51 protein-coding genes, 2 tRNA genes and 6 pseudogenes (2 of these 59 only partly in view) are annotated in these 57417 nt (G+C 61.5%); 18 read left to right on the top strand and 41 right to left on the bottom strand.

Features of this window, described 5'->3' with window-relative positions; translation table 11 throughout:
• The 25 genes from ACE10X_RS29300 to ACE10X_RS29420 all read right to left on the bottom strand — a co-directional run.
• A protein-coding gene (locus ACE10X_RS29300) for an NAD(P)-dependent oxidoreductase (RefSeq protein ID WP_253591614.1) crosses the window boundary here: on the bottom strand, positions 1–138 show its 5' end (the start). The gene continues 792 nt to the left of window position 1, outside the view; the window shows 138 of its 930 coding nt (coding positions 1–138); the start codon lies at positions 136–138; the stop codon falls past the left edge of the window.
• Positions 139–144: 6 nt separating this feature from the next.
• On the bottom strand, positions 145–2055 hold the full coding sequence (locus tag ACE10X_RS29305; protein ID WP_253591613.1) for a hypothetical protein: 1911 nt from the start codon (positions 2053–2055) through the stop codon (positions 145–147).
• Between the two features lie 260 nt (positions 2056–2315).
• A complete protein-coding gene (gene asnB / locus ACE10X_RS29310) occupies positions 2316–4208 on the bottom strand; it encodes an asparagine synthase (glutamine-hydrolyzing) (RefSeq protein ID WP_253591612.1) in 1893 nt (630 codons plus the stop codon).
• A 33-nt stretch (positions 4209–4241) separates the two neighbouring features.
• The gene (locus ACE10X_RS29315) at positions 4242–5240 is read right to left on the bottom strand and encodes an NAD-dependent epimerase/dehydratase family protein (protein ID WP_253591611.1); all 999 of its coding nucleotides are present in this window, start codon (positions 5238–5240) and stop codon (positions 4242–4244) included.
• Between the two features lie 135 nt (positions 5241–5375).
• Entirely contained in the window at positions 5376–6437 is a 1062-nt protein-coding gene (gene wecB, locus ACE10X_RS29320; protein ID WP_276542913.1) for a non-hydrolyzing UDP-N-acetylglucosamine 2-epimerase, read from the bottom strand.
• Entirely contained in the window at positions 6437–7495 is a 1059-nt protein-coding gene (locus ACE10X_RS29325) for an NAD-dependent epimerase/dehydratase family protein (protein ID WP_253591610.1), read from the bottom strand. Before ACE10X_RS29325 ends, wecB begins: the two co-directional genes overlap by 1 nt.
• Before the next feature lie 2 nt (positions 7496–7497).
• Positions 7498–8430, bottom strand: a complete 933-nt coding sequence (locus ACE10X_RS29330) for an NAD-dependent epimerase/dehydratase family protein (RefSeq protein ID WP_069275555.1) — start codon at positions 8428–8430, stop codon at positions 7498–7500.
• A gap of 13 nt (positions 8431–8443) precedes the next feature.
• Positions 8444–9391, bottom strand: a complete 948-nt coding sequence (locus tag ACE10X_RS29335; RefSeq protein ID WP_253591609.1) for an NAD-dependent epimerase/dehydratase family protein — start codon at positions 9389–9391, stop codon at positions 8444–8446.
• A gap of 23 nt (positions 9392–9414) precedes the next feature.
• Positions 9415–11331, bottom strand: a complete 1917-nt coding sequence (asnB, locus tag ACE10X_RS29340) for an asparagine synthase (glutamine-hydrolyzing) (protein ID WP_253591608.1) — start codon at positions 11329–11331, stop codon at positions 9415–9417.
• Between the two features lie 49 nt (positions 11332–11380).
• On the bottom strand, positions 11381–12709 hold the full coding sequence (locus ACE10X_RS29345) for a hypothetical protein (RefSeq protein ID WP_253591607.1): 1329 nt from the start codon (positions 12707–12709) through the stop codon (positions 11381–11383).
• Positions 12710–12756: 47 nt separating this feature from the next.
• The gene (locus tag ACE10X_RS29350) at positions 12757–14178 is read right to left on the bottom strand and encodes a hypothetical protein (RefSeq protein WP_069275551.1); all 1422 of its coding nucleotides are present in this window, start codon (positions 14176–14178) and stop codon (positions 12757–12759) included.
• Between the two features lie 35 nt (positions 14179–14213).
• A complete protein-coding gene (locus ACE10X_RS29355) occupies positions 14214–14804 on the bottom strand; it encodes an acyltransferase (RefSeq protein WP_081334626.1) in 591 nt (196 codons plus the stop codon).
• On the bottom strand, positions 14801–15739 hold the full coding sequence (locus ACE10X_RS29360) for a Gfo/Idh/MocA family protein (RefSeq protein WP_069275550.1): 939 nt from the start codon (positions 15737–15739) through the stop codon (positions 14801–14803). The genes ACE10X_RS29355 and ACE10X_RS29360 overlap by 4 nt, the downstream gene beginning before the upstream one ends.
• Positions 15740–15871: 132 nt before the next feature.
• Complete coding sequence (locus ACE10X_RS29365) at positions 15872–16387, bottom strand: transcription termination/antitermination protein NusG (RefSeq protein ID WP_253591604.1); 516 nt, start codon at positions 16385–16387, stop codon at positions 15872–15874.
• On the bottom strand, positions 16387–17025 hold the full coding sequence (locus ACE10X_RS29370; RefSeq protein ID WP_069275548.1) for a winged helix-turn-helix transcriptional regulator: 639 nt from the start codon (positions 17023–17025) through the stop codon (positions 16387–16389). The genes ACE10X_RS29365 and ACE10X_RS29370 overlap by 1 nt, the downstream gene beginning before the upstream one ends.
• A gap of 137 nt (positions 17026–17162) precedes the next feature.
• Entirely contained in the window at positions 17163–18380 is a 1218-nt protein-coding gene (locus ACE10X_RS29375; RefSeq protein WP_370168384.1) for a glycosyltransferase family 4 protein, read from the bottom strand.
• On the bottom strand, positions 18377–19480 hold the full coding sequence (locus tag ACE10X_RS29380) for a glycosyltransferase family 4 protein (protein ID WP_375763237.1): 1104 nt from the start codon (positions 19478–19480) through the stop codon (positions 18377–18379). Before ACE10X_RS29380 ends, ACE10X_RS29375 begins: the two co-directional genes overlap by 4 nt.
• Positions 19477–21291 (bottom strand): asparagine synthase (glutamine-hydrolyzing), encoded by a 1815-nt coding sequence (gene asnB / locus ACE10X_RS29385; RefSeq protein ID WP_375763238.1) that lies wholly within the window; start codon positions 21289–21291, stop codon positions 19477–19479. Before asnB (ACE10X_RS29385) ends, ACE10X_RS29380 begins: the two co-directional genes overlap by 4 nt.
• Before the next feature lie 170 nt (positions 21292–21461).
• Positions 21462–22709 carry a glycosyltransferase family 4 protein gene (locus ACE10X_RS29390; RefSeq protein WP_370168387.1) on the bottom strand — a complete coding sequence of 416 codons (1248 nt, stop codon included), beginning with the start codon at positions 22707–22709 and terminating at the stop codon, positions 21462–21464.
• Complete coding sequence (locus ACE10X_RS29395) at positions 22643–23572, bottom strand: NAD(P)-dependent oxidoreductase (protein ID WP_253591599.1); 930 nt, start codon at positions 23570–23572, stop codon at positions 22643–22645. The genes ACE10X_RS29390 and ACE10X_RS29395 overlap by 67 nt, the downstream gene beginning before the upstream one ends.
• Positions 23573–23575: 3 nt before the next feature.
• A complete protein-coding gene (locus ACE10X_RS29400; RefSeq protein WP_253591598.1) occupies positions 23576–24427 on the bottom strand; it encodes a class I SAM-dependent methyltransferase in 852 nt (283 codons plus the stop codon).
• A complete protein-coding gene (locus ACE10X_RS29405) occupies positions 24417–24986 on the bottom strand; it encodes a DapH/DapD/GlmU-related protein (RefSeq protein ID WP_069275542.1) in 570 nt (189 codons plus the stop codon). The genes ACE10X_RS29400 and ACE10X_RS29405 overlap by 11 nt, the downstream gene beginning before the upstream one ends.
• 239 nt (positions 24987–25225) lie before the next feature.
• On the bottom strand, positions 25226–26323 hold the full coding sequence (locus ACE10X_RS29410) for a glycosyltransferase (RefSeq protein ID WP_069275541.1): 1098 nt from the start codon (positions 26321–26323) through the stop codon (positions 25226–25228).
• A 3-nt stretch (positions 26324–26326) separates the two neighbouring features.
• Complete coding sequence (gene asnB / locus ACE10X_RS29415) at positions 26327–28165, bottom strand: asparagine synthase (glutamine-hydrolyzing) (protein ID WP_253591596.1); 1839 nt, start codon at positions 28163–28165, stop codon at positions 26327–26329.
• A gap of 2 nt (positions 28166–28167) precedes the next feature.
• Complete coding sequence (locus tag ACE10X_RS29420; protein ID WP_375763239.1) at positions 28168–29721, bottom strand: lipopolysaccharide biosynthesis protein; 1554 nt, start codon at positions 29719–29721, stop codon at positions 28168–28170.
• A gap of 297 nt (positions 29722–30018) precedes the next feature.
• Here ACE10X_RS29420 and ACE10X_RS29425 point away from each other — a divergent pair, with 297 nt between their 5' ends.
• A complete protein-coding gene (locus tag ACE10X_RS29425; RefSeq protein ID WP_253591594.1) occupies positions 30019–31212 on the top strand; it encodes a CaiB/BaiF CoA-transferase family protein in 1194 nt (397 codons plus the stop codon).
• Between the two features lie 56 nt (positions 31213–31268).
• Here ACE10X_RS29425 and ACE10X_RS29430 read toward each other — a convergent pair.
• The 5 genes and pseudogenes from ACE10X_RS29430 to ACE10X_RS29450 all read right to left on the bottom strand — a co-directional run.
• A pseudogene (locus tag ACE10X_RS29430) lies at positions 31269–32645 on the bottom strand (tripartite tricarboxylate transporter permease); the annotation flags it as partial.
• Between the two features lie 17 nt (positions 32646–32662).
• Positions 32663–33204, bottom strand: a pseudogene (locus ACE10X_RS29435) (tripartite tricarboxylate transporter TctB family protein).
• A 76-nt stretch (positions 33205–33280) separates the two neighbouring features.
• A complete protein-coding gene (gene mtnA / locus ACE10X_RS29440) occupies positions 33281–34381 on the bottom strand; it encodes an S-methyl-5-thioribose-1-phosphate isomerase (protein WP_253591592.1) in 1101 nt (366 codons plus the stop codon).
• A gap of 40 nt (positions 34382–34421) precedes the next feature.
• Positions 34422–35297, bottom strand: coding sequence for an S-methyl-5'-thioadenosine phosphorylase (locus tag ACE10X_RS29445; RefSeq protein WP_069275535.1), 876 nt, complete (start codon positions 35295–35297; stop codon positions 34422–34424).
• Between the two features lie 133 nt (positions 35298–35430).
• Complete coding sequence (locus ACE10X_RS29450) at positions 35431–36408, bottom strand: tripartite tricarboxylate transporter substrate binding protein (RefSeq protein ID WP_370168858.1); 978 nt, start codon at positions 36406–36408, stop codon at positions 35431–35433.
• Between the two features lie 460 nt (positions 36409–36868).
• On the opposite strand from ACE10X_RS29450, the gene ACE10X_RS29455 reads away from it, so the two are divergent.
• The 3 genes from ACE10X_RS29455 (at position 36869) to ACE10X_RS29465 (ending at position 41857) form a co-directional block, all read left to right on the top strand.
• The gene (locus tag ACE10X_RS29455; protein WP_253591591.1) at positions 36869–37645 is read left to right on the top strand and encodes a hypothetical protein; all 777 of its coding nucleotides are present in this window, start codon (positions 36869–36871) and stop codon (positions 37643–37645) included.
• 13 nt (positions 37646–37658) lie between these two features.
• Positions 37659–39017 (top strand): hypothetical protein, encoded by a 1359-nt coding sequence (locus tag ACE10X_RS29460; protein WP_253591590.1) that lies wholly within the window; start codon positions 37659–37661, stop codon positions 39015–39017.
• A gap of 590 nt (positions 39018–39607) precedes the next feature.
• Complete coding sequence (locus ACE10X_RS29465; protein WP_375763240.1) at positions 39608–41857, top strand: calcium-binding protein; 2250 nt, start codon at positions 39608–39610, stop codon at positions 41855–41857.
• A 561-nt stretch (positions 41858–42418) separates the two neighbouring features.
• On the opposite strand, the gene ACE10X_RS29470 is transcribed toward ACE10X_RS29465, so the two are convergent.
• Positions 42419–42491: transfer RNA gene (locus ACE10X_RS29470), tRNA-Leu, on the bottom strand.
• A 45-nt stretch (positions 42492–42536) separates the two neighbouring features.
• Positions 42537–42612, bottom strand: a tRNA-Thr gene (locus ACE10X_RS29475).
• A 191-nt stretch (positions 42613–42803) separates the two neighbouring features.
• Here ACE10X_RS29475 and ACE10X_RS29480 point away from each other — a divergent pair.
• The 3 genes and pseudogenes from ACE10X_RS29480 (at position 42804) to ACE10X_RS29490 (ending at position 44117) form a co-directional block, all read left to right on the top strand.
• Entirely contained in the window at positions 42804–42989 is a 186-nt protein-coding gene (locus tag ACE10X_RS29480) for a hypothetical protein (protein WP_259239821.1), read from the top strand.
• Positions 42990–43088: 99 nt separating this feature from the next.
• A pseudogene (locus ACE10X_RS29485) lies at positions 43089–43540 on the top strand (hypothetical protein).
• A gap of 175 nt (positions 43541–43715) precedes the next feature.
• Positions 43716–44117, top strand: a complete 402-nt coding sequence (locus ACE10X_RS29490; protein WP_253591587.1) for a hypothetical protein — start codon at positions 43716–43718, stop codon at positions 44115–44117.
• 67 nt (positions 44118–44184) lie between these two features.
• Here the strand turns inward: ACE10X_RS29490 and ACE10X_RS29495 are convergent, their stop codons facing one another.
• Complete coding sequence (locus ACE10X_RS29495; protein ID WP_253591586.1) at positions 44185–45435, bottom strand: transglutaminase domain-containing protein; 1251 nt, start codon at positions 45433–45435, stop codon at positions 44185–44187.
• Positions 45436–45787: 352 nt separating this feature from the next.
• On the opposite strand from ACE10X_RS29495, the gene ACE10X_RS29500 reads away from it, so the two are divergent.
• The 5 genes and pseudogenes from ACE10X_RS29500 to ACE10X_RS29520 all read left to right on the top strand — a co-directional run bounded on the left by ACE10X_RS29500 (position 45788) and on the right by ACE10X_RS29520 (position 48379).
• On the top strand, positions 45788–46078 hold the full coding sequence (locus tag ACE10X_RS29500; protein ID WP_245313713.1) for a hypothetical protein: 291 nt from the start codon (positions 45788–45790) through the stop codon (positions 46076–46078).
• A gap of 35 nt (positions 46079–46113) precedes the next feature.
• Positions 46114–46326 carry a hypothetical protein gene (locus tag ACE10X_RS29505; RefSeq protein ID WP_069275526.1) on the top strand — a complete coding sequence of 71 codons (213 nt, stop codon included), beginning with the start codon at positions 46114–46116 and terminating at the stop codon, positions 46324–46326.
• Positions 46327–46377: 51 nt separating this feature from the next.
• Positions 46378–46518, top strand: coding sequence for a hypothetical protein (locus ACE10X_RS29510; protein WP_253591585.1), 141 nt, complete (start codon positions 46378–46380; stop codon positions 46516–46518).
• 458 nt (positions 46519–46976) lie between these two features.
• Positions 46977–47195 carry a hypothetical protein gene (locus tag ACE10X_RS29515; protein WP_069275525.1) on the top strand — a complete coding sequence of 73 codons (219 nt, stop codon included), beginning with the start codon at positions 46977–46979 and terminating at the stop codon, positions 47193–47195.
• A gap of 298 nt (positions 47196–47493) precedes the next feature.
• Positions 47494–48379, top strand: a pseudogene (locus ACE10X_RS29520) (DNA ligase).
• Between the two features lie 72 nt (positions 48380–48451).
• Here the strand turns inward: ACE10X_RS29520 and ACE10X_RS29525 are convergent.
• The 3 genes and pseudogenes from ACE10X_RS29525 to ACE10X_RS29535 form a co-directional block, all read right to left on the bottom strand.
• The gene (locus ACE10X_RS29525; protein WP_375763241.1) at positions 48452–48877 is read right to left on the bottom strand and encodes a Gfo/Idh/MocA family oxidoreductase; all 426 of its coding nucleotides are present in this window, start codon (positions 48875–48877) and stop codon (positions 48452–48454) included.
• Positions 48878–48899: 22 nt separating this feature from the next.
• A pseudogene (locus tag ACE10X_RS29530) lies at positions 48900–49028 on the bottom strand (gfo/Idh/MocA family oxidoreductase); the annotation flags it as partial.
• A 45-nt stretch (positions 49029–49073) separates the two neighbouring features.
• Complete coding sequence (locus ACE10X_RS29535; protein ID WP_375763242.1) at positions 49074–49529, bottom strand: Gfo/Idh/MocA family protein; 456 nt, start codon at positions 49527–49529, stop codon at positions 49074–49076.
• A gap of 401 nt (positions 49530–49930) precedes the next feature.
• Here ACE10X_RS29535 and ACE10X_RS29540 point away from each other — a divergent pair, with 401 nt between their 5' ends.
• The 5 genes from ACE10X_RS29540 (at position 49931) to ACE10X_RS29560 (ending at position 53317) form a co-directional block, all read left to right on the top strand.
• Positions 49931–50419 (top strand): hypothetical protein, encoded by a 489-nt coding sequence (locus tag ACE10X_RS29540; RefSeq protein WP_245313710.1) that lies wholly within the window; start codon positions 49931–49933, stop codon positions 50417–50419.
• 36 nt (positions 50420–50455) lie between these two features.
• Entirely contained in the window at positions 50456–50728 is a 273-nt protein-coding gene (locus ACE10X_RS29545; protein ID WP_038386906.1) for a hypothetical protein, read from the top strand.
• 203 nt (positions 50729–50931) lie between these two features.
• A complete protein-coding gene (locus ACE10X_RS29550) occupies positions 50932–51363 on the top strand; it encodes a transposase (RefSeq protein WP_375762907.1) in 432 nt (143 codons plus the stop codon).
• Positions 51360–51716, top strand: a complete 357-nt coding sequence (gene tnpB / locus ACE10X_RS29555; protein WP_063980520.1) for an IS66 family insertion sequence element accessory protein TnpB — start codon at positions 51360–51362, stop codon at positions 51714–51716. Before ACE10X_RS29550 ends, tnpB (ACE10X_RS29555) begins: the two co-directional genes overlap by 4 nt.
• A 122-nt stretch (positions 51717–51838) precedes the next feature.
• Positions 51839–53317, top strand: coding sequence for an IS66 family transposase (locus ACE10X_RS29560; RefSeq protein WP_375764599.1), 1479 nt, complete (start codon positions 51839–51841; stop codon positions 53315–53317).
• A 126-nt stretch (positions 53318–53443) separates the two neighbouring features.
• On the opposite strand, the gene ACE10X_RS29565 is transcribed toward ACE10X_RS29560, so the two are convergent.
• From ACE10X_RS29565 to ACE10X_RS29575, 3 genes and pseudogenes are all read right to left on the bottom strand, one after another.
• The gene (locus ACE10X_RS29565) at positions 53444–53683 is read right to left on the bottom strand and encodes a hypothetical protein (RefSeq protein WP_253591582.1); all 240 of its coding nucleotides are present in this window, start codon (positions 53681–53683) and stop codon (positions 53444–53446) included.
• A pseudogene (locus tag ACE10X_RS29570) lies at positions 53680–54540 on the bottom strand (IS66 family transposase); the annotation flags it as partial. The pseudogene ACE10X_RS29570 and the gene ACE10X_RS29565, both read right to left, overlap by 4 nt.
• Positions 54541–54662: 122 nt before the next feature.
• Positions 54663–54998, bottom strand: a complete 336-nt coding sequence (locus ACE10X_RS29575; RefSeq protein ID WP_375763243.1) for a hypothetical protein — start codon at positions 54996–54998, stop codon at positions 54663–54665.
• Between the two features lie 206 nt (positions 54999–55204).
• On the opposite strand from ACE10X_RS29575, the gene ACE10X_RS29580 reads away from it, so the two are divergent.
• On the top strand, positions 55205–55642 hold the full coding sequence (locus ACE10X_RS29580) for a hypothetical protein (protein WP_018268855.1): 438 nt from the start codon (positions 55205–55207) through the stop codon (positions 55640–55642).
• Here ACE10X_RS29580 and ACE10X_RS29585 read toward each other — a convergent pair whose 3' ends face one another.
• Together ACE10X_RS29585 and tnpB (ACE10X_RS29590) are read right to left on the bottom strand one after the other, a co-directional pair.
• Positions 55643–57226: an IS66 family transposase gene (locus tag ACE10X_RS29585; protein ID WP_018268856.1), complete on the bottom strand. Its 1584-nt coding sequence runs from the start codon at positions 57224–57226 to the stop codon at positions 55643–55645. It abuts the gene before it with no gap.
• A 99-nt stretch (positions 57227–57325) separates the two neighbouring features.
• Positions 57326–57417, bottom strand: the 3' portion of a protein-coding gene (gene tnpB / locus ACE10X_RS29590) for an IS66 family insertion sequence element accessory protein TnpB (protein ID WP_026191835.1). Its footprint extends 259 nt past the window's final position; the window shows 92 of its 351 coding nt (coding positions 260–351); its start codon lies beyond the right edge, outside the window; the stop codon is at positions 57326–57328.

The following is a 57417-nucleotide window of genomic DNA, read 5'->3' on the forward strand; positions in this document are numbered from 1 at the left end:
GATCAACGCTGTTACGGACGCTCCCTTGCCCTGCAGCAGGCTTAGCAGGCGAGAGCCAACGAACCCGGTTGCGCCCGTCAGCAAGACGTGGCGATCCGCCAGATCCAATCCGGAATGCCCGATGTTCTGCGAAGCCATTCGCTCTTACTCTAGCGTCGCGGGAGGTCGGCCATGCCGATGCAGGTGGTCGTAGACCCGTTCATAGCGTTCGGCCAACACATCCCTGGACCACCAGCGCTCCGCGTGCGCGCGGCTCGTGACGCCGATGCGGGCGCGTTCGCCCGGATCTGCCACCAAACCCCGCAGTACCTCGTAGATGGTTTCCTCCGACGCGTCGACGATCGGACACTCGGCGATGGCCTGGACGGCGGGCAGACCGCGAGCCTCGATCTTGTTGACCCGACCAACGACGGGACGCCCGAGCATCATGCCTTCCCTCGCAGTGGCGCCATAGCGGCCATAGTTGAGCTGATCGACGATGATGTCGGCTTGCGCGAGCATCCAGCGATTGTCGACGCTCGGCACGTCCTTGCGGAACAACAGCCGGACCGGATGCCCCTCCGCCTTCAGCCGATCGATTGCAGCAACAACCGCGCCGGTCCCCTTGACGTTGACGCCCTGGCGGGTGCGCATCTCATAGTTGCCGACCGAGTGATAGATCAGGATTTCACCGTCGGCCCTGGCCTCACGCAACAAATCGGGCACGGGAATCGTCCGCCCAAGTTCCGGACGCCAGAACTCGGGATCGATAGCAAAGGTGAGCGGCTCGCGAAAAACAGCGGCCGCATCCCGAAAATCGAGCGGGGGATCGGTCTCGATGCAGATCAGATCCGCCAGTTGCCGGACCTTCCAGCCCCAGGCAGACATGCGATGATCGGAACAGATCTCGGGCCGGTCGCGCCAGGCGCATTTTGGACACATTCCGGGGCTCCAGGCCTCGAAGCCCGTTTGCGTGATCAAGTCATGGCATCCGGTGATGCTGTAGGCGATCTTCGCACCGCGTCGCTTCAGCTCCAGCACATCCCAAGGGATGCTGTCGTGATTTTTCGAGGCGTCGTCATAGTTGTACGGAAAGAACGATAGGGTCCCCACGCCGGCGAAATGAAACATGTCAAATCGCTCGGCTGCTTCCTGGAATCGCTCACGCAAGACCTGTTGCTGTTTGTTGGCGTCCGCTTCGAACAAGTTCCAGTCATGGCCGTGGAAATGCTGGGCGTAGTCCGAGTTCGGGTCAATGATCGCCATCGACACGGCATCCCAGCCGCGCTTGCGCAACGAGCCGGCCAGAAAGTGAAAGTTGTAATAGCTCGGATTGACGAACAGAACCGAACGGCGGCGGGGAACGGCAGGATCCCTTTCAGGCCGTGAAACGTCTTGAATCGGCTCCTCGCCATAGGGCGGATTGAGGGTGGGCGGCTGGCCTGCGGCTTCGATATGGTGCATCGCCATCAAGCTTGTGGGGAAGGCAAGACCAAGCGCGATCATAAGCCGACGGCGGCGAACGTCAGGATCGGCCCGTTCCGGCCGGAATCCGAGCGGCCAAGTCGTTAAACTCTCTGCGCCGCCGGTTGCTTGATCAGACGTGATCAAGGTCCTCCACACCAGTTCGTTGTCGCGCATCGACGAAGCGATCAACGCGCGCACAGCGAGACAACTCTTCTCCGACCAACAATCGTCACGAGACTGCGGATCGACGGATATGCACTCGGCCAGTTTCCACTCGACGGCCGGATCACGGGCCCATGCCCGCAATTCGGATTTGTTCGGTACAAGTGCAACCAGATCTGCTGGAAGGTCCGCTTTAACCTGGAGCAAAGTAACCGAAGTCGACGCGCGGATCGGTAATAGCCGCAAGCGGCGCGTCTTGGTGCCGACCATTCGGAACAGAACGGAAGCGTAAGTCCCACCGAACGGCTTCATACCCGTGATCACGGCATCTTTAGCGCGAAGGATGCGCGTCGCGTCGGCCTCTGCCTTCGACTGCGAACGTTCGGTCCGTAGGGCATCCCTCCACTTCTTCGCGCGGCGTACCACGTTGAACGGAATGGCAGTCATCAACGACTTCAAAACTGGCGACCTTTCGTGGGGCCGGGCGACCGCGTAACAGCTGGATTACAGATGGCCAGCCGGTTACTCAGGATCAAGGAGCTGATGTCCTCGGCCGGCACTATAGGTGAGGCAAGTTGCCCGGCTTCCAACTCGGCATCGGCGTACAGCATCCGGGCGTTGGCGACGACTCAGCTCTGCACACATCGACCCGACAATTTGTCTTTGTTGAGATCGCGCGGGAAATTGCCCGTCGCCCTGCCGGGATGTCATCCGCAGTCCTCAACATGCGCGCGCAACGCGTATTCGACGTTGATCAGCGACCAAATCAGCAGCCTGCGATTCTCCCGACCGTTGAGATGATCATCGACCAGCTCCCTGATCGGCTTGGGATCGAGGTAGCGATAGATGTTCGCCCGATCATCGAACAGGACGCTGCGAACGAAGTCGATGCTTTGACCCTTGAACCAGCTTGCGTCAGGACCGGAGAAGCCTTGCTTTTCGCGTTCCACGACTTCCTGGGGGATGTGCTGCTGCATCACGCTTCGCAACAGCATCTTGCCGTCACGGGTCTTCTGAAAGTACCGGGCCGTTTTCCTGCCCAGCTCGTTTTCGTCCAAGGCCACGACTTCATCGAGCTTGCCGAGCTTCATCCGGACCGGCAGCTTCATGGCAAAGTCGACGAGATCGTTGTCGAGGAACGGAACGCGTGTCTCGAGCGAATGCGCCATCGACAGCTTGTCTTCCATGGTCAACAAACCGTGGAGAAACGTCTTGGCTTCCAGATAGAGCGAATGATTGACGTAATCCTCCGGGCGGGTCAGACGCTCGGCGTGCTGATTGAACATGTCCCTGAAGATATCGCGGGTCGAAACGCCCTGCACGTCGCTCCAGACCGGAGCGAAGACACGCTTCAGCACATTGTTGGGCATCAGCCGTTGCCAGTACTCATAGTACTTGTCGATGTACTCCTCGAAGCTCTGGTTCACGACCGCCCGGTAGTAGCGCCAGGGGTAGCCGCCGAAGATTTCGTCGCCGCCGGTTCCTGCAAGGACGACCTTGTTGAACTTGCTTGCGAGCTGGGCGACATAGTAGTTTGGATAGCTCTGTCCGACGCGCGGTTCTTCTAGATGCCACGCTAGCTTGGGCAGAACGCGCTCCATGTCTCCGGATTTGAGCACCATTTCGTAGTGCTCGGTTCGAAACAGATACGACATCCGTTCCGAAGCAGCGCGCTCGTCGTAGTAGAGTTCGATGCCCGATACCGAGCTCAAATCGAAGCCGCAGGTGAACGTGCGCATGTAGTTTAGCGACTGCGCCGCGATCGCGGTGATCGTACCCGAGTCCATTCCGCCCGACAGATAGGCGCCGATATCCACGTCCGATACCAGTTGGCGTTTCACGGCCTGTTGAATCAGGTGGTCGAGCTCGTCCTGATAGTCGGCCTCCAATCGGGCGGTTTCTGGCTCCTGAAACTTGTAATCCCAATATCGCGTTAGTCGCGGCTGCGTTCCGAACGCATCCTCGGGCGATATGCTCAGATAGCAGCCGGCCGGAAGAATGCGGACACCCTTGAGCAGGGTGCGGTCCGTGAAGAAATTCTGGAACGTGAAGTATTCGAGCAAGCCCTCGGAATCGAGCTGCGCGTCGAAGTTTGGAGCGGCACGAAACGCCTTCGATTCCGATGCGAACAGCAACTGGTTCCCGCCGAACCAGTAGTAGAGCGGCTTGATCCCATAGCGGTCCCGCGCAAGCGTAAGCCTGCGTTCCTTCCGGTCCCACAGCGCGAAGGCGAACATGCCGTTGAAGCGCTGCAGGGCACCAAGCCCCCAGGCCGCGATCGCCTGCAGCAGGACCTCGGTATCGCTGGTCGATTTGAAGACATGCCCTTGCGCTTCGAGCTCGGCGCGTAGCTCCCGATAATTGTAAATCTCGCCGTTGTACGAAATCACAAACCGGCCGTCGGCGGTTCGCATCGGCTGCGCGCCGGTCGGGCTCAGATCGATGATCGCCAGCCGGCGATGCCCGAGCCCGATCGAACCGTCGGTCCAATGGCCTTCGCCGTCCGGACCGCGATGCGCGATCGCGAGAGTCATTGCGCGCAGCACATCGGAGGATACCGGCCGCCCATCGAGGTTAAGAATGCCTGCGACGCCGCACATGTCTAAATCCGCTCGATCCCGGACCGCAGGGACTTACTCAATGCCAGCCTTGGCGCGACGCCGCTCGAGGCCGGCGCGATGCTTCGACCGCCATTCGATCAGCATCTGCAGACCTTCGCGCAAATTGACCTCGGCGGTGAAGCCGATTTCTTCGGCTGCACGCCTGGTGGAGCCGACCCGATTGCGCACGAATGTCGCATTGCTCCGCGGCGCATACTGGATCGGCTGGTTCGAACCGGTCAGCTGCAGCAGCATTTCCGCGAGCTCCTTGAGCGACGTGCGCTCGCCCGTTCCGACATTGTAATAGCGGGCAACCGTATCGGCCGACATCGCGCAGATGTTTGCACGCGCGCAATCAAGCACCGAGACGAAGTCGAATGCTTCCGAACCATCTCCCAGGATGGTCGGCCCTTCGCCGCGGTCGATCGCGTCGAGCATCTTCATGATGACCGCGATGTAGGCGCCCTGATAGTCCTGACGCGGCCCGTAGACGTTCATGTAGCGCAGGCCGACCGCCGGCAGGCCATAGCGATGACAAAATGCCGTCGCCATCGCCTCGCCGGCAATCTTGGTCGCCCCGTAGAAATTCTTGTTGTTGAACGGATGATCCTCGGTCATCGGCTCTTCCACTGCATCGCCGTAGACGGAAGCCGAAGACGAATAGACGAGACGCTTGATACGGTTCGCGACGCAGGCTTCGAGCACGTTAAACGTGCCCCGGATGTTGGTGTCGAAGGCTGCCCGCGGAAATTCATGACATTGCAGCAGCCACAGCGCGGCAAAGTGGAACACGCCATCCTTGCCCTTCATCGCCGCGTCGAGGACGTCGGGTTGGCAGACATCACCGCCCGCCTCGAATATCTTGACCCGCGGGTCGCTGAGGATCCGATCGAGGTTCTCGAGGGAACCGCGTGCGAAGTTGTCGAAGATCACGATCTCGCCGACGTCGTGCTTCGCGAGCTGCTCGACCGCATGCGAGCCGATCAATCCGGCTCCGCCGATAACGAGAAACTTCTTGCCGTTGACTTCCAAGGCTGACCTCTTGGACTGAGTGTTACGCTTTATCGCGAACGGGCAAAATCGAGCTCGCGGTCGGGTTACGATGGCTGTTCGAGCGCGGGACCAATGCCATGCGGCCAACGGTCGCAAATCCCGCCGGCTACAGCCTCAGCCTGCTACACGCAGTGGGGGCTGGTGGCGCAGCAGTTCCGCGATCTCGAACGCTGCCCGTCCCTGCCCGTAGTCGGTGATATCGTTCCGCGCCAGATGCTCCGGACCCTTCCAAAGCCGGTTCCAGCCGTTCTCGACCGTCTCGGTCCACTCGGTTTCGTCACGCAGTGTCACGCATGGTACGCGATGAAAATAGGCTTCCTTCTGTAGGCCGCCGGAATCCGTGTACACGTCAGTGGCGTGATGCAGCAGCTTCGCCATGTCGAGATAGCCGACCGGGTCGATGATGCGCAACCCGTCGAGGCTGACGCCAAGCCGCGAGGCGGCGCCGCGGGTCCGCGGATGCAGCGGCAGCACGACGGTGCGACCGCGCGACTGCTGCAACAAGAATTCAACGACCTCACGAAGCCGCTCCGGATCGTCTGTATTCTCCGCGCGGTGCACGGTTGCGAGCGCATACTGCTTCGGCTGCAGCTGCAACTCGGTAAGGATCGCGGAGCCGGCCTCGGCCCTCTCCAACGCGAACAGCGTGGCGTCGTACATCACGTCACCGACGTGATGCACTCCCTTGACCACGCCCTCCGCCGCAAGGTTCGCAATCGCTGTCGCGGTGGGGCAGAGGTGAAGCGTCGAGAGATGATCCGTCACGATTCGGTTTAGCTCTTCCGGCATCCGCCTGTTGAAGGAACGCAGTCCGGCTTCGACATGTGCCACCGGAATGTGGATCTTGGCCGCGGCGAGCGAACCGGCCAGCGTGGAATTGGTGTCGCCGTACACAACGACCCAATCCGGCTTTTCGGCAAGCAGGATCGGCTCGATTTCCATCAGCATCCGCCCGGTCATGTCACCGTGACCGCCGCCATTGATGTCCAGATGATGCTTCGGCTTCGGGATCGCCAGTTCCTCGAAGAACAGATCGGACATGTTGGCGTCGAAATGCTGACCGGTGTGAATAATCACCTCCGTCAGCCCATCCGTTTCGCGGATCGCCCGGCTGACTGCTGCAGCCTTGATGAACTGCGGTCGCGCGCCGACCACAGTGAGGATCTTGATCGCCATCAGGAATACTTCGCGACGTCGGGCACGTGGGTCACGTGATTACGCATGCAGCCGAGGATGCGGCCGCGGTTTTCCTGCGTCCAGGCGATGGTCCGCCTTAGGCCATCCTCATGTCCAACGCTCGCAACGAAGCCGAGCTTCTCGCGCGCCTTCGCCGGATCGCCGAAACGCTGACCCGACCGATCCCAGTCGCGCGCCGGCGTCAGCGCGATCAGCGTCTTGTTGCCGGTGATCGCATTCACTCGCTTCGCCAGATCGAGGATGCTGGTCTCGACACCCGAAGCGAGATTGTAGATCTCGCCGGGATCACCCGAGAGCGCGCATGCCATGAGACCCCGCGCCATGTCTTCGACGAAGATGAAGTCGCGCGAGGCGATTCCGCCATTCTCGACCGGAAGCGCTTCATCGTGCAGCGCCTTCCAGATGAAGGTCGGGGTGACGTTCCGCCAAACCGTGTGAACGGTGCCGCGCCAGCGCCCCGCACCAAGAATTTCTCCCGGCCCATACACGTTCTGGAATCGTGCCTTCACGAACGGCAGCTTGTAGCGGGTGAAATAGTAGTTGCCGTACATCTCGCCGATCAGCTTGGAAATCGAATAAGGGCTGTCGTGATACAGCGAGACCGGAGCATCCTCTTTCGTCGCCGAAGCGCCGTCGAAGGTCTTCTCGGCCACCGCACAACCCGCCGCGGCATACACCACCTTCTGCAGCGAGCGGATGCCCTTGAGCCGTTCGAACAGCTTCAGGCTGGTCAGCGTGTTGTTGTCGTGATCCGCCATGGGATCGGCGATCGACGACTGGTTACCGTGGAAGCAAGCCAGATGGAAAGCGAAGTCGAGGTCGTCGGGCAGTGCGGCGAGCACCGCATCATCGGTGATCGGACGCGATACGAACTGGATCCGGGGATCATCCGGCACGTTCGAGGCGTCCGCCGACAGCAGATTGTCGACGACAATCACCTTTGCGGGCGCCTGCTCGAGCAACAGCCGCACCAGATTTGAGCCGACGAAGCCGGCTCCGCCGACGACGAGAATGGTCGATCCATTAAATGACTTCATGATCAGCTCTTGGGTGCCGCCAGGTGACTGTAAACGTCGCTCACGCCATGGGCGTCGTACCATGCAAGCAGGCGCCGGATGGTCTCATCGAAAGGCACCCTGGCTTGCCATCCGAAAGCCGCACGGGTCCGGCTCGGATCGGGAACGACAGACGGCACGTCGTCATCACCAACCGGCACCACCTTCACATCAGGATCGGCCGGCAGTCCGAGGTGGGAACGCACGAGGTCGTAGATTTCCTTGATCGAGTGACCGATCCCGCTCGACACGTTGAAGACGCCGGTCGGCGCCTGCTCGGCCATCGCGAGATCCACTGCGGCCAAAAAGTCGGACATGTCGAGGAAATCGCGCTGTGCGTCGCTGCAAAAGCAGCCCTGCCCGGCCTTCAGGCGCTTGTAGAAGGTGGGGATCGGACCGATCGCCAGACGCGGCCCGGTCACGTTGGCAAGACGCAGCGACACATAAGGCAGGCCGCTCATCGCCAGATACTGCTCGCCGGCGACCTTCGAGATGCCGTAGCTGGTGAACGGCCGCAGCGGATGCTCGACCGGGATCGGCGTGCTTTCCGGCCGGCCGTAACACAACACGGTTTGGAAGTTAAGTATCCGGACCGCACCGGCAGCGCGCGCCGCGTCGATCACGTTTGCGGTGCCATCGACGTTGGTTGCGATATCTTCGCGCCAGTTCGCCGGATCCTTGTAGGAAGCCGCCGAATGCACGACATGCGTCGGTTGAAACTTCTCGAACGCCGAGGCAACGAGATTCCGATCGGCGATCGAACCTTCGATCAGGGTCAGTCCGGGAAGCGCCGGCACAACCTCGCGCTTGCCGGTGGCGAAGTTGTCGATCACGAGAATCTCGTGGCCCTGCGGCAGCCAATGCTCGATCAGGTTCGAGCCGAGGCAGCCTGCGCCGCCGGTGATGATGATGCGCATGTCGCCGTTCCGATCAGGTGCGGATTTCCGCACGCGCTTCCTTCAGGTGGGTATAGCCGCCGACGACCCCCTCCTTCTCCCAGCGCTCGACCGACAGGCGGGCGATTTCGTCAAGCGAGGTGAACTCGACGGCGCCGAAATCCTTGAACGTGCGTGAAGGGTCGAGCAGGATCGAAGGTGCGTCGTCCGGGCCGAGCGGCTTCACTTCCGGCTCCGGATAGTCATTGATCTTCATGGCTCGCACCACGGAATCGTAGAGCTCCTTGATGGCGACATCCTTGCCCGACGAGAAGTGATAGGTGCCACGGCCGACACCGTCGGCAGCCTTGATGACGACGCGAGCGAGATCACCCGCGTAGCAAAAGTCGCGGCGCGCCGGCGTGACGAAGCACTTCTGTCCCTTGGCCAACCGCCCGTAGAAGATCGGCAGCGGACCCGACACGTTTCGCGGCCCGATCACGTTGGCGAGGCGGAACGTCACCCATTCGACGCCGGAGAACTGCACGTAGTGCTCGCCGGCCGTCTTCGAGATCGCGTAGCTGGAATTGACGGGGTTGATCGGGTGGTCCAGCGGGATCGGGGATTGCAGCGGCTTGGTGCCGTAGCAGAGCGCCGTCTGGAAGTAGATCAGGCGCGAGACACCGAAGGTCTTGCAGGCCTTCGCGATGTTGGCCGTACCGACGGCGTTCACCAGCGCATCGCTGCTCCAGTCCTCGGGATCCTTGTAGGACGCCGCGGTATGGATGACGACCTCGGGCCGGAAGTCCGAGAACAGCTGATCGACCACCGCGGAATTCGCGATCGTATCCTCAACCAGGGTCAGGTTTGCGTGCTTGGTGAGGTTGTCGGCTCTGCCGGTCGCATAATTGTCGATCGCAACCACCACGTCGCCGCGCGACAGCAGCATGTCAATCACAGTCGATCCGACCTGCCCGGCTCCGCCGGTTACAAATACTTTCATAGCCACCATCCAGATTGAGAAGTTTAAGCACTGACCATCGCGCGGAACTCGGCCGCCCGGTCGTGAAACCGTTGGTGCCAGAGTTCCAGACTGAGGAGACCCCAGGTCTTTCGGGAGAAACGGGACTGCTCGCCAAAACTGGAGAGCACGACATCACTGTTGAAGAACGGGCGATGCTTCGAGCGCTGTTCACCGAAGATGTCGAGGACGAAGTCCTTGAGCTCACCGTCGAACCATTCCTTCAGCGGAACCGGAAAACCCATTTTGTCGCGGCGCTGCAACAGCGCTTTCGGCAGGGTCTCGCGATAAGCCGTCTTCATGAGCTGCTTCATCTGCCCGCCCATGAACTTCACGTCGGCCGGCACGGTAGCGAGAAACTCCACGAGCGGATGATCCAGCAACGGCACGCGGCTCTCCAGGCCGTGCGCCATGCTCATACGGTCCTCGACGTGAAGCAGCGCCGGCAACAGGCTCTTGAAGTCAAAGTGCGTCATTTTGTCGAAATAGGCTTCCTTCCGCACATTGTCCTGGTTGTTGAAGATGGCGCGGAAGGACTCGAACACAGCCTCCTTGTTCAGCGCGCTCCAATCGACCTCACCGACCATGTCGGTCGAACGATCGACCAGGCGGAAGTACCTGCGGTCGAGATCCTCGAACAGGCCGGCGCGCCAGAATTCCTTGATCATCGGCTTGTATTCGCGCAGCAGGCCGAGATTGGGCACGATCGACTCGATTGTGACCACATAGTGGCCACTCTGATAGGTACCATCGATCGCCGCCTTGATGCACTGCTCGAAATAGGCGACCAGATAGCGCGCATAGCCGCCGAGCAATTCGTCGCCGCCCTGTCCGCCGAGCACGACCTTGACGTTCTTCGCCGCGAGCGCGGACACCATGTATTGCGGGAACGATCCCGGCCCGGCGACCGGAAAGTCGAGGTGATAGATCACATCGGCGATGCTGTTCCGGAAGTCGGCGGCAGTAATGTCGACCATGTGGAGCGACATGTCGGCCAGGTCCGTCACGGTCTTGGCGTAGCCGCTCTCGTCATACCCCGGGAATTCGAGAAAGCGCCCGTGAAATGCGTCACGGCTGCGGTGATCCAGCTTGGACGCCATAAGGGCGACCAGACTGGAGTCGAGGCCTCCCGACACGTAACCGCCGACCGGAACGTCGGAGCGCAAGTGCACCTGCATCGAGTCGTACAACAACTCGGTGAAGCGTCGTTCGAAGTACACAGGGCTGCGATCGAAATCGACATCGTATTGCACGTCCCAGTATCGGGACGTCACGACTTCGCCGCCCTCGAGCCGAAGCAGATGGCCGGGCAGCAGGGCCGAAATCCCCTTGAACAGGGTCTTCTTGCCAATCGTGTACTGAAACGTGAGATACTCGCTCAGCGCATCGGCGTCGGTCTCGATGTCGCTTAAGAACGGTAACAGTGCCTTGGCCTCCGACGCGAAGTAGAAGATCCCCTGTTGCACCGTGTAATAGAACGGCTTGATCCCGAAGCGATCGCGAGCGGCAAACAGCTTCTTGTTTCTTCCGTCCCAGATCGCGAAGGCGAACATCCCGCGCAGATGATCGACGCAGCGCTCGCCCCATTTGGCGTAGGCGGCGAGGATCACCTCGGTGTCCGAATGGGACTGGAACGTCCAGCTGTCCGAGAGCTGCTCGCGAAGCTCGATGAAGTTGTAGATCTCACCGTTGTAGGAAATCACGGTGCTGTTGGCACCCTTCATCGGCTGGGCGCCGGCAGGTGACAAATCGATGATCGCAAGCCGGCGGTGGACCAGCCCGACGCTACCGGCGTCATCACTCCATTGCCCCGAGCCGTCGGGTCCGCGATGCGCAATCAAGTTGCTCATCGCGTTGAGCGACGCGACGCGCCTTGCGACGGGATGACCGGACAGAGATGCAAATCCTGCGATGCCACACATGAATTCAGAGAACCTCGATATTCAAGATCGCTGCAAAGACACTAAAGCGCTATCCGCGAATTCTGCGCGCGAGCGACGACATCTGACGGACAAGCGTAACGATAATTGTATGAAGGAAGTTGGGTAGCAACCTGATTTCCTTCACATCATCGATGTGATGCTGATGCGCCCGAAGAACGGCGCGGGTAAACGACTCCCTTAAGGAAAGCTCGTCTGTTACCGCACCGGTTGAGCTACCGCAATCAGGGAGTCGTCGCCCCTTCTTGATCGCAGCATCACGAACCTCCGCTAGCAGACCCGCCACGAAATTCCTATAGCGGAACTTCGGATCCTCCACCAAGGCACGGTAACAGGCCTCGATCCGCGCCTGGTTGGCGTCCTCGTCCTGCATCTGCTCGTAGACGTATTCAGCATTCGAGCAATCAGGCGCGAGTGCGATGTAGTGCTCACCCGCCCTAAGGGCGCCGCCGTAGTTGCCGGGCGTCAGTATCTGACAGGACCGCGCGATCGCTGCCTCGAACAGACGCGGCCCGGCTGCGGTATAGACCTTCCTCATATCCTGACCGGCAAAGCAGGCCTGCTCCAATTCCTCGAAGCTGGCCGCCGGGTTGCGCTGCAGCCGCCGCTCGACGCACTCCCTGATCTCCCCTCTGGCGTCCAGGAGCGAACTTCCGCTCTCGCAGCCCAGGGTGAACTTGCTGTTGCCCAGAAACTGCAGCCAAGTGTCGCCAACGAGGGCGTCGCGCGCCTGCGTTGAGATATCCAGCTTCAGCTGGCGATCGGCCATGCTGGAGCGGAAGCGATCGCCCAGTTCGGTCTTCAGCTGACCAATTTTGCCAAAATAGGCGGGCAATGCCCTGGCCCTGTAGCCGACGTCGATCTCCCGGTCCCTGAACGGCACGGCAAAGCGCTGCGTCAGGCCGATGTCGGCGTCGTCGACGTATCCCGTCAGGGCCTCGAGCACCCGGGCATGCTTCCGCGAACGAGGATAGAACTCCACACGATGGTCGTAGCAGACGGAATAGACGAGATCGACTTTCCAGTCCGCGAGCCAGTTGTCGAGTATCTCGGCGTGATCGTACTCGTCCTGTGGCAGCGCCACCTTGACGGCATCCGATTTCGCGACGAAGTCGTAGGCATCGAGGATCCGGTCCAGCCACAGCGATTTCGGCCTCGCCCATCTCCAGCACAGAAACGTGGTGTCGAGAATGATCGCATCGAAGGTCTGTTCGCGAAGACGGGCAGTAACGGGTTGGCGCGTGCTATGCAGCGTATATTCGTGCTGAGGAGCGTATTTGACGAGCGCGAACGCGTGATTGATCGACGTACGTCGCGCCGAACCAAGATCGTCGAGTTCGTGCAGGATAAGGATGCGCACGATCGAGGACTAACCCTGCACCCGGCAGCGTGGGACCGCAACAACTGTCACGCATCAATCCCGATGAGGCGGCGAATTCTCGCGCGCCGCAAAATGATCCCTTTCGCCCAACGACGGAGCGGACCTGGCGTCAGACGCGCCACATGGATGACGCCCCTCGCGGCAACAACCTTCGCGATGATGACCAGACGGTGGCGCACCGTCTGCTTCGCCTTCCGGATCACTCGCTGCATCAGCTCCCGGCGCCGGTTGCGGCGCTTTTCGCGCTCGAGCAATGCGACAAGCTCCCCTTCGGCATAGCACCGTTTCGTTGCCGCCATTTCGGGGCGGTATCGACGGTCAATGGCGCGATCGACCTGCCGGACCATTGCCTCGAAGCTGTTGTCGGGATTGAGCGCAACCTCACGATAGGCCCGATCGACAATCTCCTGCGCCCGTGCGGAATCGCGCAGCACCTCCATGACCTCGGCCACGTTGGAATGATCCTTTTTCAGCGGCACATAGTGCCGCCAGGGCTCCAGCCTTCCCGAATAGGTGCCCTCGTACAGGATCATCAATGTTCGTAGCGCGGCCGCCTCGAAGCATCTCGGCGAGATGACGGCAAGAATGACGCGATTGTCCTCGTCCTTGAAATAAAGATCGCGCAGCGTTTCAAAGCTCGCCGATGGATCACGGGCCAGATGTTGATCCACGTTGCGCTGAATCTCGCCTGTGAAGTCGCAAACGCTGGCGCCACTTTCGGTGCCGAGGACCGCCTTGCAGTTGGCAAGGAAATCGACCCAGTTCTCGCCGTAGATGCGGTCTTCCTCGCGCGTGGACATGTCGCAGGTCAGTCCGTACGGGGCAGCATCCGCCTCAAACCGACCGGCAATCAGCCACTTCTCCTGGGCAAAGCTTCCCAACCAGTCGGGAACCTTTCTCGCACGGTAGCCGACATCGATGGATCGATCCTCGAGACGCGGCACCTTCCTGTCGAGCAATTCGCCCGGCACGTAGCCGGTGAGTACGGTTTCCCGGACGACATTCGGCAGCCGATCCTGCGGATAGTATTCGTCCATGATCTCCTGGGGCACTACACTGAACAGGATATGGATGCCGAGCTGTCGGAACGCGGCCATCGTGTCGTTTATCCAGCGATACTCGTCCTGGATGAAGGCTGCTTTCAGCCCCTTGAACCTGCAGATGGCGGCCCGCAGATTGGGACCAATATAAGTGTCCATGCAGGCGACGAGAGAATAGTGGATGATAACACCGTCAAACCGGTCGAGCTCGAGCAGGGTGGATACGTCGCCCCGCGAGTTGAAGATCTGGATCGAGTGCCTGGAGAACTCCTTCAAGCCCATGACGTGGTCGATAATCGTGGAGGCGCTGCCCGGCATGAAATCGCAGAGCAGCAGAAAGTTAAGACGCTTGAGATTGGGCGCGTCGACCGCAGTGAGCGGAGGGACCGGATGGGTGACTGGAATCATCTGGGCTACTGAAGGTTGGTTTGAAAAAAGCTGGCCTAGTGCTTCTCTTTGAGAAGGCCGTCAATTTCAACGTAAGCTTCGCCGGACCGCTGACACTTCAGATCGTCGCCGAGCCGCTCACCCGCCCTGCTCATCCAGCCGATCCTTCTTGCCGGATTTCCTGCCATCAATGCAAACGCAGGAACATCCTTCGTGATCACCGAACCGGCCCCGACAAAGCAGTACTCGCCCAGCGAATGCCCGCAAACGATGGTCGCATTGGCGCCGATGCTCACGCCGCGTCCGATCGGGGTCTTCCGAAACTCGTCTTTCCGCGAAACGTCGGCGCGCGGGTTATTGACGTTGGTGAAGACGCAGCTCGGACCGCAAAACACGTCGTCCGCAAGCTCGACGCCATCGTAGATCGAGACGTTGTTCTGGATCTTGCAGCCGTTTCCGATCTTGACGTTTGGACCGATCATCACGTTCTGGCCAATCGAGCAATTCTCGCCGATCACCGTGCGCGACAGAATATGGCAGAAGTGCCAGACCTTGGTGCCGCGCCCAAGCATGGCGCCATCGTCGACGTAGCTCGATTGATGGATCAATACGCCCGGGAAGCGCGGATCCTCGCGCATCTCGCTCATTTGTGCATCGCCTTCTGGGCAAAGGCGTGAACGCCGTTGCTGCGAACGATCGGCGCCGTGCGGAACGTGGAGACGATGTCGATCGAGGGGCGGACTTCGTCTAGGCGAAAGCCACGGCCTGCGACGATCTCCTCATAGCTCCTAGTGTGAAGATCAGTGAATCCCTCGGAGAACTCGACCTCCTCGCCGTCGACGGTGATGGAGCGGAAGGTCGTCTTCTTACCCTTCACGCTGTCAGGCAGATCGTTGCGGTCCAGCGACAGGAACCAGCTCACGTCGGCGCGCTCGCATTCCAGCGAGCCTGCAGCCCGCTCCGCCTCGCGCAGATGCGCCTCGTTGCGGCTGGCGGAGCCGAACACGAAGCTCAGCATGTCGAAGAAGTGCACCCCGATATTGGTGGCGACGCCGCCGGACCTTTCCTCCGCGCCTTTCCAGGAGGTGTGGTACCAGCGCCCGCGCGATGTGATGTAGGTCAGCTCCACCTTGTGACGCTTCTGCGAATTGGCGAAGCGGTCGCGGAGCGCGATGATCGCCGGATGCAGGCGCAATTGCAGGATGGTGGAGATGCGCCGGCCGGTATCGCGCTCAATCGCCGCCAGTCCGTCGATGTCGCCGGGATTGAGCACCAGCGGCTTTTCGCAGATCGCATCCACTCCAGAACGAAGCGCAAACCGGCAGTGCGCGTCGTGAAGGTAGTTCGGCGAGCAGATGGTCATGTAATCGAGCGTCTTGCCGTCGCGCTGCAACGCACCGACGTGGCGATCGAACAGCTCGAATTCCGTAAAGAACTCGGCATCGGGAAAATGGCTGTCCATGATTCCCACGGAGTCGTTCGGATCGTAAGCCACCGCGAGCTTGCCGCCAGTATCGGCCATCGCCCGCATGTGCCGCGGCGCGATGTAGCCGGCGGCACCGATCAGCGCGTAGATCGTCATGAATTTCCTCTCTTCGAACTTTCCGTTTGTTTAGGCAGGCTGTTTGCTTCAGGCAAGCTACCGCACTCGGGGTGAATCGAGCTCACACCCAAGCCAAGAAATATCATCACGCCCGCCGGGCAGCAGACGTGTTCAAGCCGCGGCGATCAGATCCGCCCCGACAAGAACGCGAACCTTGCGGCCGAGCAGGTTCAAAAGAACAGCCACGCGATGGTGATCGCTGGCATCTTCCACGAGCGCAAGACTGTCGACGAATGCACCCTGGACAATCCTCACGGTGTCACCGGGCGAGAAGGCCGGCCGGCGCACGAGCTGAATGAATCCGGCCTCGTCCTCGCGCGATCTCAGCGCCTCGATGACGCCACCTTCAACCGCGGCCGGCCGGTCTCCCACGCACACGAGATGCGAAACACCGAGCGTCGATTGAATGGCACGCCAGCGCTGGGCCGCAACGTCGATTGCAACGAAAAGGTAACGCGGGAACAGTGGCCGCGGCACCAACTCCACCTTCCGCGCATGACTGCGGCGCCTCTGATAGCGGGGAAGGTACGTGGAGAAGCCCTGCCGCACGAGGCCAGCCGCCGCTTTTGCTTCGGCGTTGACCTGCGTCTGCACGACGTACCAGCGCGAGCCGGGCTGCATCGCCATCACGCCCCCTGCGACTGCTTTGGATGCAGACCCAGCAGCTCCGGAGCGAGCACCTTCTCTACCCCGAACTTGTTGACCGCCTGGTCGAATACATGTCTCGCGCCGGTCAAATGGGTCACGACGACCGCATCAAACGGCTCGCCCACCAACGCATAGGAGGAAACCACCTTGACGCCGATGAACCGGCACGCGGTTGCATCGGGATCAACGATCGCAAGAACCGAGATCGGCCCGTCGACCGCGCACAGGATCGCGATTTCGCAAAGGTCCGATTGCCCGGCAAGCACAACCCGCCGGAAGCCACGCGCCTGCGCGCGTTCGAACAGCTTGCCGTATTCGCCCTTCGCCTTGCGGAAGAGCGAAAAAGAATCGGACAAGAATTGGACGGTGAGCCGCGATTTCTCGGAGAAGCCCTGCGGTGTAAGGTAGTAGGCATATCGCCGCGCGGGCGCCGACCCGACCTTGATAAAGCCCTTCTTGATCGCCCGCCTCAGGTAGGCGTTGACCAGGCCGAGCGCGACGCCCAGTTCGGCTGCGATCCGCCGCTGCGACTGTGCGCCATCCGCCTCAAGCGAGGTGAGCAGCCCGAGCACGAGCCGGTCGCTGTCATTCTCATCCGTCGGTAGAGTGCCCGCCATCACGCCTGTCCCCACTGGAGAGGCTGATAGCGCGTTCACTCGATGAACGTCAAGCATATTCGTTCACGCCATGAACATCGCAACTATCTGATTATAAAAGAAATTATCTTCGGGAACTGTGTTACAATGGCCACAATTCAGACAGGATCACGGGGCCCGGCCAGATATTGCGCCGCGAGCGTCGAGTAGCTGTAGCGCTGCGCGGCGACGACACGATCACCGCGCGGACGCCCCGGACCGTCGAGGGCGGCGCGCAGGGATGCCGCAAGCGCATCAGCATCGTCAGGTGCGCACCGTGCGGTCACCAGACCCTCGAGCCCGGCCAGCGCCCGCTCCTCACAGGCAATGACGCTGCGCGGCGCGAACAGGCAGTAGTCGAACAGCTTGTTGGGGCTGATGCCATGGTGATAGAGCGCGTTCTTGTGGAAGGCGACGACCGCGCAATCGGACGCGTGCAGCATGCCGTGCACGACCGATCGATCAACCTCGTTGTGAAACTCGACATTGCCAAGCGCCGCCGCCCGCTGTTCGAGCGCGCCCCGCGAGGTGCCTGAACCGATCATCACGAAGCGAATCTCGGGGTTCGATATGCCGAGGATCGCGGCTGCATCGAGAATGGCCTCCACGGCGTTCGGAGGGCCCATGCCGCCGGCGTAGAGCACCACGCGCCTGCCCTGCTGCTTCAGCAGATTGATGCGATCGATCAAGGGGTGGCGAAGTGTCTCGATCGTCAGCGCGCTTTGGATCTCGCCGTCGGAGACCCCATTCGGGATCCACAGGAAGCTGCCGGCCGACAAGCCACGCGCCCGCATATGCGGTTCTGCTCCGGCCAGCAGGCAGATCACGCGATCTGCCGCGCGATACGCGGCGCGCTCCTTCCAGCCGAGCACCTTCATCAGCGGGTGCCATGCCGGGGTCATTCCGAGCGCAATGATGCTCTCCGGCCAGAGGTCGCGGACCTCCACCCAGAACCTCGCATCGAAACGCCGCGCGACCTGGTGCGCCCCTGAGACGAAGAACAGATGCGGGCTCGACGCGATCATCAGATCCGGCTTGCCGAACTGTGCGGCAATTGCAGGCGCCGCCGAACCGAAGGCCGGCCCGAAGCGCAAATTGTTGCGCAGCCGCCCCAGGCTGCCGCTGGTGTAGCGCGGTGTATCGAGAAACCAGAAGTCGATGTCGTTGATCCGCTGCGGTCCTGGAACGCGCGGCTGTCGGTGCAGGTGATGGAAGGCGGCGCTGACCACCACCACCCGGTGCCCCATCTTGCCCCAGGCGTCCGCCAGCCAGAACGGGCGATAGTGACGCCCCAGGCCGGGTCCGCCGGCAAAGGGATGCACCAGCCAGATGTTCATACCGCCGCCTCGGGTGAAGCAAATCGCTGGTAGAGGTCGTTGAGCGCCGCAGCGTCGTGCTGCCAATTGAAATTCCTGGCAACCGCGGCCCGTCCCGCCAGCCCTAGTCCGATCGCCATTTGAGGATCGTCCGCGAGCCTCGACAGGCTGTCGAGCAGGGCCGCGCGATCGCTCAGCGACACGACGATGCCGCAGCCGGCGGCCTCGACGATCTCCTTGGATTTCGGCAAATCACTCGAAATAACAGGTAGCCCAGCGGCCATATACTCAAAAAGCTTGGTTGGAAGTGAGAGCAAATAATTCGGTTCGGGCAACAGCAGGTTGAGTCCGATGATACTTTCATTCAGCAGCGTCGCGATCTCGCGACGTCCCAGCCTGCCCCTATATGACACGTCGGCGGATGATTTCTCAAGCCAGGCTTGCTCTTCGCGGCCAATGGTTCCCGCGAGCACGAGCGGCAGCCGCACTGCGGCACAGGCTTCGACCATTTCGACGAGTCCGCGATCGAAGCTGGTGCGGCCCACGTAGACTGCCTGGCGCCGCCGCTTTGTGATCGGCGTCGGCTCGATGAATTCGTCGAGCCGCACGGTGTTCCTGGCCAGTGTGACATCAGCACCATAGCTCTGAAAGCGATCCGCGATCGCCGGTGTCGCCGCCACGATCGCATCAAAGCGTCGCGCGGCGCTTCGCTCCACCAGTTCCATCGCGCGCGCCACAAGAGGCCGCATCCAGGGCCAAATCCACCGCTTGGAATGGATGTCCGACGGCACGTCCTCGTGAACGTCATAGACCACCTTGCACCGCCGGCTCTTGAGCCAAAGCGCGAACGGAATCAGTTCCGGATCGTGGAATTGCACGACATCGGCGCCGGACGCGCGGGCAAGCGCAAGCGCCGCTCGTCCCGCGACCCACGGGCGCTTCCATCGGGCAACCGGCGGCACCTCGATCAACTTGAATTCAATGCGCCCTGGATCGCTCGGACGGGGTGATCGCGCCACGACAGTCACGTCGTGACCGGCCTCGGAGAGGCTCCGCGCTTCCTTCTCGACGATTCGAATGTCATCGGCCGAATGGACACTCGACAACATGCAAATCTTCATGGAGCTTCAACCCCGAAGCGCTCAGCCCAAAGCGCCACGCAATAGAGCCGCCAGCGCATTCCGAGGTCGAGCCGGTGAAATTTCCTCTTCACCGCAGCCATGTCCGCGTACCGAGCAAGCAGTGCGCTGCCGGCCACCTTTTCATACATCACAGGCGAGTGTCGATTGAGCCATAGCTGATCGGGCGCGGCGAAACCGATCTTGTCCTTGCGCCAGGATATGTTGGCCGGAAGAACCTCCTGCATGGCTGCACGGAGCGGCCACTTCGTCCACCCGTTGTTCAACTTGATGCGCGTTGGCAAGCTCAATGCAAACTCAACAAATCGGTAATCCAGGAATGGCAATCGCGTCTCGATCCCAAACCGCATCGAGTTCTTGTCCTCGAAACGGAGTAGCATCGGCAGGTTCGTCTCCGTGATCTCCAGTACCTGCATTTCCTGCGCGTCCCTCGTCTCCCGCGCAAAACGGCGAAGGCACTCCGGCAAGTCCGGGTTCTTCAGGAAGGCGTATCGCCAGCGGTAGAATGTGGCCCTTAGCACCGCCGAGCTGGCGCCAAACAGGTACATCAGCAAGCGTTGAGCCGAAACGCCAGCCTGTGTGGCCGCGCGGAAGGCGGTGAAAAATCCCCTTACACCGGAGCGATCCAGCTGGTCGCGGAGCCACGCCGCATAATAGCGATGATAGCCCAGCAGCGTCTCATCGCCCCCCTGACCATCGAGCAGCACAATCACGCCGTTCGCGCGCGCCGTCTTCATCACCTCGTATTGCATCATGATCGAGGGGCCAGCGAACGGCTCTTCCTGCACCTCGAGCAAGGCGTCCGCAGTCAATGCGAAATCCTCGTAGCTCGGCTTGGTCCGCAACCAGTTCAGCTCGGCCTTTTCCACGACGTCGGCCGCGTAGGCTTCCTCGTTGTTCGCCGCCTGCTCGCTCACCGCAGTAATTGCAAAGAAGCGACCATTGGAGGACGAGGCGTAGTGCCTTGCGGCCAGCGTCGCGACGCTCGAACTGTCCAAACCTCCCGACAAGCAGGTTCCGACGCGAACATCCGAGCGCAGGCGCAGGCGCGTCGCATCGTCGAGCAGTTCCGCCAGTAACCTGGCCGCATCCTGTTCGTTCGCCACGGCCAAACGAGGCGCCAGCGAGTAATAGCGCTCGATCTCGATCCGCCCCGTCGACACGTCGACGCGCAACTTGTGTCCGGGCGGCAGCTTCTCGATACCCTTGAAGAAGGTCCGGCTGGTGTGATCGCTCAAACCGCAGACGAGAAAATCCCTGACGAGATCGTCGTCCGCGATCGAACGCCCGATCAGGGGAAGCAGCTGGCGAATTTCCGAACCGAACGCTAACTGCGTCGCCGTGTTTGCGAAGTAGAATGGCTTTACGCCAAAGCGATCGCGCGCGCAGAACAGCGTATTGTCGCGCTCGTCGTGAATCGCGAACGACCACATGCCGTTGAAACGGTCGAGGCACTTCTCGCCCCAGCGGACATAGGCCGCCAGCAAAACCTCGGTGTCGGAGGCGGTATGAAAGACGTGACCGAGCGCTTCGAGTTCTGCACGAAGCTCGAGATAGTTGTAGATCTCACCGTTGTAGGTGATCCAGATCGGGAGCAGGCGATCGCGCATCGGCTGCGCGCCGTCGTCGGTCAAGTCGATGATGGCCAACCGCCGGTGCCCCAACCCGACCGCGCCATTGACCCGCACTCCGCGCCCATCCGGGCCGCGGTGAGCGACGAGATCGGTCAGTCGATCGACTTGATCAGCATCAACGAGCCCGTTCTTGGCGACTAGGCCGAATATGCCGCACACGAGTGACTGACCTATATTCGCTTGGGTTTCGTGGACAATGCGACAGGAAACGCATTCGAGCCGCCATGGCTTGAAATCCCATCCGGCGCCTGAGCTCACCTCTACCCCGTTCACGCGATGAACGTCAACCTCACCGGGTGAAGGAGCGCTTGCGCGAGCTGACTTAACGCCTATCTTCCGATCGGTTCACCGACATCCTGACCTGCGGCCTGTCGCATTGTCGCCGCAAAACTCGCTGCGAACGCGCTGACATTGTCATCCTGGTGCGGGACGACGTTCCGAATGATGGGCCCGTGAGCGTCCTGCGCGGCCTGCATCAGGTGGTCTGCCAACGCGACCGGATCGTCGACGCCGAAATAGCGGGCGCTACCCGCGGACTGCTCCCGATGCACGTCGATGTCCGACAGGATCATCGGAACGCCAAACGACTTCGCCTCCTCGACGGTCGTGCTCCAGCCCTCGAAGCGCGACGGGTTGATCAGTGCGGTTGAGGCGCGCAGCAGCGCGTAGACATGCGGCAGCGGGATAACGCCGAGGTGGCGGAAGTGCGCTTCAAGGCCGCGCTTTTCGATCTCGGAGTTGACCAGATCGTAGTAGCCCGGCTCGCGCCGATCTTCCTTGCTGCCGGATGCACAGATCACCACGTCGACCGCCCGCCTCTTCAGGATCGTCAAGGCGTCGACGACGAGCTGGTGGTTCTTGTGGCGATAGAACTGATTGGGCAGGTAGAAATAGTTCGCCGGCAGATTATATGCCGCGATCACGTCCGACGGGTCGGTGTTCAGGAACGCGGCCGGCGGCTGGGTCGCGAAGCGAACGACGCAGACCTTGTTTCTTGCGCCAGGATAGTAGGCCTTGAAATCACGCAGCGCGCTCTCGCTGCTCAGCATGATGGTGCGGCCTGAGGCGATTTGCATGCGAAAGCCAAGCTCGCGGCGCCAGCGTGCCGTCGTTGGAAACAGTTGCGGCAGAGAGCGGTGCTGCAGATCCGGAATCCAGGCCACGGCCGGATGCGCGAGCCGCCAACCAAAGAAACGTGCCGACTCGACGACGACATCAATCCCGGCGCCGCGAAACACCGCCGCGGCTCCGCGATCCAGACCAAACCCGAGTGCCGCGGCCAACCCTGGCTGTCCATCGAACGCTTCCGATCGAACGACCTCGACACCCGGTATTCCGGCAAGCTCCGCGAGCTCATTCTGCTCGGCCCTGTTCCCGGCAAAGACGATCGGAACGAATTCGCCGGGCAGAAACCTGGCAAGCGCCGCAAACAGATTGCGCTGATAATTGTAGCCGCCGGCCCAAAGCCGTCGCGAAATGTGACTGAACGCGAACCGCAATGGGCGGGGCGTCACGAAGCCTGCCCCTTGAACCAGGCTACATAATCGGCCAGGCCCCGATCGAGCGGAATGCGCCAATCGAACCCGATCTGGCGCAGCACGGCATCGTCGGCCAACAGGCTCAGGGGATCGCCGGGCCGGCTTACGCCCGAGTGTCGCACAACGGTATTGCCACCCCACTGCCGGATGAGACCGGCTGCGATATCGGCAACGCTGGTCCCGCGGCTCGACCCGCCGTTGATGACCCAAAAGGCCGCCGGCGACGACGGCGCTGCGACGCTTGCGAGCAGCCTTGCGACATCGCGCACGTCGGTCCAGTCGCGGATTTCGTTGCCCGTCCCGCCAAGCGTGAGCACCTGCTCGTTGGCCGCCAGCCGCGAGCAGATGTCCCAGAGCAGTTGCTTTCGCAAATTGGGTCCATAGACCGAGAACAGCCGCACGATCGAGCAGCGGATGCCAAACGACTGCGCGTAGCTACGACACAATTGCTCCATCATGAACTTATGCTGCCCATAGGGCGACATCGGAGCTGCAATGGCACTCTCAGGAATCGGGCCGGCATGATCGGCTCCATAAACGGCCGCACTCGACGCCGCGATCACCGCGCAGTTCGGCGCGGATCCGCGCAGCCATTCGAGCAGCCGCGCGGTGCTCGCCACGGTCCGCGAAAAGTCTTCGAACGGCCGCTCGATCGAGATGCCGACCGATGATCCGCCAGCCAGATGAAAGATCTGCGCCGGTAGCCCGTGCGCGGCTGCGAGCGCGTTGAGATTGGCCGCGTCGATTTCACCGTTGATCCAGCTCTGCAAACCAAGCCGCCGGGATTCCGCTGCATCGAGTGCGCCGTGCCCGACGCCGTGCACCGCATGGCCCGCTCCCGCCAGCTGATGCACGAGATGGCGGCCGATGAACCCATTCGCGCCTGTGACCCAGACGATCATCGCTCAGGCCTTATGACAGACAAAGGAGTAGAGCCGGCCCGGTCGATTGTCGAAACGTTCGGCCATCGACAGCAGCGAGCCGAACACAAGGCGTGACGCAAACGCGGTTCGCCACAGCGGCGCCACCGGAACCTTTTGCGTCAACCTGGTCACGATCGCCGATTTCAAGGTCTCCACCGTATAGGGAAACAGGTTGATCGGGCTTTGCAGCGGCGCCAGCGTGTCGATCGCGGAAAACCCTGCGGCGGTCAGCGCGCCGATATAGCGATCGAGCAGGAAGGCATGCTCGCCCCCGTAAAGATGATGCAGCGGATGCTGCGCGAGGAACTGGGGAAGGTCCACCTCCTTGCTGATGACATGCTCGCGCGCGGCGATCAGCATGCCGCCGGGCCGAAGCACGCGAAACATCTCCCGGCATGCTCCCTCGAGATCGCGCGTGTGGTGCAGCACGGCGCGGGCGAAGACGAGATCGAACGCCGCATCGTCGAACGGCAGCCGCTCGGAGAACTCTTCGACCACCCGGATCGGCAGTTGCGTCTGCCCTGCCAGATCGCGGATCGCCGCCGCTCCCACGATCGCACTGGGATCCGGCTCGAGCGCCGTCACGGCAAAGCCGGTTCGGGCGAGCGCGTAGCTCGCAATGCCGCGGCCGGCGCCAACATCGAGCGCGGCGCCGGAACGGCCGGCCAGCAGCGAAGCGACCGCCTGCCACTCGGAGCTCCGGAAATAGCGTTCGGCAGCGTCGGCCAGCGGATCGTCGTAGAATGCATCGAGCACAAGCTGGCGCTGGTCCGGCTGATTGCGCAGCCAGACCACCGCGTCCTCCCAGGTGGTAAACTTGCGCTCACCGTTCATCGGGCCCAAGCTCCCTCACCAATACGGCCGGATTGCCCGCAACGATCGAAAACGCCGCGACATCCCTGGTCACGACCGCGCCGGCCGCGACGATAGCGCCCTGGCCCACCGTCACACCGCGCAAGACCATCGCACCCGCGCCGATCCAGGCATCATCGCAGATTTTGACCGGCCTCTCATCAAGCGAGATATCGTTGGGATGTCCACGGGTGAAAATCTGCTGAACCTGTTTGTGCCGCTCGGCCGCCCGCAGCGGGTGCGTGAGACTATCGAAGACATTCGCCGAATGCGAGATCAGGACGCGGTTGCCGATCTCGATCGACGCCGCAGACCAGATCCGGGTTCCTTCTCCAACGTAGCACCATTCGCCGATTCTGATCTCCCCACCATGCGCGAAGGTCATCAACTCCCCGCGGATAATGCTACTATCGCGGATGACAATTCGATCGCTGTCGCCGCGAGCGTTGCGAATGCGCGCTGTTCGCATTAATTTCGCACCCGCTCCAAGGCGACACGTTGCCCGTCCCACGAGTCGCCGCAGACAATAGTCGAGGTTCATCTACTCAACTCGATCAAGAGATGGCGTTAGCATCGCATGCCTTCTCGTCGAACCGGCCGCGGCCGCCGCGCCGCTCGAACCGACTTGCATCATCCCCTCGCATCGCGGTGCCCCGTAACCTTCACAATTCGGCGAGGCAGACCCACCGACCGACCATCTCAGCTGATGGATCAAGTCACCTGCAGACACAGACATCATCTCAGCGCAATCGCCCGCCCTTAGCCGGCTCTGTGTATCGTCTAGCACGGCTCAATCCGCGCGACGAGGTCGATAAACTGCACCCATTGCGAGGCCTTGCTGTAGGTCTCCTGCACGCGACTCCTGCCGGAGGCGGCGATCGCAGCCCATTGGGGCCAATCCTGCAGGCTGCGTGAGATCGCCTCGGCGGCCCGCTCGGGAGCGTCGTAGGTGCGCATCGTGACGCCGTCCTGCATCGCCTCCGGATAGTTGCCGGCATCCGACACGAGCAACGACCCGCAACCCATCGCCTCGAAGCAGCGCATATTGCCGCGATCGTTGCCGGCCATGTCGATCGCGCCATTGAGCACGATCTTCGCCGATCCGAACAGCTCGTAGAGGTCCCTGCCGAACAGCGGCAACCTCGCGATTCGCGCGATGGCGTCGGGGCGCCTGTGCTTGCGCAGCGGCAGCAATCGACCGACCGCGCTTTCGGCAAGCCGTGTCAGCCGCGACGCATCGAGACAGAACACGATCTTGCGGTCAGCCGCCAGGGCGGCGACCTGTTCGAGCGTCCTGCCGCGCGCGCTATGATGCCGCGAATATCCACCGACAAACGCCACGTCGATCGGCCGTTCGCCGTGGCCGTACTGCTCCATGACAGGGTCGATCGCGGGGAAGAAGAGTTCCGCCCGGCACCCCTTGCTGCGCCACGCCTCGAGGATCGAGGGGAAGTTTCCAAGCACCGCGCCATAGGCGGTGAGATCGGCATTTCCGGAGGGCGCGGCGCGCCAGCACAGCGTCTTCTTCACGCAGCCGGGAAGCTTGGCGACGAACGCGCTCGGATAGCGCACCGGATCGAGATTGTAGAACACCTCAGTTCTGTGATGCTCGATCTGCGCGAGCAGAATGGCCTCGAGCGTCGGCGCTTCCTTCATGCCCTGCTCACGCGCCCACTGGCGCTGCAGCACTTCGTCGTCGCCATTCGTGAAGAAGGCTTCAGCTGCGCCGTCGAGCACGGGCTTGAGAAAATGCGCGGCGCCAAACCGATCATGCAGGAACACGTCGCGGCGCGCGTCGAAACTTGACGCTTTTGCCGCGAGCTGGTTCAGCCTCGGCAAATAGGACGGATAGAGACCGCTATTCTGGAACAGACGCATTGGTTACGCGGACCTTGCCAACATCCATTTCATGTTCAGATAAGGCCAGATCCGGCCGACACTCTTCCAATCCCAGCTCTGCGACGCCGTCAAGCGGCCGACCGCCTTTCGAAGGGGCGTTTCGTCGACGAACTCGGCAAATGCCGGAACATTCCGCTCGAGCAGCTCTGCCGTCCAGCCCGCCAATGGCCCGTTCAGCCATTCCGGCATCGGCGAGTTGAAGCCTACCTTGCGGCGCGCGGTGCGGATGCTTTCGGGCATCAGGTTCGCCATCGCCTGCCGCGCCACCACCTTGGTCAGGCCGTCTGCCGACTTGCTCGTTTCTGGCAGCGCCATCGTGTAGGTGACCAGCCGCCAGTCCATGAACGGCATGCGGACCTCGATCCCGTGCGCCATCGAGAGCCGGTCGAAATTGCGCAGGATGGTGGGCAGCGTGGTCGAATGGAACATGCGGTAGAGGCGCCGGTTCAACGCACCCCATGTATCAGGCAATTCGTCATCCTCGGCGACCAGCGGCAGCGGCGCAGGCGCGGCCGCAGCGCCTCCGCGCAGGAAGTAGTGCCCCTCGCGCCTGATCATCTGCGCGCGCAGGAAGTCGATGCCGCGCTGTGCCAGCTGCGATCGTGAGGTGAGCGCGGCGGCTGCGTTCCGGATCCGGAATGCGGCCGGCTGTCCCTCCTGCAGGTAGGCGCCCATCAATTCGTCCGCGCCGTGGCCATCGAGTGACACGGTGACGTTCTGGCGCCGGAGCTCGCGATAGATCAACCACGGCGCGCTCGGCAGCCCGATATAGACGTCGTCATTGTCGTCGAGGATGCGGTCAAGGTCGGTGAGCGCGTCGGAGCGCCCGATCTCGAGAAAGCTCGGTGCCACCTCGGCCCACGCGGCCGCTTCCTCCGCCATCGGCCGCTCGTCATTGCTGGCGCCGGGAAAGGTCGCGACAAAGGCGTGTCGCCAGGCGGTCGAGTCACGCGGTCCCATGCCGGCCTTCTCATGGCTCGCCATGGCGCAGATCACCGCGGACGAATCGAAGCCCCCGGACAGACAGGTCCCGATCGGAACGTCGCTGCGCATCCGCAGCGCGACGGAATCCTGAAACAGGTCGCGAAAGCGCCCGACGCGCGCGGTCTCGGTATCCGGGATTGCCGGCAGGTGGTCCACGGTTCGCCACCAGCGGCGCACCTGCACACGCCCCTGGCGCAACCACATGCAGTGGCCGCCCTGCAGGCGGCGCAGTTGCGCGAACAGTGTTCGCTCGCTCCCTTCGATCCCGAACGGGTCAAGCAACAGCCGCCGCGCTACGTCGACATCGAGCGACGTTTCGACCAGCCCGCTCCGCGCCAGTGCGCGCTGCTCGGACGCGAACACGAAGCGCTCGGACGACAACGCATACAGCATCGGCTTGATGCCGAAGCGATCGCGCGCCAGAAACAGATTATCCGTGGCCGTGTCGTAGATCGCCAGCGCCCACATGCCGTTGAAGCGCAGCAGCATGTCCTCGCCCCATGCCTGCCAGGCGGCAAGGATCACTTCGGTATCGGACTGACTGCGGAAAACCGCGCCCTTTGCCTCGAGCTCGCGGCGCAATTCGAGGAAGTTGTAGATCTCGCCATTGTAGACGATCACATGGCGGCCATCGCCTGACACCATCGGCTGATAGCCGCCCTCGCCGGGATCGATGATGGCGAGCCGGCGATGGCCGAAGGCGACGTTTCGCTTGGCATTGAACCAGGTGCCCTCGCCGAACGGACCGCGATGCGCGATCAAATTGGTGAGCCGCGAGATGTCGGCCGGCTCCACGGGAGCTCCGCGCAGATTGACGATGCCTGCGATGCCGCACATGTCTAGATGGCCTTGAAGGGCAGGAAGCGACTGCTGATGACGCGGAGATCCCGCCAGCACACGGCGCGATAGGGACCGAGCTGCGACGCGGCGACGGCGGCAACGAAGATCGCCGCCGCCGACACGCCGTAGAGCGACACCACATACCACCATGACGGCGCGTGGTCGAATGACGCATGGCCGAGCTGCGAACGCAGCGCCAGCGCCATGGCTACGCCCGTGCCGAGCGGGATCAATACGAAATGCAACATCCGTGACCACATACCTGAAAGGCGGAAGGTTCGCCGCAGCAACAGCACGGTGATCACCATCTGGGCGACCATCCCGACGCAGGAGCTCCAACCGGCCGCCTCCCAGCCGAAATATGGCAGCGCGACGGCGCTGGTCGCCAGCGTGAAGATGCCCGTGACCAGCGAGATCAGCGCGTTGGAACTGGAGCGCCCCTGCGACAGCAGATAGAACGCAAACACATTGGCGCTGGACCCCAATATTCCGCTGATCGCGAGCACCACCAGCACCAGCTGGGCCTCGGCGGCGACCTCGGCGCCGGTCCATCGATGCAGCAATGCGCCTGCGACCGGGATCAGGCCACCCAGCGCGCTCGCGGCAAGCACATTGAGAATCCAGGACGAGCGAAGCAAGAGGTCGACCTTGCGATCGTCATCTTCCCTCTGCAGGGTGCTGAAGAACGGGAACAAGATCTCGCCGATCTTCAGCACACCGATATAGACAGCCTCCTCCAGCCGCTGCGCGACGCTGTAGAAGCCGACGAATTGCGGCTGCAGCAGCGCGCCGAGCAGATAACGGTCCGCCTGGCCTGCGAACAGCGCGCCGCTTTGCGCCGCGACCTGCCAGCCGCCAAGCTTCACCAGTGCACGCAACGCGCCGCGATCGAGCGCCGGCCGTGCCAGCCAGTCACTGATTGCGCGTCGCGACCAGGCGACGACCATCAGGAGATTGGTTGCGAAGCCCAAGGCCTGACAGCCGAGGAAGGTGGAGGCCCGCGGCGCGTAGGGGATCAGCAGCAGCATCGACATCGTCGTCACCACCGTACCCGTGATGCTGATCGACGCGATCCGCCGATAGTCCTGGCGCGCCGTGAACAGCGAGAGGAAGACGGCGAACAGGCATTGGAACAGCCAACCGGCGCCAGCCAATGCGAAGGCAAGCGCGAGGTCGTCGGCAGCCGCGCCGCCGAGGTGAAATCCCAATCGCGCGAGCGGTGCTCCCGCAACGCCGAGCAAGGCCGCAATCAGACAGCCCACGACGATGGCAAGCGCCAAGGCGGTCGCAAAAAACCGCCGCGCCTCGTCGCGATCGGACAATTCCAACCTTTGCGCGAGCTCGCGTGCCGTCGAAAGGCCGAGCGCATTGCTGAACATCAGCGCCGGCGCGACACAGGCCGTCACCAGACCCGCGACGCCGAAAGCGGCGAGACCGAGCCGGAAAATCACGAACGGCAGGATCGCGAGGTTGAGCAGCACCGCGACCGCGAAGGCGGTCGCGTTCCATGCCGAGTTACCGAGCAGATGGGATGGACCCTTTTTCACCGCCATGTCCGCTTTCGGTCCATCGCTCCGATACGCCTCAAGTGCCTCTTCCGTAAGGGCAAAACCCATTCGGCATGGCGACGGGCTAGCAGCCGGCGCGGTGATTGTCGAGAGTTGGCGGACGGCGGGGAGGTGTGGGGGCCAGGCCAGGACCGCAAAATACAGGAGCCGAACTTCACGGAACCATGGCTGGTTGTTTCCGGCCCCGTTTGTGATCCGGGTAACAGTTGGAAAGGCCTGCCAAATTGTCTATGGCAGATGGGCTCAAGCCCCCGGGCAGCCCGCCCAACAAGAGGTGTCTCAATGCCCTTTCCCCGCGCATCCCAAGCCCTGTCCCGTTTCACCGTGCTGGATTTGACCCGGGTCCGGTCTGGGCCGACCTGCGTGCGTCAGCTCGCCGATTGGGGCGCCAATGTCGTCAAGATCGATGCGCTAATGGAGGACGGCGGTGGCGAGCAGCCGGGCGGCCCGCGCGGCGGGTCCGACTTCCAGAACCTGCATCGCAACAAGCGCGCCATGACGCTGAACCTCAAGGACCCCAAGGGGCTCGAGGTGTTCAAGCGACTGGCCGAACAGGCTGATGTCGTGGTCGAAAACTTCCGGCCGGACGTCAAGGCCAAGCTCGGCATCGATTACGAGAGCATCCGCAAGATCAACCCGCGGATCGTCTATGGCAGCATCTCCGGGTTCGGTCAGGACGGCCCCTATCACAAGCGCCCAGGCTTCGATCAGATCGCCCAAGGCATGGGCGGCCTGATGTCGGTGACCGGCGCGCCCGGCGGCGGACCGATGCGGGTCGGCATTCCCGTCGCCGACCTCACCGCGGGCCTGTTCTGTGCGATCGGCATCCTCACGGCGCTGCTGGAGCGCGACGTATCCGGCGAAGGCCAGTGGGTGCAGACCTCGCTGCTGCAGGCCCAGATCTTCATGCTGGATTTCCAGGCGGCACGCTGGCTGATGGAAAAGGAAGTGGCCAAGCAGGCCGGCAACAACCATCCGACCTCGATCCCGACCGGCGTGTTCAAGACCTCCGACGGCTACATCAACATCGCCACGACAGGCGGGCGGATCTGGGAGCGTTGTGCACAGGCGATCGGCGCGCCCGAGCTGGTCACCGACCCCGACTACGCGACCGCCCCGGCCCGCTCGAAGAATCGCGACGCGCTGAACGCCAGGATCGGCGCGCTGACCGAGAAGAAATCGACCGAGACCTGGGTGCAGGAGCTGAACGCCGCCGGCGTGCCGTGCGGGCCGATCTACGCGATCGACCAGATGTTCGAGGATGCCCAGGTCAAGCATCTCGGCATGGCCCAGCACGTGCCCAATGACGAGAACCGGCAGATCCAGCTGGTCAGCCAGCCGGTGACGCTGTCGCGGACGCCGAGCAGGATGGCCGCCCGCCCGCCGGAGTTCGGCGAGCAGACCGAAGAGCTGCTGGCCGAATTCGGCTTCGGCAAGGATGAGATCGCCGAGCTCCGTCAGCGCAAGGTGGTTTGACGGTATCAAACCACCAACGCCCTAGCGGTTCGAGGTCGCCGGATCCCGGACCACCACTACGCCCGTGCAGGCCGCAGCATTCGTCCGAGCCCGACGAACGCCTTGTCGATCACCGGCCAGAACAGCAGCACGATCGCCAGCGTCGTGATGGTGCCGACCAGGCCGTTCGACCAGAACACCTTCATGTCGCCGCCGGAGCCGATCATCGAGAGGCGGAACGCATCCTCGGCGCGGTTGCCGAGCACCAATGCCAGGGTGAACGGCGCGAGCGGAATCCCGATCTTCTTGAAGACGTAGCCGACGACGCCGAAGCCCAGCATCAGCCAGATATCGAACATCGCATTCTGGATCGCATAGGCGCCGATCGCGCAGGACACCACGATCATCGGCGCTACCGCCGCGAACGGCACGCGCAGGATCGAGGCGAAGATCGGCACCGTGGTCAGCACCAGCACCAGGCCGACGACATTGCCGAGATACATCGAGGCGATCAGGCCCCAGACGAAATCCTTGTGCTCGACGAACAGCAGCGGCCCCGGGTTGAGGCCCCATACCATCAGGCCGCCGAGCAGGATCGCAGCGGTCCCCGAGCCGGGAATGCCCAGCGCCAGCATCGGCAGCAGCGCCGAGGTGCCTGAGGCATGCGCGGCGGTCTCCGGCGCGAACACGCCCTCGATCCGGCCCTTGCCAAAGCTCTCTTGATCCTTGGCGAAGCGCTTGGCGAGGTTGTAGCCCATGAAGGAGGCCGCGATCGCGCCGCCCGGCGTGATGCCGAGCCAGCAGCCGATCACCGACGAGCGCAGCAGCGTCACCCAGTATTTCGGCAAGTCCTTCCACACCGAGAGCACGACGCGCAGGCTGATGCCGGCGGCGTGTCCACGCAGCGCGAGGCGCTCCTCCATCGTGAGCAGGATCTCGCTGATGCCGAACAGGCCGATGACGGCGACGAGGAAGTTGATACCGCGCAAGAGCTCAGCGGAGCCGAACGTCATGCGCAGCTGCCCGGACACCGTATCCATGCCGACGCCGGCAAGCAGCAGCCCGAGCGACATCGAGATCACCGTCTTGTGCTTGGCCTCGCGGCCGAGGCCGACGAAGGAACAGAAGGTCAGGAGATAAACGGCGAAGAATTCCGGCGGGCCGAACCTCAGCGCAAACGACGAGATCATCGGCGCCAGGAAGGTGATCAGCAGCACCGCGACCAGGGAACCGACGAAGGACGAGGTGAACGCCGCGGTGAGCGCTTCGGCCGCCCTGCCCTGCTGCGCCATCGGATAGCCGTCGAAGGTGGTCGCGACCGACCAGGCCTCGCCCGGGATGTTGAACAGGATCGAGGTGATGGCGCCGCCGAACAGCGCGCCCCAGTAGATGCACGACAGCATCACGATCGCGGACGTCGGATCCATCGTGAAGGTCAGCGGCAGCAGGATCGCGAAATCCTGTCGGTTCGCTAGCGGCCGAGAGCCGCTTCGAGCGGCCCCTTCGGCATGATGACGTCGAACGCGACATCGAACGTTATGAACATCGCGGCGGTGAAGACGAAGGCGGTGAGCAGCGACTTCCACAGCGCGATCTTGCCGACGAGGCGCATGAAGCCCGCGATCAAGAGAAAGCTCGCGACGTAGAGGCCGAGATATTGGGTGGCGAGGCAGAACAGCAATGTCGGCACGAACACCGCCATCACCCGGCGAAGCTGGGCCCGGGTGACAAAGGTCTCGGCAGCTTCCCGGCGCGAGACGAAGGCGGCACCCAGGCCATAGAGGCTGGCACCGCCGAGGATCACCGAGAGGTAGAACGGAAAATAGCCCGGCTGCGGACCGGTCGAGTCCCACGACACGCCCGTGCGCCAATTGTCCAGCCGAGCACCACGGCGAGCGCAAGCAGCAGCAACGACACGACGACGTCGACGACGCCGGTGCTGACGACCGCCGGCGAGTTATCTTCAGGTGCGGTCGGATCGTCGACGACGATCTCAAGTTCGGTATTGGACATGGATGAGACGGTCTGGGTTGCGAGGGCAACGATTGGGATAGCGTGCTGATGCAACCACCGTCAATGCAGCCTTCAGCTAAACGGTGGAACGTTCGGGAAAGGCGCTCGCAAGTGCAGCACGCTCCGGCTTGAGAACGCCGCGCTCGGTGATCAATCCGGTCACCAGCCGCGCCGGCGTCACGTCGAAGCCGAAATTGGCCACCGACGAGCCGTCCGGAACCACGCGCACGGTTTCAATCCGGCCATCCGCCGTGCGTCCCGTGAGGTGCGTCACCTCGTCGGCCGCGCGCTGCTCGATCGGAATCTGCCTGACACCGTCATCGATACTAAAGTCGATGGTCGGTGACGGCAGCGCAACATAGAACGGCACGCTGTTGTCGTGGGCAGCGAGCGCTTTCAGATAGGTCCCGATCTTGTTGCAGACGTCGCCATTGGCGGCGACGCGATCGGTGCCGACGATCGCGAGATCGACCATCCGATGCTGCATCAGATGGCCGCCGGTGTTGTCGGGGATCACGGTGTGCGGCACGCCGTGGTGACCGAGTTCCCAGGCGGTGAGCGAGGCGCCCTGATTGCGCGGCCGCGTCTCGTCGACCCAGACGTGGACCGGAATGCCGCGATCGTGCGCCTGGTAGATCGGCGATGTCGCCGTTCCCCAATCCACGGTTGCAAGCCAGCCGGCGTTGCAATGCGTCAGGACGTTCACCACCTCGCCCGGCTTCTTGGTCGCAGCGATCGTCTCGATCAGGCCGAGCCCGTGACGGCCGATCTCGCGGTTGATCTCGACATCCTCGTCGGCGATCTCGCGCGCGCGGGCATAGGCCGCCTCGGCGCGGGCCGAAGCCGCGAGCGGCGCCAGCGCACGCTGCATCTCGTCAACAGCCCATTTCAGATTGACCGCGGTCGGCCGGGTCGCAAGCAGCATCTTGCCGGCGCGCTCGAGCGCCGCATCGGAGGCGTCGGCGCGCATCGCAAGCGCCACACCATAGGCTGCGGTCGCGCCGATCAGCGGCGCGCCGCGGACCAGCATCGAGCGGATCGCCTCGCCGGCCTCGTCCGCCGTGGTGAGTTTGGCGACGATGAATTCATGCGGCAACCGGCGCTGATCGATCGCGCCGACCGACCAGCCGTCGGGCTCGAGCCAGATGCTGCGAAAATGTCGTCCATCGACTTTCATGTCCTACGCCCTTCGCGTCGCGCGCTCCTGAAGCACTTCTTCACGAGCGTAGCACCCGTCCAGCGACGGCATCGAGCTTGGCCAGCAGCCGCGGATCGCGGGCCGCGGGCGCCGTGATCAGCGCGGTGTCCAGCGCACGATCCGAACCGACCGGACACGGCTCGTGCTCGCGCGGGAAATCCCGCGCCAGCCGCGCGACCAGCGCCTTGGCCTTCTCGGCATTCGAATTCAGCACGCGGATGATATCCTGCACTGTCACGGCATCATGCGCCGGATGCCAGCAATCGAAATCAGTGACCATCGCCACGCTGGCGTAGCAGATCTCGGCCTCGCGGGCGAGCTTGGCTTCCGGCATGTTGGTCATGCCGATCACCGAATAGCCTTGCGCCTTGTAGGTCAGGCTTTCGGCGAGCGAGGAGAACTGCGGCCCCTCCATGCAGAGGTAGGTGCCGCCGCGGCCGAAGGCGATGGCTTCGGCTTCGGCCGCGGCGGCGAGGTGCCTCGCCAGCAACGGCGACACCGGATGCGCCATCGAGACATGCGCGACGCAGCCCTTGCCGAAGAACGAGCTCTCTCGCTTGTGGGTGCGATCGACGAACTGGTCGACCAATACGAACGTGCCCGGCGGCAGCTCTTCCTTGAACGAGCCGCATGCGGACAGCGCGATGAGGTCGGTGACCCCCGCCCGCTTCAGCACATCGATATTGGCGCGATAGTTGATGTCGGACGGCGACAGCGCGTGTCCATGGCCGTGCCGCGGCAGGAACACTATCGGCAGTCCCGCCATCTCGCCGCGTCGGAGCGGCGCGGACGGCTCGCCCCAGGGGCTTGTGATTGCCTCCTCGCGGACATTTTCCAGGCCCGGCAGGTCGTAGATGCCGGATCCACCGATGATCCCCAACACGGCTTTGGTCATGATCGCTCCTCACGGTCCCGCAACGGCGCCGGAGGGGTGACCCAGCCCGATCGGGCTCGCCGGACGTTCGGCCATACTGCGGCGCAGTAATCACTGCGCCGCTGCGCTTGCAAGGCAATTCCGGATCGGACCGCTATTTTGCGACGAACCCTGCCGCGTTCATCAGCGAGGCATTCTGCTTGTCGTCATCCTCGAGGAACTCAACCATGTCCTTGCCGGTGAGGAAGATCGGCTTCAGCGCCTGCTTCTCCATGTAGTCCTTGTATTCCGGCGTCTGCGTCACCTTCTGGAACAGGTCGACATAGAACGCCTGCTGCTCCTGCGTGACCTTGCCCGGCAGGAACATCGCGCGCAGCATCAGATACTGCACGTCGAGCCCCTCTTCCTTGCAGGTCGGGATGTCGTTCCAGGATTGCGTGTCGGTGACCTTGGTCTTGTAGGAGATGCGCTCCTTGTCGAACACGCAGAGCGCGCGAACCTGTCCGGCGCGCCAGACTTCGAGGTTCTCGCTCGGATTGTTGACGTTGGACTCGGTGTGGCCGCCGACCAGCTGGGTCGCGGCCTCGCCGCCGGACTTGTACGGCAGATAGGAGAATTTTGCGCCGGTCTTCTGCTCCATGAACACAGTCAGCACGTGATCCTCGCGCTTGGAGCCGGTGCCGCCCATCTTGAACGGCGCACTTGCTGCCTTCGCGGCAGCGATGAACTCCTTCACGGTCTTCGGACCGGAGGCGTTGTCCCACAGCACGAACTGGTCGAGTGCGATCACCGACACCGGGGTGAGGTCGCGCCAGTTGAACGGAATCTTGGCCGACAGCGGCAGCATGTAAATCAGCGAATAGGCGATCAGCACCTTGTTGGGATCACCCTCGCTGGACTTCATGTACATCAGCGCTTCCGCACCCGACGCGCCGCCCTTCAGCGACACCACCATCGGCTGCTTCATCAGATTGTTTTTCTGGATCGCCGCCTGCATCATGCGCGCCATCTGGTCTGAGGCGCCGCCGGCACCGGCCGCGACCACGATTTCGACCGGCTTGCTCGGCTCCCAGCCGGCAAAGGCCGGCGCGCTCAGCAAGAGGGCCGCGATTGCAGCCGTGGTTTTTACAATCTGTCCCACGTATTTCTTCCCTATCTATTTGTTCGGCTTGGCAAAACCTGCGAGGTGGCGGGCTCGCGTCATTGTGCCGAGAATGAAGGTGAGTTCAAGCCGCGAACTGCCGCATGGCCTATGACTTTGGAATGAGGCAAGCGCGGCAATTGCGTTCGACTGAATGCACTACCACCACGGTTTGGTCGCTTTCATCCTAGATCCTAAGCAGCGCCAGCCATCCTCCAGCGTGACGGCGTTCACGGGTTCCAGGCGCGGCGCCTTCGGAGAGGATAAAGTATTCGTAGAGGCCACTGGGGCACGCACTCAATCTAAGATATTCCTCAATCAAGAACTATCGGAAGAATCCTATTCCTCGACGAGAGATCGTGTCGGGAGAAAAATATGCAAAGCATAACTTAACCTGACAATCAGTTCATCAAATCGCATCTTTGGAAGCGTTTTCGGGACGGCAATTATCATGGAGCAGCTAACGTTCCATTTCAAAATGTTTCTTCGGTCCAAGAAAAGGATGTCGTCATTACGGACAACATACCAATCATCTCGGATCAAGATTGTCGAATTGGCGCGCCTCGGCGCATTCTCCAGCGAGACGATGTTTGAGCGGCCAGACCTCATCCCAGAGAGGCTTTCGACGGCGTTGGACCAGATGCAACGGTGTTTGCCGCAAAGCTGGTCGTTTCTCAGTCGCGTTGATCTCTCATACATCCTTGCGTCAACTGCAGCGCACAACCTCAAACCTTATGGCAAGGGGTGCCCGTCGCAGGAGTTCAGCGAATTACTGAAGTCGGAGTGTCTCGATTGCTCGAACTACGGTCTGCTGACCTATTATATTTCACGTTTGCTCCTGAGCGAAGAGGATCGCAAACCGCTCAGCTTTGTAGGATGGGATGGAGGAGCGATAGGCAATCATCAAATGCTGTTTCTAAGCGAGCACGAAAAGACGCCGCATCTGGCAATCGATCCCACGCTAGGTATCGCCTGCATCGCGACCTTCGATGAGATCGCGTCAGGAAAACCTATCCCGCCTAATGCAATCGCGATCATTGGCGCGAGAGAACAGCTCAGCGCATCCAGGCTAGCGTTCGTTACGGCGCTTCTCAGGGGACAATTTCGACCGTCCCAGCTGCTCTACTATTTTCCAACCGGTGAAGACTATCTCACGCGGTATGGCAACCCGTTCGATTGGCCGACACCGGCCATTTCCATCCTGCGAGACCGGCATTCCGGGAAGTGAGGCGGCGAGGACGATGCATACCGCCATTAAGAGCAGGTCGCGCAGCACTCTCGTTCTCTATGACCCGAACGCCTTGGCCACCGAATTCGTCCGTCAGCACTTGATGGCGATCCAACGCCATTCAAGACATGACGTGGTTTATGCCGCCGCAACGTTTGATTGCAGGGCCGATTTTCCACTCGAATTGTTCGACGCGCTCATCGTACACTTTTCGGTACGCATGCCCTTCGAAACGATGTCGCCCTCGTTCGTCGAACTGGTGTCCAAATTCAGTGGACCCAAGATATTGTTGATCCAGGACGAATACGACATGCCGCGGAAGGCATGCGCTTTGATTAGGAAACTCGGCATCAGCACGATCTTCACCACCGTGCCCAAGCCATTTATCGATCGGTTTTATCCGGCCGACGAAGTCCCGAACGTAAACTTTAGATCCTGCCTGACCGGCTATGTCCCCGACGAACTGCCGTTTGAGCTAACCACCCCGCTCTCGGCGCGACGCCTCTGGCTCGGTTACCGAGGTCGCAAGCTTCCGATCTGGTACGGGCAACTGGGATTCGAGAAATCAACAATTGCGCAGCGGATGCGAGCCGAATGTATTGCGCGCAATGTTCCTCATGACATTGAATGGGAAGAAGACAAGCGCGTTAATGGCTCCGCTTGGTTTAGGTTCATCACTAGCACCAGAGCTATGCTCGGAACCGAGAGCGGCGCCAACGTGATGGACGCCTGGGGTGATATTCGTAACGATGTTCTGGCGATGGCGAAAGAGCATCCGGATCTCAGCGATGATGAGCTTTACAAGCGCGCGGTAGCACCGCATGAGAACAATGTCATCATGGGTCAAATGAGCCCAAAGATCTTCGAAGCGATTGGACTGAAGACAGCGCTGATCTTGTTCGAAGGATCCTACTCCAACGTGATCAAACCCGACGAGCACTACATTCCACTCCGAAAGGACTACAGGAATCTCGATGACGTCCTAAAGCGGCTCGCCGACGTGACCGACCTCCAAGAGATGGTTGATCGCGCCTACCATGACGTCATTGAAAGTCGCGATTATGGCTACCATAGATTTGTCAGCGACATCGACGAAGCGATAGAGCAAGCCGGCATCCTTGGTCCGCCGCGGGAACGACAACTGACCTTCGCTCTGGTACGTATCGATGGGCAAAACGAAAGCTGGTCGACGGTGACCCCGCATCTGCCGCTCACCGCTCCGATTTCACTCCGCTCAGCGCCACCGCCAGATCGACTTCTCACAGGTAGAGCCCGCGACCTCTGGTTGAAGGTGCCTGAAAAGGTGAGGACCCCGTTGTCAGCCCTGCTCGGCCCGCCGGCTAGACGCGTCAAGGCGCTGCTCCGACAATGAAGCAACGCGGCACGCGAGGCCTAAAGATACGTGGCAAGAAGTTGATCAACCTTAAACTGAACGACAAAGCTGGGTGACCGCACTCATTTAATCCCTCGTTGCTGGTGCTGAATTGCGATGAATCAAGATCTTGCGGACCGTCGTCGTGGTATGCGGGCCCGTCCAACGGTCCTGATAGTTCTCGCAAACCCATAGCGGAGGCGACACGCATCGAGGAGCGTTCGCGTCGTTCGAATACTGCCTGCGGTGCGGACGCTGCGAGCGATCTCTCTTCCCACGTGAGGTTCCCGGCGCTTTTGGAACTGGTTGTATTCGACAGCTTGTAACTCTTTTGAGGGATTGCCTGCATACCGCTTTCGTATTTTTCTAATCATTGCACAGAAATGGGAGATTTTGAATTTCATTGCCGCTCCAATCCGCCTGAATGGCTCCGATTGGACTTCTGTCATCCGATCAGCTCGACACGCTAACTGGCCCGGCAGCTTTCCGCTGCTGCACGGCTGTCGCCCTTTTTGGCTCTCGAGCGGATCGTTCCGGCTGGTTTTGATGCTCGCTGCGCGGCAACCATTGATGACGCAAAGGGAATTATTATGGCGACATTCACGGGCACATCGGGCAACGACTCTCTGTCCGGGACACCAGACGGTTCGAATACAAATGACACGCTGTTGGGACTTGCCGGCAATGACACGCTGATCGGCGGCGATGGCGCCGACTCCCTTGACGGCGGCACCGGAACTGACTTCGCATCCTACATCGACTCGGGTACTGGTCTTAGAGCAAGCCTAGCGAACCCGTCTGACAATACGGGCATCGCGACCGGCGACACTTACACCTCGATCGAAGGACTGATCGGCAGCAACTTCAACGATTATCTGATCGGTGATGCCAACGCTGACTTCCTGCAAGGCGGTCTAGGTGCCGATTCGCTGGACGGCGGAGCAGGCTTTGACTACGCCGACTATTTCAACGCTTCAGCCGGAGTCGTCGCCGATCTGGCGAACTCTGCCCTGAGTACGGGAGAAGCTGCTGGAGATGTCTACTTCTCGATTGAAGCACTCAGGGGAAGTGAGTTCAACGATACGCTGATCGGCGACGCCGGCACCAACTTCCTCCGCGGCGGCCTTGGCGCGGACTCCCTCGACGGCGGAGCAGGATACGACTATGCCGATTATAGCAATGCGAGCACTGGCGTTCTCGTCGATCTCGCAAACTCCGCGCTGAACACCGGTGAAGCCGCCGGAGACACGTTCACCTCGATTGAAGGCATCCAGGGAAGTGCCTTTGCCGACACCCTGATCGGCGATGCAGGCAACAATGCTCTGCGTGGCCAGGCCGGCGCCGATTCGCTCGACGGCGGAGCAGGCTTTGACTTCGCAGATTACGGCAATGCTGCGACGGGAGTGGTTGCAAATCTCGCGAATTCGGCCGTCAACACCGGCGACGCTGCGGGTGACACTTACGCCTCGATCGAAGGTATCATCGGCTCGGCCTTCAACGACACCCTGACGGGAGATGGGGGTACTAACATTCTGCGCGGCGGCCTTGGTGCCGACGTGCTGGACGGCGGAGCCGGCAATGACTTTGCAGATTACAGTTTCGCCAGCGCTGCCGTACTTGCCAGCCTTGCAACGCCCGCCTCGAATACGGGCGAGGCTGCCGGGGACACATACACCTCGATCGAGGCGCTGAGTGGGTCGGACTTCAACGATACCCTGATCGGTGATTCCGGCAACAACCTGCTCGACGGCACGGGGGGAGCAGATTCGCTCGTAGGTGGTTTGGGCGCCGACACGATGGTTGGTGGGCTCGGCAACGATACCTGTTACGTCGACAATCCTGGCGATGTGGTGATCGAGAACACCGGCGAGGGCACCGACACCGTTTACACCACCATCACCTATGGCCTGACCGCAAACGTCGAGAATCTGATCCTCGACGGGGCCGGCAACATCTCCGGCGTCGGCAATGGACTGAACAATGTCCTGACAGGCAATGCCGGCAACAATACCCTCTACGGCGGTGACGGCAACGATACCGCCACCGGCGGCGGTGGAAACGATGTCCTCGTTCTTGGCAACGGCAACGATTATGGCGATACCGGCGACGGCAACGACTACATCTATGCGGGCGCCGGCAACGACGTCCTGATCGGCGGCCCCGGGCTCGACGTTCTGCTGGGAGAGGACGGCAATGACGTGGAGTATGGCGGCTCCGGCTTCAACTATTTGTTTGGCGGCAGCGGCACCGACACCTTGATCGGCGCGGGAGGTGCTGCCGCGAGCGACGTCAATGTGATGTTCGGCGGAGATGGTACTGACTACCTCTATGGCGGGGTTGGCACCAACTACTTCTATGGCGGCACCGGCGTCGATACGATGTACGGCGGCTCCGGCCTGAACATCTTCATCTCGTCGGGCGAGACCGACGGCAACCTCATCTACGGCGGTTCCGGCCAGAACTATGTTTATGGCTCCGACGGCGGCGATAAGGTGACCGGCGGTGGCGGCGTCGACGTGTTCCTGATGGGCAGCGGGGCCGACCAGATTACCGGCGGCGGCGGGGTTGATTATGCCTGGGGCGGCGGCGGTGCGGATACCTTCACCATCAACGACACCAGTTCGGAGATCATGGTCATCCAGGACTTCAACACGGGCGGAGTGAACGACTTCGTCAACTTCGCGGGTACATCGTTGCATTCGTTCGCCGACGTCCAGGCGGCTGAATTCTATAATGCCGGGATCAACACCACAATCGTCACGGACGCCGCCGGCAACGCGGTCTGGCTGATCGGCCTCGCGCCGGGACAGCTCGACGCGAGCATGTTCAAGTTCAGCTGAGGTGGCACCCGCCAATAAAGCCGCCGACCGGCTTCCCTGGAATTGGACCGAGAACAAGCAGTCCAAAGCCGCCGTTGCTGCCTGAGGGTATGAGGACAATGGGTCGCCAGAAAATCGGAGTGCCGTTCAACGTCGAGGCCATGCCGCGCCTTCGGGCAACGATCGATGCGATGCCGGTGAGCGATCATCTGGCACGGTAAGCCCTTCACCGCTACGGGTTTCGGAAACCACTTTCGTGACCTCTGCCAAAAGGCGGAACAGACATTGGCTTATCCTCTGATCCGGTGAGCCAGAATTCTGCGAGTTCTCTGATGAACAGGTTGATGCCGTGCTCGAGCGCGAGATGGCCGAGTACATCAGATGGTGGAACACGCTGACCGCGCTTCAGCAGTATCGCGTCAGCCGGCGCTCCGCGGTCGAAGGCTGCCTGACCTGGCGCAAAACGATCCGCGCCGCTTCGACAGCGATTTCTTCTGGGATCAGTTGCGCAGCCGACAGGAGCGGCTGCTCAAGCTGCTGCGCACCGAGCGCGCAACGGGCGTCTATCCAGGCTCAGCGTGATGGTGGCCCGAGCAGGATTCGAACCCGCAAGAAAGACTGTTTTGAGCAGCCGGCGTCTACCAAATTCCGCCACGTCCGCGTTGATGAAGCCAACGTAGGGAAGTCCATAGTTGGCGAATGGTGCCACCGGCGCGGATCGAACGCACGGCCTCGTCCTTACCAAGAACGCGCTCTCCCAACTGAGCTACGGCGGCTCACGTGAAGCCTTCACGTGAAGGCTAAACCGACGCCGCAGTCACGGCTTCGTTATGCGTATTTCCCGGTGTGGGTTACGCCCTGGAATAGCTGTCTCAGTGATGCAGCACGATTTGACTCTGGTGCTGGTGCAATTTCCACTGCGTTATCATGACCAAAAATCTTTCGCCGCCGGCCCAAGGAAAGCCCGATGCTAGACGCCACAGCAGAGACGGCCCGATGGATGAAAGTGACCGAGGCAATCGTCGCGAAATTGCAGCGGCAAAGTGTCGCTGAGGCGGTAGCGGATCTCAGGTTCGACCCGCTTGAGTTGGCGCGGGTGGCGATCCGAGCGACTGACGCCGACGTGGTTCCGTTCCGTAAGCCGTCCAAATGACATAGTGCCAATTGACCACAGTCTTGCCCACCGACGTCCGCGAAACGCAACTCGTAGCGGCTTCTCGCGCACGAGATTCGGCGCGATGATCTGGCCATCATGGCCCCCAAGCTCCACCCTACCCCGCTGTCCGGCGGCGACCGCAAGCTAGTGATCAAGGAGCTGGCGCGCGCCCGGGCGGTGACGACGATGCTCGCCACCCGATCGGCCGAGAAGCGCGCCGCCGGCGAAGCGCTGATCCGCGAAGCCGACGAGCTGCTCTGTCAGAGCTGGAACGAAAAGATGTGGGCCGACGGCGGCCCAGTCGACCCCTCACCCTCGATCGACCAGGCCATCAATGCCGGCTATCCGTGGCTCGAGATCAAATGCACCCGCTGCAAAGCGCCGCGCGCGGTCGACCTGGTAGCCCTGCGACACGTGCCGACAACCCACGTGCATGACCTGGCCGCCTCCGCTGTGTGAAATGCAGCAAGGCCGGCAAGCGGTCGGCCGCCGAGCTGCTGCAGCTATGGCAGCGCCGCCCGATCGGAGACGACCCGGGACCGAGTTGACGCGCCGGCGCCACAATGAATCAGGTCGGGAGCAATGGAACATCGTCTAGGGCGACGTCGTCGTCGGCTCGATCGGGCTGCGCGCCGGCGTGCCGAACCATGCCGATCAGTGGGAATGGAAATGCGGCTTCCACCCCCGGCTGTAATCGGTCGACCGGAGGCCCGGCCGCGAGCTTTGACGAAGCGCGCGCGGCGTTCGAAGAGGGGCGAACTGCTGCCGACACTGACCGAGGAGCACTTCCAGACTTGGCGCGATCAGCGCGATTGGATCGCGCGCAAGCGGGCGATGTGGGCGCGCGGCGAGAAGCTGCCTTCAGAGCGGCCGTCGTCACTGATGCGCTGTTCCTGTGGCGCGACCTTTGATAGCCACCGACCGGCCGAAAGTCAGATTCACACCCTCACATCTACGCTGCGGAAAGACACGATGGAATTCGACAATGAAGATGAAAGAAGACCGCCGCTGGGCAGCCCCGGAGCAAGCGGCGCGCCGCGCCGCGCCGACCGCCTGATCGTAGTGAATGCCTTTAAGCCGAAGCCGTCGGCTCCGTGCGAGGACCAACGATCAAGCGGATCATAGATCTGAAGGCCTTGAGGATGTGATTACGACCTGTCGGGCACGTGTCATGGCCGCCGGCAGAGGCCGCTCATTGGTCCGCGCGATCCCACTCAATGGATCGAAGCACGACATAGGCAACATCTGCATCGGATTTCAACGTCAGGGATTTCGGTTGGCGCGCCAAGAATTGATATTGTTGCTGATCCCTCGAAAAATTGCGGCAAGCATCGTCCAGGCATATGCGGACGGGCTGATCGCCTTCTTGCGCCGCGCCGGCGACGTTGACCGTCACCTTGTAGTTTCCGATTGGCGCATTGAGCTTGTACGAAACACCGATCGAGTTTCCATCGTGGACGTTATCTCCCAGAAAATTAGGAATATCGAGGAAGGTTTCGCTGCCGCGTTTGCTTGCCAGCGACAGGGGGATCGTTCCTTCGCCGCCGCGGATGACTGCCGCGTCGGCGTTTAGGTAGCCGAAGGAATCGAACTGCCTTGTCTTTTCGTAAAAGGCATAAGGCATGAGAGCGCGGTTGCGCATGAGTTTGGTCCCGGTCCTCGATTTGTCCAAAATTTCTTCCAGTGTTCGCAGCGCGAACGGCACGCCGGGAGTGCCGTCGATCCAGTAGCCGCCATAGGTCGTATCGATGGGACGCCAGCCTCCATCGATCAGCACCTCCGGAATGACGTGGTTCAGTCTTTGACCCTCGTCGCTGTAATAGAATTCGACGGGTCGCGCCTTCAGGTCGGCGAGCTTCAGCAGTTCGATACCGACCCACGTTTGATTGCCGCAGATTCCATGCCTTGCCTCGATGCAAAGATCAGGATTGGCGCCGGGCTCCGCAAAGGTGCCATTCAGATTAAGAAACTCCCGGTCAGAAGAACTGATCAGAATGGGCACGGCCGTCGCGACCTGCGTCGCATACAGATGGGAAAAACACGCTACCGTTGGTGCCCGCAAAGCATCTTCGCGCGTCACCTTCTTATTGGCTGATTGGCCGGAGACGGGACCATTCGAAATGTTCGGGCACACGTCGGGATAGCCGACCGTCTGCCATGTGGCCAAAGCGCCCTGATAGAGCAGGCAAGCTTCGTACATCACCGGTCTTGATCGCGGGCAGCTAAAATCTCCGCGCGCGATCTGATCCGCTACCAGCTCTGCGACTCGCGCCGGTTCGGACGACACCGATTGCGCGGGCTCTATGCCCCCGGTCTGTGTTGCCGATACCCATCGGAGTCCGATCGCAGCGATCAAAACCAACAATATTAAACGAAGAGTCTTTAAATCCATTTCATGATCTTTTGTCGCGCGCGCTCCATCGGCGAGAATTTTCGCCTGCACATCTAGCGGCCCCCCTCTCGCAGTGACAATGACCCATTTGGTCTAGGCTTGAGAGACAAGATGAAACACAAAGAAACAAGTTGCTGGATGCCGCTTCCCATTCGACCGATTCGGCTGGAAAATAGCTCCAATCGCCCTTACTGCGCGCCCCATTGTCAAAGCCCACACCCGTGTACATGACCGAAGCTGAGACCGCCCGACTGATGAAGGTGACCGAGGCGATCGTCCGCGAGCTCGATCGCCGAGGCGTCGCTGATACGCTTGTTAAACTCAGGTTCGATGCGCTCGAGATGGCCTAGGTAGCGATCCGAGCCGCTGACGGCGACGTGGTGCCATTTCGGAGGCCGTAGACGTGGTTGAGCCCAAGATCACCCTGGGCGAGATGCGCCAGTCCGGCGCGCGCGGCCTCCTCGTCTTCTGCTCTGACCACCGCTGCAGCCATTCTGTCGAGCTGCCGCCGGGAAAGGTCGATCAGTGGCCGGATCGCGTCCGCCTCTCCGACCTCGAGCCTCACCTCACCTGCATGGCTTGCGGCCGGCGCGGCGCCGATGTACGGCCGCACTTCCCGCAGGCGAGGATGGGAACAAGGAACAAGCTGAGGCATGCCGAGAAAGACCGGTCAAAGGGCGGTCCGACGATCTGAGGAACGCTGACTGGCCTCGATGGTTAGAAGGCATTATGGCGCCTCCCGTCACCGTTTATTTCACCTGCATCAGCTGCGGCATCGTCTATTCAGCGAGCCAGGAACGCAGCGCAACCCATACCAATACTTCCGGCGAGTTCGATTGCCGGCAATGTGGAAAGCTTGTTCATCACTGGGCCGGGATCTACGACTATAACGAATGGAGAATCGCCTACGTGCTGTCCAAGCATCCCAAGGTAAGAAATTAAATACGTGGGTGATCGCCCATACCCCGATCCTGAGAAAGCCGCCGCAGGATCATGGAGCACGCCCGGGCGTTCGGGCCGATCCAGGATGGACGAATCTACATCGAGAAGATCAACTATCCGATGCTCTACCAGGACAAGGCGACGCCGGCCGAATATTGGGCCGGTCTTGAGTATGCCAAGGATCAGGGCTAGCTCGAATACCACGAGAGCGGGACGTTCGTGAGTATGCTTCAGCCAGGCAAAGACCTGTTCGCCTGACATCAAATACTGAAACTCCCCGATCTCCACTATGTTCTGAGAAAAAAGCCCCCCGGCGCGCGGCCGGGGGTGATGGGAGTTTTTCCAATGTATCAATCAAAAATCGGGACGTGACCCGACGATCCAGCCTTAGCAGGCATCTTCGGAAATTGCCACTTTTTCCCCGAAACCTTGACGCCGCCGTCGAAGCGAGTTTGAATTCGCTCCTCGGCTCTCTCCAGGCCGAGAACCCCTACCGCACAAGGCGAGGCTCCGGAGAAGCGCCAAACCGGGGCTTCTGCTGCGATTCGTAAAACCGGCCCGGGACACCGGTCTTCCGGGCATGCCCAAATTGTCCTGGCCGCAATAGGCCATTTCCCCATTTCAAAACAAGCCGCGGGGACCGTGCGGCGGTGAAGCATCCCGATCAGTTTGACGTGGATGATCCAGCAGACGCTTTTGTTATCACCGACGACTTTATGTCGGCGGGACGCATCGGCGGAGCCCTCAGCATTCCCATTCCGCAATTGAAGGTCGGTCAATTCCATCGCGTGAGCGGGAACAGATTGCAGGTCAACGAGTCGCAGATCAGGTACAAAACCGAACTTGGATACCTGATTTCGATCCTTTGAAAGAGGCCGCCAACTCAGGCGGCTAATGCAATCGTTCGCGCAGCTTCTTGATGATCTCGCGAGGGTCCTTGGCGTACTCCTCGATGATCCGCCGCGCCTCCTCTAAGCGTGTAGGGGACTTTGGCTCTTCCGTGGGCTTGATGGGTTCCTTCATGGCGGGAGGGTTGAGCTGGGCCAGATACGGCCGATTGAGCTAGATCAAGGGCGGGCGCCTCCGACCCTGCCATTTGGCCGTCCGTTTCTGCCGCCGCGCGGAACTTCGTTCCCCCACGGAGAACACCGGAAACACTTCTCCCCTCTGGATTGCCAGATCCGCACCAAGGCGCTCTTCCCCGGCTTCATTGCGCCGGCGCTGGCGTCGCCGATCGAGAAGGTGCCAAGCGGCTCGCGCTGGATTCATGAGATCAAATTCGACGGTTACCGCGTTCAGACCCATCTCGCCAATGAAATTGTGACCATATACACCCGCCGCGGCAACGATTGGACGAAACGCTTCAAGAAAATTGCCAATGACGCCTGGCACATATCCGCGGCGTCCGCGATCATCAACGGAGAAATCGTCGGGCATCGCCAAACGGAACGACGGATTTTTCAGTACTACAGAACGAGCTGCGCGGCAGATAGACCAAGATCGTTATGGTCGCCTTTGATCTGCTCTATCTCGACGGCCGCGATCTTCGTAAGCTGCCGCTGAAAGAGCGCAAGAGCGTGCTGAAGAAGCTCATCGCTGGCACCGCCATCCAGTTCAGCGAGAGCTTCGAGGTCGACGGCCGCGAGATGTTCGCTACGAGGGCGTCGTGTCGAAGGTGGCGGACAGCAGGTATCCGACGGGCACCCGCAGCCGGGATTGAGTGAAGAAGACCTGCGCCCAGCGCGAGACGCTGACAATCGCGGGCTTTGCGCTCGACGGCATTGAATGGGATGGCATCTATGTAGGCCGGCGCGAGGGCGACGAGCTGATCTATGCCGGCAAAGTCGACCACGGCTTCGACAAGGTCTCAGCTGCGGATCCTCGCAAGCGCCTGACGCCGCTGATCCGCAAGACGCAGCCCTACACTAAGCGCATTGCGCATAAGGCGATCTGGGTTGAACCGAAAGTGATGGCCGAGATCCAGTACCGCGCAAAATCCGCCGAGGGCAAGGTGCGGCATTCGTTCTTTCGCGGTGTCAGAGAGGACCTATGACCGTGCCGCGCTGCAGCTGCTGCGATGATACCCGCTGGGTCTGCGAAGCCCATCCTGACCAGCTTGGTATTGTTATTGAGAAAGAGCCCGACGCCAGTCAGAGCGACGGCTCGCTGCACTGACGCCCAGCCGACTCAGCCGTGGCGTGAAGCGCAGCGCGACTTCCCCGCCGGTCTCGATCGACTCATAGAGAGCCGAGATCAGCTCCAGGCTCTTGCGGCCCTCGAGCCCATCGACCAGTGCGGCGCGCTGGTTCTCCAGGCAATCGACCACATGATGATAATAGGCCTGATGGCCGAAGCTGTAGACGTTGGGCGGGTTGACCGAGAACTTCTCCACGACGTCCTTGTCGGACGGCAGCTCGTCGACAAAGCGCCAGTGCCGGATCTGGTTGACCGCGAAGCCTGAAATCTCGACCGTACCCTTTTCGCCCAGGATCGAGAGCGAGCCCTCGAGATCGGTCGGGCGCGCCGCGGGTGGTCGCCTCGATGATCCCAAGCGCGCCGTTGCGGAACTTCAGCGTTGCGACCGCCGTATCCTCGGTTTCGATATTGGCCAGCGCCGTTGCCGCGCGCGCATGTACGCTCACCACATCACCGAAGAACCACTCCAGCATGTCGACATGGTGGCTCGCCTGATTGGTCAGCACGCCGCCGTCATAGGCCCAGGTGCCGCGCCAATCGTCCTGGTCGTATTAGGCCTGGTCGCGGCACCAGCGCACCCGGACCGTCCCCAGGATGAGTTTGCCGAAGCGGCCGGCGTCGAGCGCCTCGCGCGCCTTGACCACCGGCACGTTGAAGCGGTTCTGCTTGACGATGAACATCTTGACGCCGGCCTGGTCGCAGGCCCGGATCATGTCGTCGGCGTCCTGCAACCGCAGCGCCATCGGCTTCTCGACCACGACGTGCTTGCTGGCCCTCGCGCAGGCGATCACATGCGCGGGGTGCTGACCGATCAACGTCAGCACGGCGATGGCATCGATGTCCTTCCGCGCCAGGAATTCGTCCATGTCGTAATGGGCCGCGACGCCGAACTCCCCGGCAACCGCATCGGCGCGCGTGCGGATCGGATCGCAGACCGCGACCAGGCTCGTTCCCTCGATATGATTGCCACCCAGGAGATCCGAGTGACGCTTGGCAATACGCCGCACCCGAGCACGCCAAATCTGATCATGCAACAGACAGGCCCTATTATCGCGTGGCCGGCTACCATCTGAAGAGGATGATAACGGCCGCGACCAGCCAGATTGGCCAGAGACCAATCAGCATCGACAACCAAAACCGCAACTCCCTCCGAGCAACTGAACGTGTGCTCATCGGTTTACTCTACATCACGAGCCGTAAAACTACGGTAAACGAATGGATAGGGCACCGTTGCTATAAAAACGTCGCTTAGCCACTATTTCCAACCCTCTCGCATCCGTTGTATGGTTGTCAATCTCGTGTGGGCGAAACTATGTTTTTTCCATGACAGCGACCTTGATGGTTCTCATTGCAGGATCGGTTTTGCTCCTCGCGCTATCGGTTTTAGTCGCGTACCGGATGGGCTTTCGTGAAGGCCGAGAACAGGGATTATCAGAATCTTACAAGCTCTACGGCAGCACGCGGCGCACCTCTGAAATTGCAGGACTCAATACCCAAGGCGCGAAGCAAGGTGCTGTTCAGTAAAATCTCCCGCATTTCCTCTAGTACGCGAGTGACGGCCGGATCGACGGTATTCGCTTTGGCCGCCAGCGGGCTCCTTTACTTGATCCCGCAACAGCCGCCGGACCCACGAATTCGGCAGACCTTCCGTCTTTGGCAAGGCCATGCTTACGTAGTTCTCGTCAAATATCCGATCAGTAAAATCGCATCAGCACGTCTTTACGAAGACGATTACCCGCTAGGCCCAGCGAATAGCGATCCTCAGGACATCTCGTGGAAGGGCAATGGCCTTTACAGGATCTATCTGCAGCCCGATGAAACCGTTCCGACCTTGATGTTCTCTACGAGTGACAACACTGACCCAAACAATAACGGCAGAAAGTATCGACTAGAGTGAGTTAGGCTACTTCAGTCAGATCTAGGATACAGAGCTATGAAGATTTCCACGCGAGCTCTCGTTATCGCTACCATCATTTTCAATTGTATATCCATCGGATTATCCGAGGTGCAGCGGAGACAACTGGGCGCTACAGCTACCGAAGCCATGCTTGAATTGCGCAAGATAGAAAAAATGCGGCTCGATCAGCAGGCGGTTGAGTTAGATCGAACCTACAAACTAATTGCCGAGATTAATGCTCGAGTGAACAACGTCGAAGTACAAATGCAAAGTTTTCAGAAGCCGCAAGCCATAAACGTTGCCAAGTAAGGCTCGAGGGCAGATCGCAGGAGGTTTTGCCGTTGAGTGCGTTCTTCGTCGGTCAAGAATACGTCATTGGACTTGTCGTGATTGGCGCAGGTTTCCTGATTATGCTCGTCGGCTTCATTGTAAGCGTCGTTCCGCTCCCACCTTCTCGCGGCACATGGGATAGGCGAGTTTCACGATCTCTTTGAAGGGATCGGCTTGTGTCTATGTTTGACCATACGCTTAAGTCGGACGTGACGGCGCGCCGGCTGGAAGTGATCACGGAGACGGGACGCCGTCGTTGGTTCTCCAAGGACGAGAAGGCCCGGATCGTCGAGGAGACGCTGGTACCAGGCGCGGTCGTTTCCGAGATTGCCCGGCGACACGGGCTGACCCCACAACAAGTGTTCACCTGGCGCCGGCAAGCACGCCGGTTGCCGACGCCGATGGCTGACGATCCGCCGTTTGTACCGGCGGTGGTAGACGCCATGGTACCGGCCGTGGCTGTTGGCCATGAGCGCAAGACAGCGCGACGCAAGGCCAAGCCGGATGTCGAGGGCATCGAGATCGAAGCCGAAGGCGTCACTATCCGGGTCGGCCGAGGCGCCGACGTGACGATGATTGCGGCCATCGTCCATGCGCTGAAGGCAAGCCGGTGATCGGCCCGTCCGGAACTGTCCGGGTGATGGTGGCAACCAAGCCGGTCGACTTCCGCAAGGGAATGGAGGGGCTTGCGATGTTGGTACGCGAGCACATGAAGGCCGATCCGTTCTCGGGTGCTGTTTATGTGTTCCGTGCCAAGCGGGCAGACCGGATCAAGCTGATCTTCTGGGATGGTACGGGTTTGTGCCTGTTCGCCAAGCGGCTCGAGGAAGGCGTCTTCCGCTGGCCGAAGATCGAGGATGGCGTGATGCGTTTGTCGGCGGCGGAATTGTCGGCGCTGCTCGAAGGACTTGATTGGCGGCGTGTCCACGCGGCACGGGAGACGGTCGTGCCGACGCAAGCCGGATAATTGTGGGCCGCGCTGCGGCGAAGTGAATCAGGGGCATCGAGCACGTCGTCAGGCGGGCGCGAATATGCTCTGATTTGCCTGTGAGCGATAACCTTCCTGATGATCCCGAGACGCTGAAGGCGATGCTGCTTGCCGAGCGGCACGAGAGCGAGCGGCTGCGCCAGATCATCAAGGAGTTGCAGCGTCATCGCTTTGGCCGGAAGGCAGAGTCGCTTCCCGAGGAGCAGATGCTGCTCGGTCTCGAGGACGTCGAGCAGGTTGCGGCCTGTACGGAAGCCAGCCAAGACGAGACAGCTCCGGAAGGCCGGGCGGAGCGCGCACGCAAGCGCCGCAACAATCGCGGAGCACTACCGGCGCATCTGCCGCGGATCGAGGTCGTGGTCGACCTCGATGCCAAGACCTGCCCCTGCTGCAAGGGCGACCTGCACCAGATCGGCGAAGACAAGAGCGAGCGGCTGGACATGGTGCCGGCGCAGTTCCGCGTTGTCGTCACCCGACGTCCCAAATACGCCTGCCGAGCCTGCGAAGATGGCGTCCTGCAGGCCGAGGCTCCGGCCCGGTTGATCGAGGGCGGACTGCCGACGGAGGCAACCGTCGCCCAGGTTCTGGTGTCCAAATATGCCGATCATCTGCCGCTCTACCGGCAGGCCCAGATCTATGCCCGCCAGGGCATCGCTCTCGATCGATCGACACTGGCGGACTGGGTTGGGCATGCCGCCTTCCATCTGCGCCCGCTGCATGAGCGCCTTCTCACGGTGCTTCGAGCGAGGTCCAAGCTGTTCGCCGACGAGACGACGGTGCCGGTGCTCGATCCCGGTCGAGGGCGTACCAAGACCGGCCAGCTCTGGGCCTATGCCGCCGACGACAGGCCCTGGGGCGGCCTTGATCCGCCCGGCATCGCCTATGTCTATGCACCCGACCGCAAAGCCGAGCGGCTGTTCAGCCATCTTGCCGGCTTCAAGGGCGTCCTGCAGGTCGATGGCTACAACGCCTACCCAAAGCTTGCCGGACGTGGCGAGGTCGAACTCGCCTTCTGCTGGGTGCACATGCGGCGCAACTTCTACGAACTCGCGACAGCCGGCCCCGCTCCGATCGCGAGCGAGGCGCTGAAGCACATCGCCGCATTCTATGCGATCGAGAAGGAGATCCGCGGCCGCAGCGCGGAGGAGCGTCGCCTCGTGCGGCAGCAGAAGAGCCGACCACTGGCCGATGCCTTCGAGGTATGGCTGCGCACCAAGCTGGCTCTCATCAGCCAGAAGATCAAGCTCGCCGAGGCCATCCGCTACGCCCTCTCGCGCTGGCAAGGCTTAACGCGCTTCATCGATGACGGCCGCATCGAACTCGACAACAATACTGTCGAACGATCAATCCGTGGTATCAAGCTCAGTCGCAAGAACGCGCTGTTTGCCGGATCCGACGGCGGTGCCGAACATTGGGCTGTGGTCGCGTCCCTGGTCGAGACTTGCAAGCTCAACGACGTCGATCCGCTCGCCTATCTCACCGACGTCCTGACCAAAATCATCAACGGGCATCCAAACCGCGACATCGACCAGCTACTGCCCTGGGCCTACCGCGCTCAAGCCCTCAAAGCCGTGGCCTGAGAACGACGCTTACGCTTCATTGCTAGTCTGGTCGCTGTCGTCTGCGCGACTGGAACCGACTAGTTGATCGAGCGTCCCATTCGATTTGGAGGACCTGCAGCGTATCCATTCGGCGTAGGCCGCAGGTCACCGCTTCAGCAGTCCAGGGTTTTCCTTGTAGAACTTGATAAGCTCGATCAGGTTCTCGATTCCGAAGTCGGTGAACGCCTGGACGCCGTCTTCTCCGACGCCATAGACCCAGATTACGCCATCCTCGATCTCCATTTCGATGGCGATGTCCCACAGCCAATCTTCGTCTTCGCCGAGGTCCTTGGCGATCTGGGCAATGGTGGTGACGTGATGGACCTTGTTGACGTGGGTGGTCATGCCGCTGCTCGAGCGGAGAGCGCTGATGCCGGCGTCCAATTCCAGGGCAGCAGTTCGTCCAGCCGGTGAGCCGGGTGGGCAGCGATGCGAGCGAGAACATCCGCCAGCCAGGCTTGTGGCTCGATGCCGTTCATCTTGGCGGTGACGATCAGGCTGTACATGGCCGCCGCACGCCGTCCGCCGCGATCAGAGCCGCAGAACAACCAGGACTTTCGCCCCAGAGCGATACCTCTTAGGCCTCGTTCGGCGGCATTGTTGGACAGACATACCCGCCCATCATCGAGGAACAGGGTGAAGCTCGCCCAGCGCTTCAGGATGTAGTTGAACGCCTTGGTCAGGTCGTGCCCACGAGAGAGTTTGGCGAGCTGTTCTCTCATGTAGACTTGAAGATCGTCGACCAGGGGCCGGCTCAGCGTCTGCCGTACCTGAAGGCGATCCTCGGGACTCCTGCCATTAATGGAGCGCTCGATCTCGAACAGCGCATCGATCCGCCTCACGACCTCGATCGCGATCGGCGAGAGCGGGATCTCCTTCTTGCCGGCGGCCTTGCGCCGGGCATTCTCTTCGATGTCGGCCATGGCAAAGAACGGGCGCCGTCCGTGTGACCAGCAGGCAGCCTCCCGGATTGGGCCTGGCTGGCGTCCCGCTAGATAGAGCTGGTTGTACCCATCATAGGCATCGGCCTGCAGGATGCCGGCATATCGGGCCAGATGCCCCCGGGGATGCTCGCCCTTGCGGTCGCGGGAGTAATAGAACATCGCCGCCGGCGGCCCCGCGCCGCCAAACGGCCGGTCGTCCCGGACGTAGATCCAGCATCGCGCCGTATCGGTCTTGCCCTTGGCCAGTACGGGCACGGTCGGGTGAGTAGGCCGGAGGGATTTCACCTCCGGCACCGGGTCACCGGAGGCGGTCGCCCGCCCCCGGTTCCCACAGAACGTGGCGTGCGGATTTCCCGCACCGACGCTCTTCGACAGTTGGTTCACAGCACCGCAAGCGCCTGCAGCTCCCGATAAGGGAGGCGCAGCTTAGGCTTCAGCAACGGTGTCCGTTCTTTGATTTGGTTGAAGGCGTCCCAAGTGAGGCGTCGGCCTGCCCAGCTGCGGCTGCGCAGCATTCCGCGCCAGTAACGCTCCACTGCCCGATAAACTTTTACGAGGCTCCGGAGATTTCCGGCGACGCCGTAATAGCCATAGTGGCCGCGCAGGACGACGTTGATTTCATCGGCCTGGTCACTGATCTTGTAATGCCGTATTCGCCGCATCAGCTCCTGCAGAGACATGAGGCTGCGCTTTAGCCGAGATTTCTCGGTACGCATCCCAACCTTGAAGTTGCCTCTTTGGTTTCGCGTGCAATAGAGCGTCAGCCCCAGAAAGTAGATTGTTTCGTGAGCGTCACGAGAGGATCACCGGTTCCCGGGCTTGACCTGCGCGGAATGCTCTGGATAGCGCGGTCGGGATGATTGACGCCGCCGGCGCACGATGATGGGTTGATCCCGGTTCGGAGTGGGCGACGGGGATCAGAATGACCAGCGAGTCGCAGCTGCGCGAGAAGCTTCGGAAGATCGAGGCGTTGTTCGTGGGTGCCGGAACTGCTGGCGAGCGCCTTGCAGCGGAAGCCGCACTGCAGCGGGTGCGGGCCCGGGTCGAGGAACTTGCTCGCCACGATCCACCGATCGAACAGCAATTCTCACTTCCCGACCAGTGGTCTCGGCACCTGTTTCTGGCACTTTGCCGCCGATATGGGCTGCGGCCGTTTCGTTATCGCCGGCAGCGACGCAACACGGTGATGGTCCGTGCGTCACGGGGCTTCGTTGATCGAGTCCTGCTGCCGGAGTTCACAGAGCTTGAGGGTGCGCTACAAGTGTATCTGCACGAGGTGACGCTGCGCGTGATCCGCGAAGAGATTTACGACGACGCCAGCGATGCGCAGGAAGTTCCCGACGCCTTGCCGTCGAACTGATCAAGCGGCGAGCTTTGCCTCGGAACCGTCGCGCGCGGCTTTCCAATGCCACGGCAACAGCGTGTTCAGCTGATTGATCTTGGTGCGTCCGGAGACGATGCGCTCGAGAACGTCAGTAAGATAGTGCCGCGGGTCGATGTCGTGAAGTTTTGCCGTGTTGATGAGCGACGCGAGAATGGCCCACGTCTCGGCCCCGCCTTCACTACCGGCGAACAGATAGTTTTTCTTTCCCAACCCGATCGGCTTGATGCTGCGCTCGACCGTATTGCTGTCAATCTCGATGCGCCCATCATCGATGAATCGCGTCAGGCCTTCCCAATGGTTGAGGGTGTAGCGGATTGCCTTGCCAAGGCCGGATTTCTTCGAGACTTCCAGCAGTCGCGCTTCGAGCCAGGGCTTGAAGTCCTCGATCAGCGGTCTGGTGTCGGATTGTCGCACCGCAGCTCGCTGCGTCGCCGGCAAACCGCGAATGCGATCCTCAACGGCGTAGAACATCGCGATCCGCTGCAGCGCTTCCGCGGCAATCGGCGACTTCGTCGCGACGTGAACGTCCCAGAACTTCCGCCGCGCATGCGCGAAGCAGAACGCCAGCTGCATCAGACGGCTGCCGCTCTTGATCAAGCCCTTGTAGGCGGCATAGCCATCAACCTGCAGGATGCCGCGATAGTCCCCGAACAGCCGCTTGGCGCGGATCGCCTTGCGATCCTCGGCGAACACGTAGACCACCGCCGGCGGCGCCGGGCCGCCCCATGGGCGGTCATCGGTGGCGATCGCCCAGAACTGGCAGATTTTGGTTCTGCCACGGCCGGGATCGAGAACTGGCAGCGGCGTCTCGTCGGCAAACAGCCGCGGATAGGACATCACCGCGTGGTGCAACAGCGCGTGAAGCGGCTTCAGCCACCAGGCGACGCGGCCCATCCACGAGGCCAGTGTTTGCCGGTCGAGCGTGATGCCTTGGGCGGCAAACATCTGTTCCTGGCGATACAGCGGCAGCTGGTAGCCGTATTTCATCACCGCGACGTGGGCCAGCAAGGCTTCCGTCACCATTCCACCGTCGATCGCCTGGGCCGACGCGGGTGCCTGTACCACACCCTGGCGGCAGCGCCGGCAGCCGTACCGCGGACGCACGATGCGCTTGATCCGGTACTGCATCGGAATGACGTCGAAGGCTTCCTTGACGGTCTCCCCGATCTTGTGCAGCTGCTCGCCGCAGCAGGGGCAGCTGTGGCTCTCGATATCGATCACGACATCGATGCGCGGCAAATGCTCCGGAAGCTTCCCGCGGTTGCGTCGCGCCGGTCGCTTTCCACGGCCCTCCGCTCCGTCAGGCAGCCTGCCTCCGGCCACATCGTCGTTGGCAGCGGCACGAGCCGCCTGTGCGCTGATGGTGAAGAGAGACAGCTGTCCGATATCCAGTGTCTCGGAGCGCGGACCGAAGATCATGCGCTTGTACTGGGACAGGATCATCAGGAGCTTGTCGTTCTCCTGGATCGCAGCGTCGCGGTGAGCGATCGCTGCATCACGCTCGGTCGCCAGTGTGCTGCATTCCTCCGACAACGCCGCAAGCCGTGACGATAGCGCCATCACGGTTTGTCGGAGCAATGCTGGATCGGAAGGCAAATCACTCATGCAGAGTAATTCTACAACAACTCCGCATGAGTGACGAACGCCTCTTGATAATGATCAACCAGCTCGTACCGGCTGATCCACAGGTCGCATCGGCACACGCTTCCAGTCCGAGCCATCGAGCAGCACCGAGAGCTGAGCATGAGATA

Origin of the sequence: Bradyrhizobium sp. Pha-3, assembly GCF_042258325.1 — a bacterium.
Lineage (GTDB): Bacteria > Pseudomonadota > Alphaproteobacteria > Rhizobiales > Xanthobacteraceae > Bradyrhizobium > Bradyrhizobium elkanii.

Bases quoted from the DNA above. Each gene is read 5' to 3' on its own strand.
- ACE10X_RS29305 (WP_253591613.1), bottom strand. From the start codon at position 2,055: ATGACTGCCATTCCGTTCAACGTGGTACGCCGCGCGAAGAAGTGGAGG.
- asnB (WP_253591612.1), bottom strand. From the start codon at position 4,208: ATGTGCGGCGTCGCAGGCATTCTTAACCTCGATGGGCGGCCGGTATCC.
- wecB (WP_276542913.1), bottom strand. From the start codon at position 6,437: ATGGCGATCAAGATCCTCACTGTGGTCGGCGCGCGACCGCAGTTCATC.
- ACE10X_RS29325 (WP_253591610.1), bottom strand. From the start codon at position 7,495: ATGAAGTCATTTAATGGATCGACCATTCTCGTCGTCGGCGGAGCCGGC.
- ACE10X_RS29330 (WP_069275555.1), bottom strand. From the start codon at position 8,430: ATGCGCATCATCATCACCGGCGGCGCAGGCTGCCTCGGCTCGAACCTG.
- ACE10X_RS29335 (WP_253591609.1), bottom strand. From the start codon at position 9,391: ATGAAAGTATTTGTAACCGGCGGAGCCGGGCAGGTCGGATCGACTGTG.
- asnB (WP_253591608.1), bottom strand. From the start codon at position 11,331: ATGTGTGGCATCGCAGGATTTGCATCTCTGTCCGGTCATCCCGTCGCA.
- ACE10X_RS29350 (WP_069275551.1), bottom strand. From the start codon at position 14,178: ATGATTCCAGTCACCCATCCGGTCCCTCCGCTCACTGCGGTCGACGCG.
- ACE10X_RS29355 (WP_081334626.1), bottom strand. From the start codon at position 14,804: ATGAGCGAGATGCGCGAGGATCCGCGCTTCCCGGGCGTATTGATCCAT.
- ACE10X_RS29360 (WP_069275550.1), bottom strand. From the start codon at position 15,739: ATGACGATCTACGCGCTGATCGGTGCCGCCGGCTACATCGCGCCGCGG.
- ACE10X_RS29365 (WP_253591604.1), bottom strand. From the start codon at position 16,387: ATGGCGATGCAGCCCGGCTCGCGCTGGTACGTCGTGCAGACGCAGGTC.
- ACE10X_RS29370 (WP_069275548.1), bottom strand. From the start codon at position 17,025: ATGGCGGGCACTCTACCGACGGATGAGAATGACAGCGACCGGCTCGTG.
- ACE10X_RS29375 (WP_370168384.1), bottom strand. From the start codon at position 18,380: ATGAACATCTGGCTGGTGCATCCCTTTGCCGGCGGACCCGGCCTGGGG.
- ACE10X_RS29380 (WP_375763237.1), bottom strand. From the start codon at position 19,480: ATGAAGATTTGCATGTTGTCGAGTGTCCATTCGGCCGATGACATTCGA.
- ACE10X_RS29395 (WP_253591599.1), bottom strand. From the start codon at position 23,572: ATGATCGTCTGGGTCACAGGCGCGAATGGGTTCATCGGCCGCCATCTC.
- ACE10X_RS29400 (WP_253591598.1), bottom strand. From the start codon at position 24,427: ATGAACGGTGAGCGCAAGTTTACCACCTGGGAGGACGCGGTGGTCTGG.
- ACE10X_RS29405 (WP_069275542.1), bottom strand. From the start codon at position 24,986: ATGAACCTCGACTATTGTCTGCGGCGACTCGTGGGACGGGCAACGTGT.
- ACE10X_RS29410 (WP_069275541.1), bottom strand. From the start codon at position 26,323: ATGCGTCTGTTCCAGAATAGCGGTCTCTATCCGTCCTATTTGCCGAGG.
- asnB (WP_253591596.1), bottom strand. From the start codon at position 28,165: ATGTGCGGCATCGCAGGCATCGTCAATCTGCGCGGAGCTCCCGTGGAG.
- ACE10X_RS29420 (WP_375763239.1), bottom strand. From the start codon at position 29,721: ATGGCGGTGAAAAAGGGTCCATCCCATCTGCTCGGTAACTCGGCATGG.
- ACE10X_RS29425 (WP_253591594.1), top strand. From the start codon at position 30,019: ATGCCCTTTCCCCGCGCATCCCAAGCCCTGTCCCGTTTCACCGTGCTG.
- mtnA (WP_253591592.1), bottom strand. From the start codon at position 34,381: ATGAAAGTCGATGGACGACATTTTCGCAGCATCTGGCTCGAGCCCGAC.
- ACE10X_RS29445 (WP_069275535.1), bottom strand. From the start codon at position 35,297: ATGACCAAAGCCGTGTTGGGGATCATCGGTGGATCCGGCATCTACGAC.
- ACE10X_RS29455 (WP_253591591.1), top strand. From the start codon at position 36,869: ATGGAGCAGCTAACGTTCCATTTCAAAATGTTTCTTCGGTCCAAGAAA.
- ACE10X_RS29460 (WP_253591590.1), top strand. From the start codon at position 37,659: ATGCATACCGCCATTAAGAGCAGGTCGCGCAGCACTCTCGTTCTCTAT.
- ACE10X_RS29465 (WP_375763240.1), top strand. From the start codon at position 39,608: ATGGCGACATTCACGGGCACATCGGGCAACGACTCTCTGTCCGGGACA.
- ACE10X_RS29480 (WP_259239821.1), top strand. From the start codon at position 42,804: ATGCTAGACGCCACAGCAGAGACGGCCCGATGGATGAAAGTGACCGAG.
- ACE10X_RS29505 (WP_069275526.1), top strand. From the start codon at position 46,114: ATGGCGCCTCCCGTCACCGTTTATTTCACCTGCATCAGCTGCGGCATC.
- ACE10X_RS29510 (WP_253591585.1), top strand. From the start codon at position 46,378: ATGGAGCACGCCCGGGCGTTCGGGCCGATCCAGGATGGACGAATCTAC.
- ACE10X_RS29545 (WP_038386906.1), top strand. From the start codon at position 50,456: ATGAAGATTTCCACGCGAGCTCTCGTTATCGCTACCATCATTTTCAAT.
- ACE10X_RS29550 (WP_375762907.1), top strand. From the start codon at position 50,932: ATGTTTGACCATACGCTTAAGTCGGACGTGACGGCGCGCCGGCTGGAA.
- ACE10X_RS29560 (WP_375764599.1), top strand. From the start codon at position 51,839: ATGCTGCTTGCCGAGCGGCACGAGAGCGAGCGGCTGCGCCAGATCATC.
- ACE10X_RS29565 (WP_253591582.1), bottom strand. From the start codon at position 53,683: ATGACCACCCACGTCAACAAGGTCCATCACGTCACCACCATTGCCCAG.
- ACE10X_RS29575 (WP_375763243.1), bottom strand. From the start codon at position 54,998: ATGCGTACCGAGAAATCTCGGCTAAAGCGCAGCCTCATGTCTCTGCAG.
- ACE10X_RS29580 (WP_018268855.1), top strand. From the start codon at position 55,205: ATGACCAGCGAGTCGCAGCTGCGCGAGAAGCTTCGGAAGATCGAGGCG.
- ACE10X_RS29585 (WP_018268856.1), bottom strand. From the start codon at position 57,226: ATGGCGCTATCGTCACGGCTTGCGGCGTTGTCGGAGGAATGCAGCACA.